The following is a 57330-nucleotide window of genomic DNA, read 5'->3' as shown; positions in this document are numbered from 1 at the left end:
AGGCGGTCGGTGGGGAAATTGGTCGCGACCATCACGCGCCGCGTGCCGAACAGGTCGATCACTTCGGCGACGATGTCGGCAAAGGCGGCGGGGTCGAACGGCGCGTGGATGAAACCGGCGCCCGACAGCTTGATCGACACCTGCGGCATCGCCGCGAGCGCGGTCACCCCGGCGCGCCACTGGTCGAGCCCGTCGCCGGGGATCGGCAGGCCCAGATGGTTGACGATGACGGGCACGCTCGGGTGCGCGGCGGCGATCGCGACCAGCCCGGGCAGCTGCGCGGGGAACCCGTGGAAATCGTAGCTGAGCCCGTGTTCGGCGAGCAACCCGAAGCCGCGTCGCCACGCCGGATCGATCGTCAGGTCGCGCGGATAGGCTTGCCGCACGGCATCGGGGTGCCAGTTGACGAGATGGCGGATGCCGCGGACGCGGGGTCGCGCGGCCTGCCGGGCGAGCAGCGCCTCGACGTCGGGATCGTCGAGTTCGACGCGCGCGATGATCGCATCGGGCAAGCCGTGCGCGTCGGCGACGGCGTTGAGCCAGTCGGTCTCGCGCTCGCCGTCGTCGCGGTGTGCGCCGGCGTCGATATGCACCGCGCCGACGAGGTTCCACGTCGCCGCCGCCGCGCGGTGGTGCGCAACCGTATAGGTCGCCGCGATCGGCGCGGTCTCCACCGTGTCGAGCCAAGGATAGCGCAAGCCATCCCTGTCCCAGAGGTGGAGATGCGCATCGACGAACGGCGGCCGGGTCATCTCAGCGCCGCGGCTGCCAGGCGACGAAGTCCTGGCGCTGCTCGCCCAGTTTCTCGATACCGAGCGTGACGACGTCGCCCGCCTTCAGATACCAGGGCTCGGGCTTCTGGCCCATGCCGACGCCCGGCGGCGTACCGGTCGTGATGATGTCGCCGGGTTCCAGCGTCATGATTTGCGAGCAATAGGCGACGATCTCGGCGACCGAGAAGATCATCGTCTTCGTGCTGCCGTCCTGCATCCGCTTGCCGTTGACGTCGAGCCACATCGACAGGGTCTGCGGATCGCCCACCTCGTCGGCGGTGACGAGCCACGGGCCGACCGGGCCGAAGGTCGGAAAGCCCTTGCCCTTGTCCCAAGTCGCGCCGCGCTCGAGCTGCCAGTGGCGCTCGGACACGTCGTTGACCACGCAGTAGCCCGCGACATGCGCCAGCGCGTCGGCGGTTTCGACATAGTCGGCGCGCGTGCCGATGACGATGCCCAGTTCGACTTCCCAGTCGGTCTTCTCGGAATCGCGCGGGATGACGACCGGATCGTTCGCGCCTTGCAGACAGCTGACCCATTTGTTGAACACGACCGGCTCCGACGGGATCGGCAGGTTCGATTCGGCGGCGTGATCGGCATAGTTCAGGCCGATCGCGACGAACTTTTGCGTGCCCGATACCGGCACACCGTAGCGCGGCGTTCCCTCGACCAGCGGCAGCGTCGCGGGGTCGATCGCGGCCAGCATTGCCAGCACGTCCGGCGCCAGCGTCTCGCGGGTGATGTCGGCATGACCGGTCAGCGCGCGCAGGCGGCCGTCGGCATCGATCAGGCCCGGCTGTTCCTGTCCGGGGGCACCATAGCGACAGAGTTTCATAGATTATCCTTTGCAGAAACCAGAATAGAGCGATTGATCTTGGCGATCGTGTTGACGCCGGTGAGCGTCATCGCGACGCGCATTTCCTTTTCGATCAGGTCGAGCAATTGTGCCACGCCCGCCTCGCCGCGCGCGGCCAGCGCATAGAGCCAGGCACGGCCGAGCAGGACGCCGTGCGCCCCCAGCGCAAGCATCCGCACCACGTCGAGCCCCGAGCGCACGCCCGAATCCGCCAGCACGGTCAACCGGTCGCCGACCGCGTCGGCGATCGGCGGCAACGCGCGGGCGGTCGACAACACGCCGTCGAGCTGCCGCCCGCCATGATTGGAGACGACGATCCCGTCGGCCCCGACATCGGCGGCAGCGCGCGCGTCGTCGGGGTCGAGGATCCCCTTGATGATCAGCGGACCGTCCCATGCGGCGCGGATCCAGTCGAGATCGCGCCACTGGATCGACGGATCGAAATTCGCGCCGAGCCAGCCCATGTAATCGTTCATCCCGCTCGCCTTGCCGAGCACCGGCTCCAGATTGCCAAGCCGGTGCGGCCGCCCGCGTAGGCCCACATCCCACGCCCAGCCCGGCCGTCCCATCGCCTGCAACAGCCGGCGCAGCGGCGCGTGCGGCCCCGACATGCCCGAATGCGCGTCACGATAGCGCGCGCCCGGCACCGGCATGTCGACCGTGAACACCAGCGCCTCCGCCCCCGCCGCCCTGGCGTTCGCGATCAGGTCGCGCATGAAGCCGCGGTCGCGCAGGACGTAGAGCTGGAACCACAATGGCCCGTCGGTGGCGCGGCGGACCTCGTCGATCCCGCACAACCCGACGGTCGACAGCGTGAACGGCAGGCCGCGCGCATTGGCCGCCCGCGCCGCCTGCGTCTCGCCGCGGCGGCGGTACATGCCGCCGATCCCGATCGGCGCGAGTGCCACCGGCAGCGGCATTTCGCGACCGAACAGCGTGGTCGACAGATCGATCGTCGCCACGTCCTGCAACACCCGCTGGCGCAGCGCGATGTCGCCGAGATCCGCGGTGTTGCGACGCAAGGTCTGCTCGGCATAGGCGCCGCCGTCCGCATAATCGAACAGGAAGCGCGGCAGCCGCGCCTTGGCGGCGCGCTGAAAATCGAGCGTCGAGGCGATCGTCACCATCGCATCAGGCCATGCACCAGCCGCCGTCGATCACGTGCAACTGCCCAGTGGTATAGGCGCTTTCGTCGGACGCGAGATACAGCGCGAGCGCCGCCACCTCGTCGGCCTTGCCGAGCCGCCCCATCGGCTGCCGCGCGACGAACGCGGCGCGCGCCGCGGCCTCGTCGCCGGTCGCCGCGAGCCGCTCGTCGAGCGACGGCGACTGGACCGTCCCCGGGCAGATCGCGTTGCAGCGAATGCCCTTGGCGACATAATCGAGTGCCACCGACCGCGTGATCCCCGCCACCGCCGCCTTCGACGCGCAATAGGCGTAGCGGTTGCCGACTCCGATCACCGCGCCCGCCACCGACGACATGTTGACGATCGACCCGCCGCCGCGTGCGATCATCGCCGGCAGCAGCGCGGTCAGCATGTGCGTGATCGCATGGACGTTGAGGTCGAACGACAGGTCGTACCCCGCGTCGCCCGTCTCCAGCAGCACGCCCGCATCGACATAGCCCGCGCAGTTGAACAGCACGTCGACCCCCCCTGCACTTTCGGCACCCGCACTTTCGGCAAATGCCCGGATCGCGGCGCGATCGGTCAGGTCGATGACGTACGGCGTGCATCCGGCAAGATCCGCCAGCGCGTCCGCGTTGCGATCGAGCGCGAGTACCTCGGCGCCCTCTGCGGCGAACAGCTCGGCCGCCGCGCGCCCGATCCCCTGGCCGGCGCCGGTCACGATCGCGCGCTTGCCCGTCAGTCTATCCACGTCACGTCTTCCTTTTCAGATCGATGCCCGCGCAGTCGCACCGCGGGCGTAAAGCGCAAAGGCGAATACCGCGGCGAAACACGCGGCCGGTACCAGCATCGCGTGCGTGATCCCGGCGCGATCCGACACCCAGCCGATCAGCGCGGTCAGCGCCGCGCCGCCGATGATCGCCATGATGATCAGCGACGACCCCGCCTTGCGCAGCGGCCCGAGACCGTCGACGCCCAGCGCGAAGATCGTCGGGAACTGGATCGACATGAACAGGCTGGTCGCGACCAGCGCGTAGAGCCCGATCGTCCCGCCGACCATGCCCGCGAACGCGGCCAGCAGCAGCGAGATCGCCGAGAAGATCGCCAGCAGCGTGACCGGCGCGAGCCGCGCCATCAGCGCCGTCCCCACGAAGCGCCCCGCCGCGAACAGCACCAGCGACACGAACAGCGCATCGGCCCCTCCCCGCTCACCCATGCCCGCATTCGCCTGCGCATAGCGGATCGTGTAGCTCCACAGGCCAACCTGCGCGCCGACATAGAAGAACTGCGCGACGACCGCGGCGATCAGCTGCGGGCGACGGAACACGTCGGTGAAGCGCCCCGTCGGACCGTCATCATCCGCGACGCTGCCGCGCGGGAACGGTACCAGCGCCGCGGCGACCGCGAACAGCAGCACGACGCCCGCGATCGCGACATAGGGCATCACCACCGCCTGCACTTCGGCGCGGTAGAACGCGTCGCGCGCCGCATCGCTCATCGCGGCCATGCTGCGCTCGTCATGCTCGATCCCCGAGAGGATGAAATTGCGCCCGACCAGGATCCCGGTGATCGCGCCGAGCGGATTGGCCGCCTGCGCCCAGTTCAACCGGCGCGTCGCGGTACGCGGATCGCCCAGTTCGGTCATCAGCGGGTTGGCCGAGGTTTCGAGAAATGCGAGGCCGCACGCGATCACGAACAGCGCGAGCAGGAACAGCTGGTACATCCCCGCGACCGCGGCGGGATAGAACAGCAGCGCACCGCAGCCGTACAGCGTCAGTCCGGTCACGATCGCGGTCTTGTAGCCGTACCGCCGCATCACCGACGACGCGGGAATCGCGACGACGAAATAGCCGAAATAGAAGACCTGCTGGACGAAGCTGGTTCCGAAATCCGACAGCGCGAACGCCTTGCGAAACTGCGCGATCAGGATGTCGTTCAGGTTGTTCGCCATCCCCCACAGGAAGAACAGCGACACGGTGATCACGAGCGCCGCGACATAGCGCCCGCCGCCATCGCGATCCGCCTTGCGGGGCGCGCCATCGGTCTCGATCATCGGCGATAAGGCCATCAGCCTGCGCTCCCTGCCATCGCGTTGTCAGGACCTTCCGGCGACGGGGCCGTCATAGTTGCTACGGCTGACCACGGTGTTCGCCCGTCCGCCATCACCCAATGAGAATATCGACCCGCCATTCCAATCTCCGTTATGAGATTTCTCTCTCGCTAGCGATAGTGCAAACGTCAGCCGCTTCGTTTTTCCGCCGGAACGAGCCTGACGCGGGACCGGATGCCGCTATTGCTCGTCGAGTGCGAAGATGCGCGCCATGGGCACCCATTTCTCGGTGGCGGCGGCGTGCGGGAGAGGCCGCTGGAAAGCGTCCATCGCGACCTCCCACCGATCGTCGGCCGCGGCTTGTTCCGGGGTCAGCGACCGTGGCCAGTCCTCGGCGACGGTCGCGATCATGACCAGACGATCCGCGGCACGCCAGATTTCCATGTCGAGGAATCCCTTGGCACGGATCCCCGCGGTCACCTCCGGCCATACCGCACCGGGCGCATGCGCGCGCTCATACGCGGCGATCAGATCCGCATCGTCGACAAGGTCGAGGGCAAAGCAGACGCGACGCGCCATCGGTTCTCTCCTGCTGCTCCGCGGGTCGAACGCCATGTCAGCGGCCCTGCCTAACGGTTGCATGGATGATAACGCACTATCATCTAATGATCTAGAGAATGATATGGGGTATGACGCATCGAACGCGACCGGCTCGCTCGATATCCGGCTGGAACACGCAAAAGGAACGGCAATGAAGGCTCTGATATGCACCGCGCCGAACAAGGCCCGGATCGAGGATCGGCCGATGCCGCAACCGGCCGATGGCGAGGTCCTGCTACGGATGCGACGCGTCGGGATCTGCGGCACCGATTATCATATCTTCGACGGCAGCCAGCCCTTCTTCACCTATCCGCGGCTGATCGGGCACGAACTCGCCGGGGAGATCGTCGACGCGCCGCGTGACAGCGGACTGGCGACGGGACAGATCGTCACGGTCAACCCCTACCTCGCCTGCGGGACGTGCGTCGCGTGTCGGCGTGGCCGGCCTAATTGCTGTTCGAACATCCGCGTGCTCGGCGTGCATGCCGATGGCGGCATGACCGAGTATCTGGCGGTCCCCGCCGGATCGATCGTCCCCACCGAGGGGCTGACGGTCGATCAGGCGGCGATGGTCGAATTCCTCGCGATCGGTGCGCACGCGGTACGCCGCGCGGCGATCGAGCCGGGGTCGCGCGTCCTGGTCACCGGCGCCGGCCCGATCGGGATCGGCTGCGCGCTGTTCGCGCGGATTGCGGGTGCCGGGTCGGTCACGCTGCACGATCGCAGCGCGCGCCGGCTAGCGACGGCGGCGGAGCGGTTCGGGTTCGAACCCGGTGTCGTCGCAGGCCCGGACGCCACGACGGAGCTGGCACAGCACACCGATGGCGAGATGTTCGACTATGTGTTCGACGCGACCGGCAGCATCCAGGCGATGAACGCGGGCCTGAGCCATGTCGCCCATGCCGGGACCTATGTCCTGGTCGGCCTGTGTCGCGACGACCTCGTGTTTGCCGATCCCGAATTTCACAAGCGCGAAACGACGCTGCTGGCGAGCCGCAACGCGCTGTCGGTCGACTTCCACCACGTCATCGCCTCGATCCGCAACGGCGCGGTCCCGACCGACCGCTTCCTGACCGATCGCGTCGACCTCGACGATGTGTCCACCGCTATCCCGGCGCTGATCGCACGGCAGGAGCAGGTGCTGAAAGCCATCGTGACAATCTGAGCGGTGGCGCCAGCGCACGGCGCCGCGCGACGCTGGAACGATGGCTTTCTCCCCTCGACAAACCGGGATATGTTCGGCTCCTACGACATCGATGGAACACCATGCCTAAACAAGACGGCGCGACGGCGCAGCGCAAGGGCACCTATAATGCGCCCGCGCTCGACAAGGCCTTCCTCATCATCGAGCTGCTCGCGGACAATCCGCAAGGTTTGCTGGCAAGCGAGATGGCGAGCGCGCTCGGCCGATCGCTCGGGGAATTGTTCCGCATCGTCGTGGTGATGGAAGACGCGGGCTATCTCCAAAAATCGTCGACCACCGATCGCTATACGGTGACGTACAAATTCCTCGACGTCGCCTATCGCGCGACACCCGCGCGCAAGCTCGTCATCACCGCGCAGCCCGAAATGCAGGTGCTGGCCGCGGCAATCGGCCAATCGTGTCATCTCGTCGTGGTTCAGGCCGGCGAGGGCATGGTGATCGCGCGCGAGGAAAATCCGGGCGTTCGCGGCTTTGCGCTGCGGGTCGGCGCTTCGATCGACCTCGTGCGCAGCTGTTCGGGGCATGTGCTGCTCGCGTTCTCGCCCGAAGAGGCGACCGAGCGGATGTTCAGTCGCGCCGCTGCGCTGCGCAAGGAACCGATCGGCCAGTCCGTCCTGGCCGCGCGTCTGCAACAGGTCCGCGACCAGGGGTTCGGCCTGCGCGAAAGCCCCGTCACGCGCGGGGTAACGGACATCAGCTGCCCGATCTTCGGCTTCGACGGCGAGCTGCTCGCGGCGCTGACGGTGCCGTTCCTCGAACTGATCGACGGATCGCAGCTCGTCTCGATCGACGATGCCTGCGCCGAACTCCGGCAGACCGCGCAGCGGATATCGACGGCATTGGGCTGGCAGCCCCAACGGGTTGTCGACGCGGTGTGATACCGCAGCTCTGCCTGGGGCATAGAGCTGCACGCATGGTCCGCCGGTTGTGAACGTTCGGAAGGAAGTTAAAGCTGGTCGATACCAGACGGGCGGCATCTATTAAGCCGCGCGATTGACGGCGGTCCCTCCTCCCAGGCTCGATCCAGCCTGAGGGCCCGGCAGCGAGATGGGCTCTTGCGGCGTCTCCCGCGCAGCGACCGATAGCACGGACACGATCTTGGCTGCTGCGTCGCGCGCCGCCGCCTTCAGCACATCGTCGCCGAACTGGGTCACATATTTAATGCCGCGCACCACCGCCTCGGTTTCTGCGTTGCTCAACAGGAACGGCGGGAGAAACCTCCCTTTCCGCAGGACATATCCGACGCCCGCCCCGCCAAAAATCGAGGCCCCTTGCGCCGTAAGCTTCGCGCGGTCGCGATCAAGGGTCCGTTCGGATACCCCTATCTGCGGGTAGCGCAGGCGCACACCGGCGACCCGACGCGGCAGGCCGCTCGACGAGTTCAACGCCATCGAAAAGGTCGACAGGCGGTCGGTCGCCAATCGCTCGAATGGGACGAAAAGGGTCGCTGGTCGTTCCCGAAGGACAAATTACGGCGGACCGTCTGTGCGGTCCGGCTTCGATGGAGCGATAACATGGGTAGAATGATCGACGGTGCGTGGCACGCGGGCAAGGTGACGGAAGACAGCAAGGGCGGCGCGTTCGAGCGGCAGGACACGGGCTTTCGCGACTGGCTGACCCCGGTGGGCAGCGCCGGCCCAGACGGGGAGCCCGGCCGTCCGGCGACGCCCGGCCGGTATCACCTGTATGTCAGCTACGCCTGCCCCTGGGCGCACCGGACGCTGATCGTGCTCGCGTTGCACGGACTGGACGACGCGATCGGTGTCTCGGTGGTCGATCCTGTCATGCTGGAGAATGGCTGGACCTTCGGCACGAGCCGCGGCGGCAGTGGCGATCCGCTGCACGACGCCGAGTTCCTGTGGCAATTGTACGCCCGCGCCAGACCGGATTATTCCGGCAAGGTCACCGTACCCGTCCTGTGGGATCGTGAGACCGATACGATCGTGTCGAACGAATCGGCGGAGATCATCCGGATGCTCGCCGCGTTCGGCGGGTTAGGTCCCGACCTCTATCCCCAGGCGCAGCGCGAGCAGATCGACCGTGTCAACGACCGCGTTTACGACACGGTGAACAACGGGGTCTACAAGGCCGGGTTCGCGACCACGCAGGATGCGTACGAGGCGGCGGTGCACCCGCTGTTCGAATCGCTCGACTGGCTGGAGGAGACGCTGTCAGGCAGCGACTGGCTGGTCGGCGACGCGATGACGGAGGCCGATATCCGCCTCTTCACCACGCTGGTCCGGTTCGATGCGGTCTATCATTTCCATTTCAAGTGCAACGTGCGGCGCATCTCGGACTATCCGGCGCTGGAAGCCTATGTCGAGCGGATGCTGGCCGATCCGCGCATCGCCGCGACGGTCCATCTCGATCACATCAAGACGCATTACTTCGCCAGCCACCGTGACCTCAACCCTTGCGGTATCGTCCCCGTCGGCCCTGCCCTCCCCTGGGCTCACCTCACCGCGGGAGGCGATCAGCACCTTACCTGACCAGCCGCTCCGGCACCGACAAGCCGGTCCGCCTCGGCGACCGGTTTGTCGGTGCGGATGCTCGCGCCCGCGCTGATCGGTGGATCATTCTTCTCGGATCAATTTGCCGTGTCCGTACGCGAGGATCAGCGCAATGCTCGCACCACCGATCACGTTGCCGACGGTGCTAAATGCCAGATTGCGAAGACCGGCACCCCACGGAACGGCGGAATTGGGATCAGCAGCCCAGCCGATCGGCAGCAGGGACATGTTGGCGACCGAATGTTCGAAGCCCGCCGCGACGAAGACGGCGACGGGGCCGACGATCACGGCGACCTTGCCCGACAGCGTTCTGGCGAACATCGCCATCCACACGGCGAGGCAGACCAGCATGTTCGCCAGGATACCCGACGTCAGCGTCGCGAGCACGGACTTGTCCAGCTTCGACTTCATCGTCGCGGCTGCTGCGTCGCCGATCGTCCCGTCGAGCCCCTCGAGCCCGCCGGCCGCGACGAACAGGCCGGCCACCGCCACGCTACCGACGAGATTGCCGACCCAGACCAGCGACCAGGCCCCTGCCACGCGCGCTGCCGTCACGTCGCCGGTCGCGGCCGGCAGGACCATCATCGTGTTGCCGGTGAACAGTTCGGTGCCGGTGACCATCACCAGGATCAGCCCGACCGAAAACGCCGCGCCGGACAGCAACTGCGTCGGGCCCGAGACCGCGCCGCCGCCCGCCTGCACGATCAGATAGGCGATCGCGCCGAATGCGATGAAGCCACCCGCGGCGATCGAAAGGGCCGCCATGCGGGCCCAGCAATGGTGCGCCTTGGCGGCCAGGGCCTCCGCGGCCTGCTCGGCGATATCGGCACCTGCCGGGTCTTTCGTCGTGTCGGTCATCCGGGCTCTTTCCTCGTGTTAGCGGTCCTTTTCGTCGCCGGGACGTCTGACGGCGATAAGGGCAAACCCATTACGACTGGCGAAAGGTTCCAAAGCTGCGGTAATGCCCAGCCGATGCGGCCATGTGGTGCGGTGGACGTTTAGTACTGACGAGCAAGAAGAATAAGGGGAACGATCATCGGTTGGTGGCGCAGCTATTGCGGACCCGCTCCGGGCGTGGACGACTGGATGTCGCGGTGGAATGGCGACCCGGTGCTGCTGGTCGCGCTGGCAGTATCGGCACTGGCCATGACACGGTTGGCGGGTGCGCGGCGCAGTGCCGGGCTTGCCGGTGTCGGGGTGCTGTTCGTCGCGTTCGTGTCGCCACTCTGTGCGCTGACGACGGCGTTGTTTGCGGCACGCGCGGTGCATCATCTGCTTATCGTGACGGTCGCAGCACCGTTGCTTGCGGTCGCGCTGCCGCCGCGGCGCGCGCTCGGCATGGCCATCACCACAGCCATCGCCCTGCCGCTGTCGACCGCGATCCTGTGGGCGTGGCACGCGCCCGCGCTGTACGATGCGGCGCTCGGCCATGTCGGGATCTACTGGATCATGCAGGCGACGCTGCTGGCGGGCGGGTGGCTGTTCTGGACCGCGGTTCTGCGCGGGCGGCCGGCGGAGGCAACCGCCGGGATCATCGGCGGGGCGGTGCAGATGGGGTTTCTCGGCGCGCTGCTGACCTTTGCGGGCCGGCCGCTCTATGCGGCGCACCTGACGACGACGGTCGCATTCGGCATCGGGCCGCTCGCCGATCAGCAGCTGGCCGGGCTCGTGATGTGGGTGCCGGGGATGGCGCCCTATGCCGCCGCCGCAGCATGGATCGCGACGCGGCGCTGGCGGGCGATGTCGCTTGACGGCGCGGCGGCATGATCCTCACATTGGTCAAGGCGCTGCATATCGCCGCGCTGATCCTGTGGTGCGCGGGGCTGATCGCGCTGCCGCTCGTGCTCGCCAAGCATGACGAGGGCGAAGCGCAGGCCGATTATGCGCGGCTGCGACGGATCACGCATTACGGCTATACACGGATCGTGACGCCCGCCGCGGTGGTTGCGATCGCAGCAGGTACCGCGCTGATCTTCCTGCGCGGCGTGTTCGTGCCGTGGATGTTCGCCAAGTTGGTCGCCGTCGGCCTGCTGGTCGCGCTGCACGCGCTGATCGGGCATACGGTCGTGCAGATGAGCGAGCGCCGCGGAGACTATGTGCCGCCATCGGCAGCGCCATTGCTGGCCGCGACGATGGCGATCATGATCGCCGTGCTGCTGCTGGTGCTGGGCAAGCCGCAGATGCCGGACCTGACCCCGCGCTGGCTCGACACGCCGCAGCACCATCAATTGCCTTTCGGGGCGACACCGACGTGATATTCGAACACCAGCTTTCCGCCATGCCATCCGGTGAACCCGGTAAACGCGGCCGCGAACGCCGACAGCAGGATGCCATAGGGCAGCACCGCCGCCTCATAGCCGCCGAGCCGATAGCCCCAGTTCGCGCCGAGCACGGAGAGCAGCATCACCGCGATCACGAAATGCGTCCAGCTCGATGCGCGCGCGCGGATGCCGGGCACCATCAGCAGTTCGACCGTGCCGGCGATCCCGGCGAGCACGCCGAGCAGGAAACCCGCGCCCGAAGCCCACAGCGCAGCGCGCGCCCAGAACAGATCGCCCGTCCACCAGTAGAACAGGTCCGCGCCGAGCGTGCTGGCGGCCAGTGCGACCGGAAAGGCGACGAGCATCGCGTGGATCGGATGCCCGGCGACCGCGATCTTCGATTCCGTCCGGTGGAAGGCGGGATCGTTTTCGATCGGATCGGTCAGCGTCTCGTCGATCGGCGTCGTCGTCGCCCCGTCAGCCCTATCCGTCATCGTATCGCACTCCCGAAGCGACTCTTGCATATAGGGGGAACGGCGATCCCGACAGCGGGTTGCACCGGCCCGTTGTCGGTGATCGACCCCGCGGGTCCGCACGCCGCCGCCGTCGCGCGGCTATGGTGGGTGATGCTCGGCGGATCGGCGCTGCTTGCGGCGCTGGTATTCGCGCTGCTGGCGGTGGCGATGCGACGCCGCGGGACGCGCGACGCCGACGCGCTGGACACGCGCGTGTGGATTGTCTGGCTGGGGCTGATCATGCCCTCCACCGTCCTGGCGATGCTGCTCGGCTATGCGCTGATCCTCGGCGGGCGGATCCTGCCGACGCCCGCGTCCGACAGCGTGACGATCGGCGTCGAGGCGCGGCGCTATGCCTGGGCGTTCCGGCATCCGGGCCTCGGTGGCACGCGCACCGTCCTGCACATGCCCGCGGGCCGCCCGGTCGACCTGCGCATCACGTCGACCGATGTGATCCACAGCGTCTGGGTACCGCGACTGGCGGGCAAGATGGACGCCATCCCCGGCCACACCAACACGCTGCGTCTCGTCGCCAGCCGCCCCGGCACCTATCGCGGCGAATGCGCGGAATATTGCGGGCCGGGGCACAAGGATCACGGGTTCACGGTCGTCGTGCACGACGCGCGCGGCTGGGCCGCCTTTATCGGAGCGGCGCGATGAAGGCCCTGAAACTCCACCACGACCTGACCACGATCTGGCGTACCGAGCCGGGCTGGCGCGGGGTGCTGCGCTCGGTCAACCATTCGGACATGGGCAAGCGGTTCATCGTCGGCGCGTTCGCGTTCTTCGCGATTGGTGGCGTGCTGGCGATGCTGATCCGCGCGCAGCTCGCGACCCCCGACAGCGCGTTTGTCGGGCCCGAGGTCTATAACCAGCTGTTCACGATGCACGGCAGCATCATGATGTTCCTGTTCGCGATCCCGATGTTCGAGGGGCTCGCGCTGTATCTGCTGCCCAAGATGCTGGGCGCGCGCGACATGGCGTACCCGCGGCTCTCGGCGCTCGGCTGGTGGTGTTATCTGTTCGGCGGCAGCATCCTGATCGTCGCGATGCTGGCGGGCGTCGCGCCCGATGCGGGGTGGTTCCTCTATCCGCCGCTGTCGGGCAAGCAATGGACGCCGGGGATCAATTCCGACGTCTGGCTGCTCGGCATCACCTTCGTCGAGATCTCGGCGATGTGCGCGGCGATCGAGATCGCGGTGTCGATCCTGCGGCTGCGTGCACCCGGCATGCGGCTCGACCGAATGCCGCTGTTCGCCTGGTATCTGCTCGCGACCGCGGCGATGATGCTGTTCGGTTTCCCGCCACTGATCCTCGGATCGATCCTGCTCGAGATCGAGCGCGCGTTCGGATGGCCCTTCTATACGCCCGCGCTCGGCGGATCGCCGCTGTTGTGGCAGCACCTGTTCTGGCTGTTCGGCCACCCCGAGGTCTATATCATCTTCCTGCCCGCGGCCGGTGCGGTGTCGACGATCCTGCCGGTGATGGCGCGAACCCGCATCCTTGCCTATGGCGCGCTCGTCGCCGCGGTGATGGCGCTGGCGTTCCTCAGCTTCGGGCTATGGGTGCACCACATGTTCACGACGGGCATCCCGCACATGGCGCTGGGGTTCTTTTCCGCCGCCTCCACTTTGGTCGCGATCCCGACCGCGGTACAGGTGTTCGCGTGGATCGGCACCCTGTGGTCGGGACGCCCGCAGATGAAGCTGCCGATGCTGTATCTGATCGGCTTCTTCGTCGTGTTCGTGCTCGGCGGCCTCACCGGCGTCATGCTCGCGGTGGTCCCGTTCGACCAGCAGGCGCACGACACCGCGTTCGTCACCGCGCATCTCCACTACGTGCTGGTCGGCGGTTTCGTCTTCCCGATGCTGGCCGCAGCCTATTACTGGCTGCCGCATTTCACCGGGCGCGAGCGCGTGATGCAGCTGGGCGAGACCGCGTTCTGGCTGATCTTCATCGGCTTTAACCTGACCTTCTTCCTGATGCACCTGACTGGGCTGCTCGGGATGCCACGCCGGATCGACACCTATTCCGATGCGATGGGCTGGACCTGGCTCAACCTGCTGTCGTCGGTCGGCAGCTTCGTGATGGCGTTCGGCTTCGCGCTGTTCACGATCGACGTCGGGCTGCAAATCTGGCTGGGGCGCCACCACCGGCGCAATCCGTGGAATGCCGGCACGCTGGAATGGGCGATGCCGATCCCGGCGCCTGCCTATAACTTCGCAAGCCTGCCGCAGGTGGCGGGGCGCGATCCGCTGTACGACCAGCCCGACCTCGGCGTGGCGCTGGCGCGCGGCGAGGGGTGGCTCGGCGCGGCGCGGCATGGCTGGCGCGAGACGATGGCGGTCGACATGGTCACCGGCGAGCCCGATCATATCGTGATCCTGCCGGGCAACAGCTGGCTGCCGATCGCCACCGCGGGCGTGCTGGCGGGCTTTTTCCTCACGATGCTGGCGGGGCTGTACTGGATCGCGCCGCTGTTCCTCGTCGGCGTCGGCGTGTTGGGCTGGCGCTGGGCGTGGACCAACGGGACGCGCGAAGACCACGGGCCGTTGTCCGCCGGGCCGGGCGTGGCCCTGCCGCTGTCGACCGAAGCGACGGGGACGACCGGCTGGTGGGGCAGCGTGTTCGCGCTCGCCGCCAGCGCGACGCTCTTTGCCTCGCTGCTGTTCGGCTATGCGTTTCTGTGGACCGTCGCGCCCGACTGGCCGCCGCCGCAACTGATCGCGCGCACCGTGCTGGAACCGGCGCTCGCGCTGCTCGGGGCGGTGCTGGCGATCGTCGAGGTGCGCCGCGCCGGACCCGACGGACGCACAGCGCTCGCGGTCGCAGCGGGGGGGCAGATCGCGCTCGTCCTCGCGCTCGTCCTCCTCGTCGTGCTGCGGCTGCCCTCGCCCGCCAGCCATGCCTATGCCGCGACCGGCGCGGTGGTAGCGTCCTATGCGATCTTCCACGCTGCACTTGCCGCAACGATGCTTGCCTTTGCGCGCGCGCGCATTGGCAGCGGCCATATCGGCGGCGCGCGGCTCGGCGAACTGCGCATCGTGCGGTTGTGGAGTGACCATGCGGCCGGCGCGGGCGTCGCCGCCACGCTGGTCCTCGCCTTGCCCGGGTGGATCGCATGATCGCCCTGATCCGGATGAGCGCGGGACTGATCGTCTGGGCAGTCGCATTCTGCCTGCTCTACGCGCTCCACGGCCTGGGCTGCGCGCGCGGCTGGGCGACGATCGGGCTGGGCGCGACGAGTGCGCATCAGGCGGCGCTGATCGCCGCGTGGCTGCTGTGCATCGGAACAGGGATCGGCGTCGCGGTGTGGCGATGGCCGGCGCGGAGCGGCACGCTGGTCGAGCGGACCGGCTGGCGCCTCGCACTGGTCGGCGTCGCCGCGACGGCGATAACCGGCCTGCCGATCGTCACGTTGCCCGCATGCCTCTAGATGTCAGAGGCAGCAACTGAGCGACGGCACCAGACGTGCAACCCCGCCCCTCGCCCGCTCCAGGTCGCCCCTGAGCCAGCGCGCACTCGCATATGACCATCGAACCCTCATATGGTGAGCATGGGCGGTCGCGTTAAACGGATAGCCGGGCTCGCGGAGGCTGCCGCGAGAGCCGCAACAGAGCCCAAGGACGAGGGCTGCGCATTATGTGGCCGGCTGCTCGGGCAACGCGTGGAGCGACATCACGTCGTTCCCAAGAGCGAGGGCGGCACGCATACCGTACCGGTGCATCCGATGTGCCACCGAACCATCCACGCCTTTGTCGCCAACCGCGATCTGGCATCGTCCTATGCCACGATGGATCGCCTGCGCGAACGCGACGACATACGGCAATATCTCCGATGGATCGCAGGCAAGCCCCCTGACTTCCGCGCGCCGACACGCCGACGTAACGCGTAACGGCGCCGCCGAGGCCGAAGCCGATGTTCGATGAGGACGCGGCCAGCGTGTGGCGATGAAACCCCTATCCCCGGGGCAGCGATCGACCGCGAGTTGCCGCTCGCGCGACCCTATGGCAGTGTCGCTGCTGCATAGGACCTGTCGCGACAGGCGTCTGGCACAGGAGGGTTTGGATGAGCGTCATGCGTTGGTCGTGGATGCCGCTGGCGATCGCCGGATCGGTTGTCGCCGGGGCGCAAGGGATCAGGCCGCCGGTTCAACCATTACCACCACCTGTAATCCAGACGCACGACCACGCCGGGCCAAACAGCGCAGCGCCGGGCGCGCCGCAATCCACCATGACGATCTGGCGCGCTGGAGCGGCGACGTGCGGTGGGCAACCGGTCGGCGTGACACAGGCGCCCAACCCGTTACCGGCGCTGGGGTGGAGCGGGGTGACGGAGGCGCCGTTGCGCGTCATGTTCCGTATCGATGCGACCGGCCGGCCGCTGGGCATCGAGCGCGAGCAACGGCGCTTCGGTCAAGCCACGGCTGACCTGCTGCCTGCACTGGCGGCCGCGCGCTTTGCGGCGGGTGCGACGCGGACCGACTGCTCGATCACCTTCACGCCCGATCAGTTACCGCTCGATCAGGTGCCGGCGGCCATGGCGATGGCTTACACCGTGTTCCCGACTGGGGCCCGCGCTCCGGAGGCGCTGTGGCGGCGCATCCGTCCCGCCGACACGACGTGCTTCGACCCGACACCGGCACTGCTCAACCGCGCTTTTCCCGATTTCACGGCGATCGCACGACAGCCAGGCCGACCGCTGTGGACCATGATAGGCTATGACATCGACGCCGACGGCAAGCCGGTGCGCGTCCGTACGCTGAATGGTTCGCGATCGGCTGCACTGGATGCCGCCTCGCGTCGAGCGGTGGAACAGTCCCGGTTCGTGAAGGGCGCGCGGCGAGGCTGCCTCTACCCCTATTGGAAAATTGCCGACCCAATGCCCGCGCCCGAGGCGCCGGCCCGCGAGACCATGCCGGCGCAACCCGAGGCGTGCAACGCGCTCGGCGAGTGGACGCGTGCGCCGCGGCTCACCTACCCGAACGACTATCGCCGTCGCGGGATCGAGGGCTGGGCAATCGTCTCCTACGACGTCGCGCCGTGGGGCGCGCTCGGGAACGTGAAGGTGCTTATGGCCGAGCCGACGAGCGATTTCGGCGACGCCGCCAGGAGCATGTTTACAGGGCTCAGCCGCAAGCCGTCCGAGACCGGTGCAAGCGGGTGCATGGAGCGGGTGCGGTACGTCATGGGTGCGCCAGGCACGTCTCCGCCAGCCGACGAGGGACCGTTGCCGCTATACTAGCGGTCGCGGGCAGGCTCGAATGATGGGAAGAAAGCGGGCGCGGGTTGGGGCACGCATCGGCCTTCCTACCAGAGGAGATGCTCGGTGATCACGCCCGCTCTGACAAGAAACCTAGGGCCGCTCCCACGCACAGGACGGCCCCTAGACATCGATGGCGCGGGTTCGACTGCGACGATCCGTTTTGTAGCTCAATCCCGCCCCCCTTATCTTTCGTTTCCAACAAGGTTGACCGATCATACCCAGCGCAACATCCGGATGAAACCGCCCGGCAAGGCGCATTACGCGCGGGTAGCACGCGTCGTTTTCGCGTAGTCGGTGGGCTTCAAGCGTGGCGATCGCGCGAAACACTGATCAGGGGAACATGATATGAAACGATGGACGTGGATCCTCCATCGCATCGTCCGGCAAATCTGGTTCCGCGCAGGCGTCATCAGCCTGCTCAGCGTGGCGCTGGCGATCCTCGCCGGCATCGTCACGCCGTACCTCCCCTACACGTTCGACGTGGATATCGGCCAGCGCTCGGTCGGCACCATTCTCCAGATCATGGCATCGAGCATGCTGGCGGTGACGACGTTTTCGTTGACGGCGATGGTCAGCGCCTATTCGTCCGCGACGCAGCTCGCCACACCACGCGCGACCCAGTTGATGGTCAGCGATCCGACGTCGCAGAACGCCTTGTCGACGTTCCTCGGCGCATTCGTCTTCTCGATGGTCGGCATCGTCGGGCTGAACACGAGCGCCTATGGCCATGACGGCCGCATCATCCTGTTCGCTGCCACCGTCGGCATCATCATGCTGGTGGTCGGCACGCTGTTGCGCTGGATCGGCCATATCACCGCGTTCGGGCGCATGGCCGACGTGATCGATCGCGTCGAGGAGGCCGCGACGCGTGCCATGACGGACTTCGCGGCCGCCCCGCATTTGGGCGGACGTGCAGCGATCGTCGTACCGCCACAGGCCGTGGCGATCGCGGGCTCGCAGACCGGCTATGTCACGCACATCGACGTTGCGGCGCTTAGCGCCATTGCGGAGCGGGACGGACTCCGCATTCACGTCGGCGTCCTTCCCGGGACGATGGTGCACCCCAAGCGTGATCTCGTTCGGGTCGAGGGCGCCCTAGACGACATGACACGCGCGGCGCTGATCAAGAGCTTCACGATCGAACGGCACCGCAGCTTCGACCAGGATCCGCGCCTGGGCCTGATCGCGCTGTCCGAGATCGCCAGTCGCGCGCTGGCGCCCGCGACCAATGATCCCGGGACCGGGATCGAGGTGCTGAACGCGCTCTTGAGGGTGTTCCTGTCGCTCGGCTCGCAACCGACGAACGCAGGCGACGACGACAACGAGCAGCACGGGGTGTACCTTGGCCGACCCTCGATCGACGATATGCTGACCGACGCCTTCGGACCCGTGCTTCGCGAAGGCGGCAAGGAGATCGAGGTGTCCCTTCGGCTCACCAACACGCTGGCGGCGATGCACGCCAACCTGCCTGGGATGCGCAGGCCGATCGAAGGCTGGGCTACACGCCACGCGCAGCGTGTGGGTGAGACGATGGAGGATCCTGCCGACCTGGCCGTATTCGAGCAGGCCTACCGGCAGCTATGGCCGGCGCTCGCCTGACTCAGGCGCAGGTGGATCCGTATCCGCCGACCATCGCAAACGCAGGCGGCCGCCCGCACCGCCGGGGGCCGCGCTGCCCCCTCGCCCGGTGATACCCTGTGCGATTGCCGTGCGCTGCCGCAGCGTTCCGCCCGGCACGTCGAGCGTCCGACTTAGTCGAGCCGAGGCCCAGGCTGCGTCGCCAAGCGCCTGATCGTCGATGACGCCGGACCGGATCGCCATGTCCGGCAAGGCGACATCGTTCGGCGGCCCAAGAATGACATCCCAGTCGGCGACCGCCGCGTCCGCGCGACGTTCAAGATCGCGATAGCCGGCGATGCCAAGACCCGTGAGGGGCGCGGCCGTTACGCGGATCGTTCGGCCCGCCGAATCCAGCTGCACCGATGACACGGGAACACCTGCGATCAGCGCCACGTCGGCAATCGCGCGGTCGCGCTCGCGTGCGGCGCGCAGCGCATCGCCGTTGCCCGCCCGCGCAATCTGCGCCGCCTCGACCGCGCCGGTCTCGGGCGAGATGCGGACCTGATCGACATGGACATCGACCGGCCGCGACAATCGCTGGCGAAGGTCCGCCGCGAGCTTGCGATCCGCGCCCGGTTCGATCCGCGGCGTCAGCATGACCGCGCGAACGCGGACCGGGTTCGCGCCATGGTCAATCTCGACCTGGCTCAGTCGCGCGCCGGGTGGAAAATCCTCGCCCAGCGCATCGCGCACCTGCCGCTGTGCGACCGCCTCGAACGCGATCCGGCGTAGACCGGCACCAAGCGGAATGGAGAGGACCCCGATCGCGACCGCGAACAGCACGAGCTGCCAGCCGGTGTGGTGCGGCGACAGATGGCTGCCGAACCCGTAACAGCGCGCGACGAGCGCGGCGGTCAGCGCGATGGTGATGGCATTGGTGAGGAACAGCAACAACGCGCCCGAGAACACCACCCAGTTCCACGTCGCGATGCCGAACCCGACCACCACCAGCGGCGGCATCAGCGCGATGGCGATCGCCACGCCGACCACCGTACCCCCACGCCCCCGGATCAGCGCATAGCCGCCCGCGATTGCGGAGAGCAAAGCGACGAGCAGGTCGAACAGCGTCGGTTGCGTCCGCCCGGCGATCTCGCTCGTGATCGTCTGGACCGGGGAGAGCAGGATCAGCACGACCGACAGCGTCACCGCGATGACCGCCCCCAGAATCAACGCGGTCGCCGCGCGGCGGATCTCGTGGAAATCGAGCGTCGCGATGCCGAAGCCCAGGCCGATGATCGGCATCATCAACGGCGACAGCAGCATCGCGCCGATCAGCACCGCGACCGAGGGCATCAGCAGCCCGAGCAACGAGATCGCGGCCGAGATGACGATCAAGAACGCATAGCGGCCCGACCACCCCGCTTCCTCGGCAATCTGGCGCAGGACGCCGTCATGGTCGACGCCTTCGGTGGCCTTGGCCATCCACGCCCGAGGGAGCGTCACGAATTTTGCAGGGTTCAGGTGGATCGGGTCGTCTCCGTCATGGCGAAGGTCTTCGAGAGACCATGGTACAGCTTCTCGCGGCATACCCACTGGCTGGCCGCATCGGCGATGAACGCGGTCGCAAACATCGGCAGCATCAGGCCGCGGCTCGCGGTCGTCTCCGACAGGATGATCACCGCGGTGAGCGGCGCGCGGACGACGCCCGCGAAATAGGCGACCATGCCCAGGATCACGATCGCGCTGGCAGGCTCGCCGGGGAAGATCTCGCGCAGCAGATTGCCGACGCCCGCGCCGACGGCGAGCGACGGCGCGAAGATCCCGCCCGACAGGCCCGCGATCGCGGTCGCGGCGGTGGCGACCAGCTTGGCCGGCCCGAACCAGAGCGGCGCATCGACGCCGACGATCATCGCGCGCGCCGGGGCATAGCCGGTTCCCCATGTCAGCCCGGTCACGACGCCGAGCACCGCGACGACACCCCCGCAGATCCCCGCGAACGTGACGGGATGCGCGCGCGTCCATTCCGTCACGCGGTTGCGGCTGACCGCCATCGCCAGCAGAATGCGCGAGAACAGCCCACCGGTCATGCCACCCGCGATGCCGGCAACCGGCGCGACGATCAGCGCGGACAGCAGCGGCATATGCGCGCCGATCGCACCGAAATAGATATAGTCGCCCTGCACCGACTGCGCGACCATCCCCGCGATCACGATCGCCGCGAGGACGAGCAGCGTCACCCTCTGCTCATAGGCGGATGCGAGCTCCTCGATCGCGAACAGCAGCCCGGCGAGCGGCGTGTTGAACGCCGCCGCGACGCCCGCCGCACCGCCGGCGATAAGGACCCCGCCTCGCAACGGCACGCGGACGAGACGGTGCGTGAACCCCATGACGGCCGCTGCCAGCTGGACCGTCGGGCCTTCCCGCCCGACCGATGCGCCACCCAGTACCGCGCCGATCGTCAGCACCGCCTTGGCCACCACCGTCCGGATCGAAATCAGCGTGCCCGTGGCGTCGTTCGGACTGGCTTGCGCCGCGATCACCTGGGGGATTCCGGATCCGCGCGCGTATGGCGCATAGCGACGCGTCAGCCAGACCAGCCCCATGAACGTCAGCGGCGTCGTGACCAGCGGCATCCAGTGCCAGGTCCTTGCAAAGTCGCTAAAAACCTCGCCCGCCCAATCGGCCGCCTCGGCAAACAGCGTCGCGACGATCCCGATCAGGATCGCCCCCGCAAGGATCGCACCCCGCGTGCGAAACTGCGTCGATCGCGGCCCGCGCGCACGTAGCAGCGCCCTGTACCGCGACGGCGTCCAGCGTTTGGAGGGTAACACACGATTGAAAAGGCCGGGCATCGGGCTCTTTTAGGTCGCAGAGCCAGTTAGGCCACCCCCGGCAACACCCGCGTTCGGCGCTCAGCCTCATAACCAGACATCCGCGCGCCCTGCCCCGCCCCCCAGTTTCGGCCAGTCGTTCAGCTGATCAGGTACCGCATTCAAGACCCCGATCGGCTGCCGCGCAGGCCTTCATTGAGATGAAGGCAGGCCTTATTTCTCCAGAGCGGACACAAGATCCGTGAAAGCCTCTACGTTCGCTCTTTGATGCGAAAGCACCCCCGCAGTAATGTCCTCCGTATTTCCATCCGGCATGACAAGCTGAGCCTTCACGCCGCCGTTACTGAAGAGATCGACCTGTCGCAGAGCCTCTTCGCGCTGCTCGTTCGCCCATTTGATCAAGTCATCTTGTGTTTTCATCGCCTGTAGCCCCCCTCCGTCGTCTGCATCGTAGCACGGCATCGAATCATGCCTCCAGTGTCGCTTGTGGGCAAAACTGATTGGTGGCGCGAACCTCTGAGGAAACCCAAACGGTCATGCGCACGCCCTTCCCCGCTTCCCGACTTCAGACACGTCCGACCTACCCCGGGTTCCGGCGCGTTACCGCGTCAGCCTTGGACCTCCATCCGGTCTGGCATCGACATCCCAGACACGCGGAGCGGCTTCTTTGCCGTGCCCCTTTACGGAATGTTGCTCAAGGCGGCGCATTCGCTCCGTTCATTACTCAGTTGATGCGTACAAGGACGCTTACCGGATAGCGTGCGCCATGCCTTTCCCCAAAACCACGATTCGTCACCTCAGCTATTTCGTCGCGCTGGCCGAAGCCGGCAGCTTCACGCGGGCGGCCGAACGGATGGGGGTGTCCCAGCCGTCGCTCTCGCAACAGATCCGTGCGCTCGAAACCGTCATCGGCGCAGCCTTGTTCGAGCGCGGAGGCCCCGCGATCCTTACCCCGCTGGGACGCGATCTGCTCGACCGGGCACGGCGCATCCTGCTCGACGTCGCCGATCTCGAGGATTTCCGGGCGACATCGGCCGATCCCTTGATCGGCACGATCCGGCTCGGGGTATCGCCGACGCTCGGCGCCTATCTCCTGCCGGCACTGGTTGCCCGGTTGCACCGCGAGCACCCGACGCTCCGCGTCCATGTCCGCGAAGGCCTGCCGACCGCGCTCGCGTCCGGACTTGGCACCGGCGTCCATGATCTGATCCTGGCACAATTGCCCGTGTCCGGCGGCGCGTTTCACAGCGAGCGGCTGTTTCGCGAACCGCTATATGTCGCGATGGCATCCGACCACCCGTTGAAAGCCAAGGCAATCATCGCGCCCTCCGACCTGCGCGGCACCAACCTGCTGACGCTGCTGCCCGAATATCGGCTTGCCGAACAGGTGGCGGCGATCGCGGTCGATGTCGGGGCGAACGTGCTGCGCGACTATGAGGGGACCAGCCTCGACGCGATCCGGCAGATGGCGGGCATGGGCATGGGGTTGGCGCTCCTGCCCGAACTCTATGTTCGGCAGGAAATCCGCGAGGGTGACGACGTGGTGGTCCGCAAGATCAAAGGCAGCCGCTATTACCGCGACATCGGCTTGCTATGGCGTCAGGGCGCCGGTCGCGCGCCGGCCTATGGCGTGATCGCAGACTTGCTACGCGTGGTTTCTGCATAGGATATTCCTATGGAAATCATAAGTCTTACAGCGTTGCTCCAATGTTTTGATTGGGGAATACTTGCCTCGGATCAGACGCGAGGAACACATGGCAGGCGCACATATCGGATGGCGTTCAGCAGCTGGATGGCTGACCGAGATCGTCGGGCCCGACACGCCCTATGTCCGTCTCGCGATGGTGTACGGCGTGGCGATCAGCCTGTTGTCGCTCGCCACCCCCATCTCGGTCCAGCTGCTGATCAACAGCGTCGCCAACACCGCGATGCCCGCGCCGTTATGGACGCTGGCTGGCCTTTTGCTCGGGCTGTTGCTGATCGTGGCGGGGCTGAGCGCCATGCGGTTCTGGATGATGGCGCTGTTCGAGCGACGGCTGTTCGCGCGCATTGTCGCCGAGATCACCGTCCGCGCGGTGCATGCGCAGAACCCGTTCTTCGCCGACCAGAATCGCGGCGACCTGTTCAATCGCTATTTCGACCTCGTCGTCGTGCAGAAGGCCGTGCCGAGCCTCGTCATCGGCGCGTTCACGATCATCCTGCAATCGGCGGTGGGGCTGATCGTCACCAGCTTCTACCATCCCTTCTTCCTCGCCTTCAACGCAATTCTCCTGCTCGTCATTCTCGCGATCTGGCTGATCTGGTCGCGCGGCTCGATCCGCTCGGCGGTCGCGCTGAGCCACGCCAAGCACGAGGCCGCGCGCTGGCTTGAAAGCGTCGGCGCGTCGAACGGCTTCTACAAATCGAGCCGCCATTTCGATTTCGCGATGGACCGGTCGGAAGCCGTCACCGCCACTTATGTCGAGCGCCACCAGCGCTATTTCCGTTACAGCTTCACGCAGACGGTCGCCTTCCTGCTCCTCTACGCCTTCGCCAGCGCGGCGCTGCTCGCACTCGGTGGAAACCTAATCCTCAGCGGTGAATTGTCGATCGGACAGTTGGTCGCGGCCGAGCTGATCCTCAGCGGCGTCTTCTACGGCGTGTCGCAGCTCGGCTGGTATCTCGATACGCTCTACGATCTGGTGGCGAGCGCGGAGGAATTGTCGCTGCTCTACGCGATCCCGCAGGAGAGCACGGTCACCGCGGTAGGGCAGTCACCAGGCGATGGGGCGGTGCGGCTCGACCGTGTCGTGACGGAGGGCGCGCGCTTCGATTTCGCGCTCGCGGCGGGCGAACAGCTCGTCACGCGCGCGGACGACGGGGCCGAGCGGCTGCTGGCGATGGTACTCAAGCGCCATGTCGTTCCCGAGCGCGGGCTGGTCCTGGTCGGCGGCGCCGACATGGCGACGTTCGACATGTATCTGCTGCGATCCGAGGTGATGGTGCTCGACCGTCCGAGCATCGTCGAAGTCACGATCCGCGAATATCTGACGCTTGCCGCGGCCGGATCGACCTCCACGGTGATGCTCGACGCGCTCGAGACGGTCGGCTTGCGCGACCGCGTCGCCGGGTTGCCGCACGGCCTCGACACGCCGCTGGCTGCGTCGGGCTATCCGCTGTCGATCGGCGAGGTCATGGCGCTGAAGCTCGCCAATGCGCTGCTGGTGCGCCCGCACGTGCTGATGTTGTCGCAGCTCTACGATCTGATCCCGACCAGCCGCCTCGCCGAGGTGCTGCGCCAGCTCAAGGCGGCGGGTACGACGGTCCTGCTGTGCACCGGTCGCCCCGAGGATATCGTGCTCGACGGCTGGTTCCATCTCGAACCCGATCGGCAACGCCGCTTCGACAGTTGCGCGGCGCTGATCGCCGCGACCCAGCAGGGAGCCGGCGATGCCGTATAAGCCCGATCGCCTCGCGCATTTCCAGACGCTCGCCGCGATGCGGGCACCACGGGTGGCATCGGCGGTGGCGTGGATGCTCATGCTGGGCATCGCGATCGCCGCGGCGATCATGGCGCTGGTCCCCTGGGTGCAGACTGCCAGCGGCACAGGGCAGGTTATCGCGCTCGATCCCGGCGACCGCCAGCAGCAGGTGACCGCGCTGGTGCCGGGCAAGGTCGAGCGCTGGTACGTCCAGGACGGCCAGCACGTCGCGCGCGGCGATCCTATCGCGCGCGTCGTCGATCTCGATCCCGACCTGCTCTCGCGGCTAGGGGCCGAGCGCGCGCAGGTGCAGGCGGAGATCGCCGCGATCCAGCAAAGCCGTGCGGTCGCCGGAATCGACGTCGCGCGCACCGGGCAGTTGCTCGCCGAAGGACTCGCCGCCCGTCGCGATTACGAGCAGACGCAGATCAAGGTCGCCGACGCGGGCGCCAAGCTTGCCGAGGCGCGCGCGAAACTCAACCGGATCGACATCCAGCTCAACCGCCAGTCGGCCCAGCTGGTGCGTGCGCCGCGCGACGGCCGAGTCCAGCAGCTGAATGCGGCAAGCGGCAGCGCGCTGGTCTCGCCCGGTACGGTGCTGGCGGTGATCGCGCCCGAGCGCGTCGAGCGCGCGGTCGAGCTCTACGTCGATGGCCGCGACATGCCGCTGATCCGTCCCGGTCGCCCGGTGCGGCTCGAGTTCGAGGGCTGGCCCGCGATCCAGTTCAGCGGCTGGCCGTCGGTCGCGCAAGGCATGTTCGACGCGCGCGTCCGGATGATCGATCCCAATGCCGCCCCCGACGGCACGTTCCGCATCCTGGTCGAACCGCGGCCGGGCAAGCCGGGCTGGCCGACCGCCACCTTCGTCCGCCCGGGCGGCAAGGTCCGCGGCTGGGTGCAGGGCGAAACCGTCCTTGTCGGCTACGAACTGTGGCGGCAGCTCAACGACTTCCCGCTCGAATTCGGCCAGCGCGGCGCGGCATCCGCCAAGGCGCAGCCCAAGCGGCCGGCGAAGCCAAGCGCGGACGAAACCGGCAAGGACGGGGACGCCAAGAAATGACGCGGGTCATCTCTTTCCTGCTCGTCCTGATGGCACCCGCCGCCGCGTCCGCGCAAAGCTCGCCGCTGACGCTCGACGAGGTGCTGCGTTCGTCCGCGCGGTCCGCGCCACAGATCGTCGAGGCGCTCGCCAAAGTGCGGCAGGCGGATGGCCGCGCGCTGTCCGCTGAGGGCGCATTCGACACCGTGTTCGACGTCGACTCGAAGTCGCGCGTCGCGGGCTATTATGACGGCACCATGGTCGAGGGGCGCGCGACGCGCCCGCTCACCGGCAATGGCGGCTATGTCTATGGCGGCTACCGTGCGTCGCGCGGGACGTTCCCGGTCTATGAGGACCAGGCCTATACCAACAAGCTCGGCGAAGCGAAGGTCGGCGCGCTGTTCGCGTTGCTGCGCGACCGGGTGATCGACGAGCGCCGCACGCGACGGACCATCGCCGCTACCGAGATCGACGTCGCGCGGTTCGAGGCGGCGATGGTCGCGGTCGGCGTGCAGCGGCGCGCGGTCGATGCCTATCAGTCCTGGGTCGCGGCGGGTCTGCGGCTGCGCGCCTATCGCGACCTGCTGAACCTTGCGGAGCGGCGTCGCAGCGCGATCGGCCGGCTGGTGACGCTCGGCGCACGGCCCGAGATCCTGCTCGTCGAGAACGACCAGAACCTCGTCCGGCGTCGTGCGCTGGCGGTGCGCGCCGAGCAGGATGTCGCCGGTGCCGCCAATGCGCTGTCGCTCTATCTGCGCGACGAGGCGGGTGCGCCGGTGACGGTGTCGGACGATCGCATGCCGGCGGATGCCGGCGCGCTCGCCGCGCTTCCCGTCGCTGCGATCCGGGCGGGGCCGGTCGAGCGTCCCGACTATCGTGCGGTGCTCGCGCGGATCGATCAGGCGACGTCGCGGCTGATCCTGGCGGAGAACGACCTGTCGCCGCGGCTCGATCTTCGCGGCGAGGTCGGCAAGGATGTCGGGCCGGTCGGCCTGGGCGGCCCCAACCGGACGCCGCTCGAGGCGGCGGTCGGTTTCCGGTTCAGCGTGCCGCTGCAGAACCGCGCCGCCAAGGGCCGCGTCGCCGAGGCGCGCGCCGAGATCGACGCGCTCGGCCAGCGCAGCCGCTTTCTGCGTGACCAGATCAGCGTCGAGGTCCAGGGCATCGTCATCGCAGTCGGCGCAGCCGAACGGCTTGCCGCCATTGCCGACGAAGAGCGTCAACTCGCCGACCGTCTCGCGGCCGCCGAGCGCCGGCGCTTCGAACTCGGATCCGCCGATTTCTTTCTGGTCAATCAACGCGAGGAAACCGCCACCGACGCACGCGTCCGCCTCGTCGACGCGCAGGCGCGGATCGCATCCGCGCGTGCCGAACTGGCCGCCGCTACCGCAGATCGGGACGCCTTGCGACTTGTCCGATGACGGCAATTGCACCGGCTAGGAAAGGTCGCGCTGGCATTGGCGCTGACGCTCCCTGGTCCCCATATACCTAAGGTAAGGAGAGGCATATGGCCGGCGGTTGGACGCGCGATGGCGCGGTTCAGGATCAGATCGATGACTCAGTTGCAGACGCAGTGCTGGCCGCCCGGGCAAGCATGCCGAGCGGAACAAGTGAACCCTTCTGTGCAATCTGCGGCGATGAAATCCCCGAAGGTCGGCGCGAGGCGCTGCCTGGCGTGCGGACGTGCGTCACGTGCCAGAGCGGCCGCGACCGCCCATTGGCCACAGCGTTCAATCGACGCGGCAGCAAGGACAGCCAGCTGCGGTGATCACCGCCGCATGGGTGTGGACGTGTGCTGACCAGACCGAGACCTGGACATTCCCCGTCGATTGCCACCTCCTAGCTTCAGCCATTTGCCAAGGGTGAACGCCTCACCGGTGTGCGGCGACCATGATCGTTGCGATGGCGTGATGCTGCTGAACGACCAGCGCACGATCCGCTACGGTGTGACTTGGACAATGGTCGAACACAGGGATCACCAGCGGCCGGACGCGCCTGAAAACGCCATTTGAATGTCACGCCCGCAGCCGGCGCCGTAACGACGGGGTTTTATTCCTGGATGACGTGGATCGCCGTCGCGGCGTTCAGCGGCCCCTTGCATCCCGCCTGCACGGGCTTGCCGGCAGATCCGGCTACATCGACCAACCAGATGTCCGTCCGCTTCGGCGCGCACCCGGTGATCTCGTCGGAGGGTCCGCAGTCCAGGCACGTGGTTCTCTGGGGTGGCCCATATCCCGGGCACTTCGTTTGTCCGGAAGTGAGCGCTTCCAGACCGGCAGCTTTGCCGCCCGAAAGCTGCCGGTCGGCTTTCGGGCACGATGGACGCCGGCGACGCGCCTGAATGGCGATAGGTGATTGAAACCGGACGGGCCGCTTTCGGGCTGCACTCGGAAAAACCTGCCATCGAATGCGTTCGTCAAATGGATCAGATTTGTGCCCGTGAATTTTGCATCATTGAGAAAGCGATCTTCCGTTCTTGGTTTGACAATCTATCACCAAGATCGACTGATTCAGGAGAGAGCCTGTGCTGCCCCTTCTAGCGCTAGTGATGATTGTCACTGCCAGCCCTGACCCTGCTCCTTGCCCTGGCGCAACAACGATAGAGGTGGACGCCTGTCTCGCAGCTCGCTTTGGTGAGGCAGATACTGACCTAAACCGCTATTACGACGTGGCGGTTCAGCGAGTCCGCAAAGAAGGTGGGGAGCCTGTAGCCAAAGGTTTCCTCCAAGCTCAACGATCATGGCTGTCGTACAGAAATTCCGAATGCGGTGCGCTTTTCGAGAAGTATCGGGATGGCACAATCAGAACGAGCGTGGAGATTGGGTGCCGCATACGCTTAACGCGCTTACGGACTTATATGATCTGGCGTAACTGGCTGACTTATCCTGATAGCACGCCGCCCTTATTACCTCGCCCAGCGACGGATAGCGCACTGTCAGATGGTCGCGGATAGCTGAGCGTACGCCTTGTACGATCTTGTCGTTGATGCAAAACTTTTGATTTCTTGCCTCAACGCTTGGCCGTGTTGGCATCATCGTGATGAACGGATGCCTGCTTTCGAGACTGCGAGTTGCAACTGGAGCGTCCGGCTTTGGGCGAAAGCGAAAGGGCGGCTTTGGAAAGGAATGCGGGCTGGCCTCTTTCAAAGCGGCAGCGCAGGAAAGCTGCGACGGAATGCGCCAGCAAACAGCCTTTGCTTTATGTGCAAGCGGATGCCCGGGCTACTTGCCGTTCGCTGGCTGACGCAGAGTTCGTGAATTTCGCATCAGGAATGGCGCCGAGATGCGGGACTACCAGTTTACGCCCGCTCTGCCCGGCGCTGCCAGTTCTGGCGTTCAGTACGCGAGGGCGTATGCCAATAAGAAGCCCCAGTATCCATAGTGTTAGGGCTCCTTCAACGTGATCAGACCAGGCGGCGAACAGCCGTCTCGCAAACCAGCCTGCACTTCATCCAGACCGGCCTTACACCGACCGTTCCGATGATGCCTCACCCGGCTGTCACGTCGGCGTTGAAGTCTGTGCATCATTAAACAAGATCAGCCTGCTTTACATCGGCAACACACCTGATAGCTTGTCCCTGACGGGGGATCAACAATGCTCGAACTTACCAATGTCACGCATGTGTATGCCAATGGCACGCGGGCGCTCGACGATGTGACGCTTAGCGTGCCCAACGGGATGTTCGGGCTGCTCGGGCCCAACGGCGCGGGCAAGTCGACGCTGATGCGGACGATCGCCACGTTGCAGACGCCGACCGCCGGCACGATCCGGTTCGGGACGATCGACGTGATCGCCAATCCCGAGGCTTTGCGCGAAACGCTGGGTTACCTGCCGCAGGATTTCGGCGTGTACCCGCGGGTATCCGCCTATGACATGCTCGATCACATGGCTGTGCTGAAAGGCATCGCCTCGGCTCGCGAGCGCAAGGAAACGGTCGAGACGCTGCTCAACCAGACCAACCTCTGGAGCGTCCGCAAGAAGGCGATCGCGGGGTTTTCGGGCGGCATGCGGCAACGCTTCGGTATCGCGCAGGCGCTGATCGGCAACCCCGCGCTGATCATCGTCGACGAACCGACCGCAGGCCTTGACCCGGAGGAGCGCAACCGTTTCCTCAATTTGCTGGCCGAGATCGGCGAGAACGTCGTCGTGATCCTGTCGACGCATATCGTCGAGGACGTCGCCGACCTGTGCCCGCGCATGGCGGTCCTGGCGGGGGGGCGGATCCAGCTTGAGGGCGCACCGCTCGAGCTGATCGAACGCACCCGCGGCAACGTCTGGGCAAAGACGATCGGACGCGACGAACTCGACGAAAGCCGCCTGCGGTACGAGGTGATCTCGACGCGGCTGTTTGCCGGTCGGACGATCATCCACATCCTGTCCCCCGAGGATCCGGGCGCCGGCTTCACCGCCGCGCGGGGTGGTCTGGAAGACGTATATTTCTCGACCCTCGCGCGGTCGCGGCGCGTACCAGCGGCAAAGACCCCCTCCCCTGCCATCGCGGCCTGAGCGCCATGTTCGGCCAGATCGCCCGCTTCGAGCTTCGCTATCAACTGCGCAACCCGGTCTTCTGGACGGTCGCGATCCTGTTCTTCCTGCTGACCTTCGGGTCGATGACGATCGACCAGATCAAGATCGGCAGCGGCGCCAACATCCACAAGAATGCACCGATGGCGGTGGCGCAGGTCCACCAGATCATGTCGATCTTCTTCATGTTCGTGACGACCGCGTTCGTCGCGAACGTGATCGTTCGCGACGACGAGAGCGGGTTCGGACCGATGGTGCGATCGACCCGCGTCGCCAAGTTCGACTATCTGATGGCGCGCTTCCTCGGCGCATTCGCCGCGGCGGCGCTGGCGTTCGCCGCGATCCCGCTGGCAATCTGGCTTGGCTCGCTGATGCCGTGGGTCGATCAGGAGACGCTTGGGCCGAACCGGCTGCAGGACTTCGCCTATGCGTATTTCCTGCTGGCACTCCCCAACGTCTTCCTGACGGCGGCGATCTTCTTCGCGGTGGCGACGATGACGCGGTCGATGATGTATTCCTATCTCGGCGTCGTCGTGTTCCTGATGCTGTATCTGGCGCTGAACTCGATCCTGCGCTTCAAGCCGGAATGGCGTGCGACGGGAAGCTATTTCGAGCTGTTCGGGATCGGCGCGCTCACCACCACGACGCGCTATTGGACCGCGAGCGAGGCCAATAACGGGCTGCCTGCCTTTGCCGGCGTGCTGCTGTGGAACCGCGTGATCACGATCGGCGTCGGGCTGGTGGCGATGGCCGTCGCCTATGCACGATTCTCGTTTGCCGAACGCGGCGTGTCCAAGCGCAGATTGCGCAAGCAGCAGCGCGCGACGACGAAGCTTGCCGCGACCCCACCGCTCACGGTCGATCGCTTGCCCGCTGCCAGACCGTCCGAAGCGAACTGGACGCGGATGTCCGCGCGCTGCCGGTTCGAGATGGCGTTGGTGTTCCGCAGCCCGGCGTTCGTCGTGTTGATGCTGATCGGGTTGTTCAACACGCTGGGAGGGATGCTGTTCGCCAACGAGATGTTCGGTGCGCCGATCCGCCAGCTGACGTTCGCCGTGATCGCCACGCTGGAGGGGACGTTCAGCATCATCCCGCTGATCATCGCGATCTATTATTCGGGCGAGCTGGTCTGGCGCGACCGCGAACGCGGCATGCACGAGATCGTCGATGCAACCTCGCTGCCCAACTGGGCCTATCTGGTGCCGAAGGTGCTCGCGATCACCGGCGTCCTGTTCGCGACCGCGGTGATGGCGGCGCTGACCGCGTGCGTCGTCCAGCTCGCACGCGGCCAGACCGACCTCGCGCTTGGTCAGTATCTCGCCTGGTGGGTGCTGCCGATGACGGCGGACGCGGTCATCCTCGCGATCCTGGCGGTCGTGGTACAGGCGCTCAGCCCCAACAAATATGTCGGATGGGCGATCATGGTCGTCTATCTCGTCGGCACGATCACGCTGACCAACATGGGCTTCGAACACCCGCTCTATCAATATGGCAGCACCGGCACGGTGCAGCTGTCGGACATGAACGGGGCGCAAATCGGCGGACCGCGCGCATGGTGGCTCAGGATGTACTGGGGCTCGGTCGCGCTGGCATTGTGCGTCGTCGCGCACCTGCTCTGGCGGCGCGGCACGGAGACCCGGCTCCGCGTGCGTCTGGCCCAGCTACCTCGCCGGTTACTCGGAACGCCCGGTGTCGTACTGGCCGGAGCGCTGTTCGCGACGGCGGCGAGCGGTGCGTATCTGTATCACGACATGAACGTCATCAACCGTTATCGCACCACGCAGGATGGCGAGGCCCGGCTGGCTCAATATGAGAAGAAATATCTCCGATACGCCACGCTGAAACAGCCGTCGGTCACCGACATGCGCCTCGACGTCGCGCTCTATCCCGATCAGCGTCGGATGGAGTCGAGCGGCACCTATGCCTTCGTCAACGATACCGGCGCCCCCCTGTCCGACCTGCACGTCCGGCTGATGGACGACCAGACGCAGCTGGGCAAAATCGTCATTCCCGGCGCGCGACTGGTGATGGACGACCGCGATCTTCACTACCGCATCTACCGGTTCGCGACGCCGCTCGCACCCGGCGCACGCGGCACCATGGCGTTCCAGGCGACGCGGTGGCAGCGTGGGCTGGTCGCCAACAACGACGACACGCGCGTCGTGGGCAACGGGACGTTCCTGCAGAACGACGAATTCGCGCCGCAGATCGGCATGCGCCAGAGCGGCCTTCTGCAGGACCGCGCGAAGCGGCGTAAATACGGCCTCACGCCGGAGCTGCGCCCTGCCAAACTGGAGGACCGTTCGGCGCAGGCGCGCAACCTGATCAACAATGCGCCGTGGGTCCGCTCCGACATCACCGTCTCGACGATCGCCGGCCAGGTCCCGGTGGCGCCGGGCCGCAAGGTTGCCGACACGACCGCGGGGGGACGCAGAACCGCGAGGTTCGTATCGACCGCGCCGATCCTCGCCTTCTTCTCCGTCCAGTCCGCCGCCTATGCCGAACGATCGCGGACCGTCGACGGCACGCATCTGACGGTGTTCTACGACCCGCACCATGCGTTCAACGTCGACCGCATGCTCGACGCGATGCAGCGCTCGCTCGCCTATTACCGCGCGAATTTCGGACCTTATCAATTCGACTATGCGCGCATTCTCGAATCTCCGGGCTATGCAAGCTACGCGCAGGCGTTCGCAGGCACGATCCCCTATTCAGAACGCATCGGCTTCGTCGCCGACGCGCGCGATCCCGACAAGATCGACTATGTCAGCTACGTCACCGCGCACGAACTGGGGCATCAATATTGGGGCCATCAGCTGGTCGGCGCCGACATGCAGGGCGGGTCGATGCTGGTCGAGACCATGGCGCAATATTCCGCGCTGATGGTGATGAAGCACCAATATGGCGAGGACAAGATCCGTCGTTTCCTGAAATACGAACTCGACAGCTACCTGCGGTCGCGCGGCGGCGACGTGGTGGAGGAAGTACCGCTCGATCGGGTCGAGAACCAGGGGTATATCCATTACAGCAAGGGTTCGCTGGTCATGTACCTGTTGCAGGACCGTCTGGGAGAAGCGCGCGTCAACGCCATGCTGCGCGGTCTGCTCGCCCGCTATCGCTTCAAGGGAAAGCCCTATCCGCGTTCGCTCGATCTGGTAGCGGGCTTCCTGTCGCTGGCCCGCACGCCCGGCGAACGTCAGCTCGTGCTCGACCTGCTGGATCGCATCACGGTGTACGATCTGAAAACGACCAGTGCGGTCACGCGCAAGCTGCCCGACGGGCGTTTCGAAACCGTACTGACGATCGACGCCGCAAAGTTCTACGCCAACGGCACCGGCGTCGAAAAGGCATCGCCGCTTTCCGACACGATCGACGTCGGCGTTTTCGACCAGCGCCCCGGCTTCGGTAGCTTCGCAGCGACGGACGTGATCGCGAAGGTCCGTCGACCGATCGTCTCGGGCGTACAGACCATCCGTATCGTGACACGGAAAAAGCCGGCCTTTGCCGGGATCGATCCGTACAACATGTATGTGGACCGTAACGGCGACGACAATGTCGTCGCCGTTACCTCCTGACACGGCCTGCCCGTTGTCGTCCCGACCTGCCCCAGACGTTGCTCAAAGAGCAACCTGCGCGACACAGCGGCTCGCTCTCCTGCCAAGGCTGACAGTAGCGCCCCGCTACCGCCCGCCTGATGCTGAATGCGCCGACGACAGCACGGCTGCGCGAGACGCCGATTGCTACAGAAGACATCGCGCGGCACCGCCTTTGCCGAGAACGAGCGAATTCCTAGGATCCACACGGCTACCCGAAACCCGTTTCGCATCGAGAAATAGGATATTCCGGGCTAGACCCGACCGGTCCGCAATGCTCTGGAACAGTCGGTACGAGCATTCGCCTCGGCGTCACGGGCAGCCTGTTCCCAGTCATAATCGACGGATAGCAGCTCGACCATCCAGCCATCACTCTCGTTGGACAAGACGGCGTAGCGGGCGTGCGGCGATCCGCTTTCTGCGCGGTGAGCGTGGGGTCGATCATCGGCATATGCCGGAAGACCGACGCTTCCTGGATTCATGATCATGCGCCCGTCGTCGAGCGTCATCACCCGTTGGATATGCGTATGGCCGCAGAGGATCACAGCCGCATCTGTAAGTCCCGCACGGTGTTGGACTTCCTCGCGCGTGGCCTCACGAAGCCCCTCCTCTGTCACCGTCTCGAGAAAGTAGGTCAGGTCGCTGTCCGGCGTGCCATGAACAAGCAGCACATCCCTGGACAGGCGCATGGTCGTGGGCAACGCTGCTAGCCACGCCAGCTGTTCAGCGCCCAGCTGGTCGTAGGCGTGGCGATCGGACAATCCCATACGCTCACGAGGCTGTTCCGAAAGCTGACGTTCGTGATTCCCGCGTATCGTCGGTAATCCCAGAGGCATCAGTCGGTCGGCTGTTTCACGCGGGAATAGGCCCCCCGAGCAGATGTCCCCGAGGTTCACGATCTGGTCGACTTGCCGAGAGGTGATGTCGGCGAGAACTGCATCAAGCGCAGCGACATTCCCGTGGATGTCCGAAATCACAGCGATCTTCATTACGGACCTATAACGATCCAGCCGTGCGACCGTAACCCCCGCGCTCCGGCATCTACAGACCTCAGCCCGGCTTCCCGCTCAGGCAATTGTCTAACGGCCATTTCCCTGGGGTCCCTTATCCCCGTCGATCACTCGTGCGTCGGAATGCGAGCGATCACCTTGATTTCGAAATCGAACCCCGCAAGCCAATTGACCCCGAGTGCCGTCTAGGCCGGATAAGGTTTGCGTTCGAAGAACTCGCCCTTGACGGCCATGATCGTGTTGAACTGCCGCTCGGGATCGGTGTGGAACGTCGTGACGTCCACAATGTCGTCAAACCCGCATCCCGCGGCCAGCAGGGTGGCTTCCAGATTGGCAAACGCAAGGCGAACCTGCGCCTCGAAGTCGGGTTCGGGCGAACCATCCTCGCGGCTGCCGACCTGCCCCGAGACGAACAGAAGAGCGTCCGACCGTATCGCGGCCGAATAGCCGTGGGCGTCGTAGAGCGCATGCCGGCTGGCAGGAAACACTGCTTCGCGCTGAACCATGCTATCGTTGCTTCGGGTATTGGGGGCAAAAGACGCAGTCACTGGCTGCTCGACCTTACAACGTAGCTGGATAATCCGGATACGCCGCGTATATGAAAGCAGCAATCAGACGCTGCGTCAATTCATATACGCAGCGTATGTGAGAGGATACTTGTTTGGCAGCGAAACGCCGCGTTGAAACGATGGAAGAAAACCGCGCCAAGCTCATTGGGGCAGCGCGCAGGGCGTTTGCCGCCTCGGGTTTCGCAAGTGCGTCGATGGACGACCTGACTGCAGAGGTTGGGTTGACCCGGGGTGCGCTCTATCACGGCTTCGGCGACAAGAAGGGTCTGCTGGCTGCCGTCGTTGCGCAAGTCGACGGCGAGATGGCGGCACGCGCGCAACGCGCGGGGTCCGACGCGGCGACCGGTTGGGAGCGGCTGATCGCCGAAGGCGAGGCCTATATCGAAATGGCGCTCGATCCGGAGGTCCGACGGATTGTGCTGCTGGACGGCCCGGCCTTCCTGGGCGACCCCGCGACATGGCCGAGCCAGAATGCCTGCCTTGCCGTCACCGAGCAGGCGGTCGCCAAACTGATCGCCGAGGGCGTCATGCACACGGTCAATGTCCAAGCCGCGTCACGCCTCCTGAGCGGTGCGGCGTTCAATGCCGCGCTTTGGGTTTCCTCCAGCGAGACGCCGCAAATTGCCCTACCGCGGGCGATCGCCGCGTTCCGGCTGATGGCGGAGGGCTTGCTGGCAAGGCGGGGCTAGCCTGACGATGATCCGGCCCTGTGCATCGGTTCCAACAACTCCCCGATTGGGAACCTTGGCGGGTAAGTCGCCAGGACGATCACGCCGAGAGCCGCCACTTAACCCAAGATCTCGACCCGTTTCTGCGAGTCGAGATCTTGGCACTGCGTGCTCGCGATAATCTGCGCCTGAGACCTATTCTTCAGGTCCGCTCCGCGACGTGTCGAGGTCGATATCCTCCCCCGGATTGCCACCACCCGCGCCCGCTCCACTGCCGTGGACTTCACCGGTCTTGTTGTCGATATATGCGCGCTTGCCGGCTTCGGGCGGAATGTCCCTGCCGTCAGCCGTATCGGCCGGGTCAGCACCAGGCGCACGGTCCCTGTTCTGCAGATGCCGCTCGGCGGCATGGTTCACGCTATCGTACTCGTCGCCCGAATACCCGTCCCCTTTACCAAAACCGTCGTCGACGGGGTTTGCATCCCTGGATTTCACCCGGACGTTCTCGTTAGGCTTCGGCGTGCTGTCGTCAGTCATGGCAACCTCTCAGTGTCGTCGGTGACCAACGCACAAGCGGCATAAAGCGCCGCGACTGTGATGAAGGCTTTTTCAGTTGCGGTCCGAGCCCGCCAGCGCCTTCGCGGTCGAACCACAGGTCGATGCCACCGAGCACTCCCGTGCCTCGGCAGCAAATAGCGTGATTGCGGCTGGATTCGAACGTCGACCGGCGATCACCCGCGGCTTCCCAGCGAGCGTATGACCCGTGCTCAGTAGCCCCTGCCCGAGGCGCTGGCCTCTAGATCTGGCGGGCGTAGACGCGGTCGCGCTGGAGGGGCTGTCCCGTCATTTTGCATCTCACGACCTCATCAAACTTCGACTGGCTGTGGAATGCTACCGTAGTCCATCCGGCATTTATCTCACGATGCGCCCCGCTCGGCAGCGGGCACGACCGCGTTCTCGACGATGCTATGCAGCGTATCGATATGGCCTGTGTCTCTCGCGCCATTCGGGTCCGACGTCATGACGACCGTCAGTCTCAGATCGGGGATGACATAGACCATCTGGCCACCATAGCCCCAGGCGAACCGCACGGGATGCCCCCTCATCTCGGTGAGGAACCAGCCATAGCCATACTCCTTCCCGCTCCACGGTGAGACGGCGCGCGGTGTCCAGCTTTGCTCGATCCATTGAGCCGGGAGGATGCGCCGACCATCGACAATCCCACCTAGCCGATAGAGCTCGCCGAACCGGGCAAGCGCGCGCGGTGAAAGTTTCATTTCGTTGCCACCAAAGTAGATGCCCTGCGGGTCACCGGGCCAAGCCGGGATCGCGATCCCAAGCGGCTCACCAAGCCAAGCGCGCGCGTTGGCAAGCGTGCTCTTCCCGGTCGCCCGCGTCAGCATCGCCGAAAGCAGGTGGGTAGATCCGGTGGAGTAGAGCATTGCCGTACCCGGATCGGCGACGAACGGACGGGCGAGTGCGAAGCGTACCCAATTGGGGCTGGATACCCAGCGGCCGTAATTCTCGCCCGAAGTTCGCTCGAGCCCGGCTTGCATCGACAGGAGGTTGCCGATGGTCACCCTGGCCAGTCGTGGGTCGGGATCCGCCGGCGCGTCACGTTTGAGTAACGGCAGCACCGGCTGGTCGACGCCGTCGAAAACGCCGCGTTGCACGGCGATGCCGACCAGTGCGGACATCACAGACTTCGACGCCGACTTTATGTTGACCGGCCGGTCGAGCGGAGGACCGTCGTTGAATACACGCGCCGTCAGCGTCTGTCCGTCGCGAAGGACAAGGAGCGAACGAAGCCGCGGTAGCACGGATGCCCTGACCTGCATGTCGCGCATCAACGCGGCATCGAGCCCTTCCGTGCGCGACCTCGCAACTGGGTTCGGGCTAGTTGAACCCGCAGACGATGCTGGTCCGTCGCAGGCGGCAAGGACGATGAGCAGAGGAAGAATGAGGCGCATCGGCATCATGTTGCACGTCAGGCTGACCTTACAACCCCCATGCTCCTTTGGTCTCACGCTGCCGGGAATTGAAGCATAGCGCTGGTGAACTTGAACGGTCGATTGGGATGCAACGCGTTGCGCGAACGCAACGTTCGGTGTGACTCACTGACAGGGTGAAGTCTCTGGCCTGTGATCGACTCAGATGATGGCTCTCTCCCGAATAATCGATTGGACAAATATACGGTGGATCCGGCATCTTGCCAGCACGATGGTAAAACTCATTGAGAGAGGACGCCAAGATGGCCGATTACGAACAGCCTAAGGCAAGCGGTTGCCCGATGGGCCCCCAGGGTGGCGGCGAGGTTAAGGCCCGTTCGCTGCTGGGTCGCACGAACAAGGATTGGTGGCCCGATGCGCTGCCGATCGACATGCTGCATCAGCACGGCGTCTCTCCCGACCCGATGGGCGAGGAGTTCGACTATGCCGAGTCGTTCAAGCAGCTGGACTATGCCGCGCTCAAGGCAGACCTGACCGCGCTGATGACCGACAGCAAGGCCTGGTGGCCTGCCGATTATGGCCATTATGGCCCGTTCATGATCCGCATGGCATGGCACGCCGCTGGTACCTACCGGGTGACCGACGGCCGCGGCGGGTCGTCGTCGGGTCAGCAGCGCTTCGAGCCGCTCAATTCGTGGCCGGACAACGGCAATCTCGACAAGGCGCGTCGCCTGCTGTGGCCGCTCAAGCAGAAATACGGCAAGAACATCAGCTGGGCCGACCTCTTCATTCTCGCCGGCAACGTCGCGATCGAGAGCATGGGTGGCCCGGTGTTCGGCTTCGCCGGCGGCCGCAAGGACGTCTTCGCCTCCGAGGGCGATACGTTCTGGGGCGCAGAGGAACTCTGGGTCAACGAGGGTGCGCAGACGCGTATCAGCGAGGACATGCCTGAGCTCGAAGGGCCGCTGGCCGCAATCCAGATGGGCCTCATCTACGTCAACCCCGAGGGCCCGGGCGGTGAGCCCGACGCGCTCAAGTCCGCGCGCGACATGAAGGCGACGTTCCAGCGGATGGCGATGAACTCCGAGGAAACCGTTGCGCTGACCGCGGGCGGCCACGCCTTCGGCAAGGCGCACGGTGCCAAGCCCGCGCCGCACTTCAAGAGCCCGTCCTCGGAGTCGGTTCATATGCAGGGCCTCGGCTGGCTGACCGACAGCGAGGAGATCGGCCAGGGCCATATCACGACCTCGGGGATCGAGGGCGCATGGTCGAACAACCCGACCAAGTGGACCGGCGACTATCTGCGTCTGCTGTTCAAGTACGAGTATGAGCTGACCGAGAGCCCGGCCGGTGCCAAGCAGTGGCAGCCGGTCAACCCGGAGCCGGAGGACATGGCACCCGACGCACGCGACCCCAGCAAGCGCGTGCCGACGATGATGACCACCGCGGACATGGCGCTGAAGGTCGACCCCGAGTTCCGCGAGATCGCGCTCCGGTTCCGCGACGACCAGTCCGCGCTCGACGACGCGTTCGCGCGCGCCTGGTTCAAGCTGACGCACCGCGACATGGGGCCCAAGGTCCGCTATCTCGGACCCGAGGTTCCCGATGAGACGCTGATCTGGCAGGATCCCGTTCCGGAAGGCACCGCACCGTCGGACGCCGACGTCGCGGCGTTCAAGGACGCCGTGCTGGCAAGCGGGCTGACGATCGGCCAGCTGGTCAAGACGGCTTGGGCGTCGGCATCTAGCTATCGCCGGTCTGACCATCGCGGTGGTGCAAACGGCGCACGGATCGCGCTCGCGCCGCAGAAGGACTGGCCGGTCAACGAGCCCGAGCAGCTCAGCCAGGTATTGGCCAAGCTGAACGCGTTGCGGGGCAGCATGTCCCTCGCCGACGCAATCGTGCTGGCGGGTTCGGCAGCGGTCGAGAAGGCAGCGCGCGATGCAGGTCACGACGTGACGGTCCCGTTCCTCGGCGGCCGCGGCGACGCGACGCAGGACTGGACCGATGTCGAGAGCTTCGTGTGGATGGAGCCGCAGGCCGACGGGTTCCGCAACTACCTGAAGACGCGTCACCCGGTGAAGACCGAGGAGCTGCTGCTCGACAAGGCCTCGCTGCTCGGCCTGTCCGCGCCGGAAATGACGGTGCTGGTTGGTGGCCTGCGCGTGCTCGGCGCCAACTTCGGTGATGCGCCCGATGGCGTACTCACCGAGCGTCCGGGGCAGCTGACGAACGACTTCTTCGTCAACCTGCTCGACAACGACACGTTCTGGGATCTGGTCGATACGTCGAGCGACGAAAAGTTCATCGGCTATGATCGTGGCGGTCGCGAGAAGAAGTGGCAGGCGACGCGCACCGACCTGATCTTTGGCTCGAACTCGCAGTTGCGCGCGACGGCCGAGGTCTATGCGGAAAATGGTCACGAGAAGAAGTTCGTTCGCGACTTCATCCGTGCCTGGGTCAAGGTCATGAACGCCGACCGCTTTGACGTCACGGCCAAGCCTGTCTCGTCGAACCAGGCGACGTAAGCTAGGTTGGTGGGCAGATAGGCCGTGATGATCTGGACAAGTTTCCGGCGTCGCGCGGCTTATCTGCCACTGACCCTGGCTGTGAGACAGACCCTGATCCGTCCATTACTGGTGGCCATCGCCTTCAACGGCGTATGCGGCCGCTATTGATGCGGTCATAGCGTTGTTCCAGGCGTAACTGCCCCTCTAATGCCTCGCCCCTTGCACAGCATGGCATTCTAGGGCGATCCCGGTCGAAATTTGCTACCTGTGCACCGGATCCGACGGCTGGGTATATAAGTCTCAGTTCCAGACGCTCGGGGTCGGCAGCGCCCTCCCCACCCGCAGACGTTCGTTCGGCCTTGACCGGGATCGTTGTTGCCCTCTCCTTCTGCGAGGCAAGCGCGTACTATGATGGTTCACACAGAGGCGGCCGTCAGATGGTACGATATTCATCGAATTTAGGCGTCGCGCTGCTCGCGCTCGCGCCCACCCAAGCGGGCGCGGACGCAACGGCGATCTACCAGAGGCCTGGCGCGGCGGGCGCGCTTACAATAGGCCTTGCGTCTAACGGCGACGTTCGAGCTGAAAGCGACGATCGCGGCTACTATCTTTGGACAAACGGCTAGGGTTATAAGGTCAGACCCGGGCCGGGTGGCCCGACGGTCGCCCGGACGGCGGACACCGCTGCCAATTGCGCCGGCATGCGTCCCGCGTCGGAGATCATGCAACCTTGGTTCCCGGTCGACACCGTCTCGATCAACGGCCGGAAGGGCATTCGCTACTTCATCGGCGATGCTCGCCACCATTCCAGTGCCATGCCGCTGGTCATCAGCCGCGATCCGTCACTGACAAGGCTCGCCATCGGCCACCAGCGCCTCGCGGCCATGCAAGAGAGCAGCTTTCCCGGCGCAGACAGTCCGAAACGGGTGAGTTTCCGCGAAGTGATCGTGCAAGGCGCTCCAACCGACCTTTTTGCTCACAGCTGGTCTCGATCAGCAGCACCGCCATCCCATCGACGCGCTTCCGTGTTCCAGCCGAGCTTGAGGCTCCGGCGCCCTTGCGCGAGGATCAGACGGCAGTGCGTGCGGCGACGAGTTCTGTAGCTCCAACTTCAGAGGGAGGGCAGCTCGGACAGGACCGCTTCATTAAGCGCGCGGCCTGGGCCGCCGATCGCTTATGGCTGCTCACGGAGAGCGGCACGCTTTCGAGCGTCGCACCGGGGGAGATTAACCGCCGTACCGAGGCAACGTCCGGACCGGTGGCCGACATCTGTGTCGCGGGCACCGCACTAATTATTCTCGACGCGGATGGCCAACTGTCCCACCTCAAGCAACGGTTTTGGTACGCGATGGAACGCCTGGATCTCACGGGGAAGCGGTTCAGGCTCTGAGCTGCACCGAACAGCGGATGATCGCGGTCAGCCGGAACCGCCTCATGGTCAGCGCGGGCGGGCGAGAGCGCGTCATCACTCTCTCGACGCCGCTCACCGGTCCCATCGTGCGAATGGCACCCTTCGATACCGGCACGACGCTATTCGTGGGGCTCGCAAAGGGCGAGTGGGGCGCCGGCCCCAAGCGCATCGATACCATCACGGGCACAGTAAACGAAGTGCCCGGGCTCGGCGGGCCAATCAACGGCGTGGGCCCCGTCCCTGGCCGTCCCGCTGCGTCGTAGCCACCGTAGGTCTAGTTCACTTCTTCCCCAGCGGACAGGTGGTTGAGGCATGCGGCGACAAGGTCCCACGACTCTACTACAAACCGCACGCTATGCAGACGAGCTGGCCTGCCGATCCACTGACGCTGCCTTTTGAGACGGTGCCCTTCTACACTCTGGCAGCGACTGCCAATGGTTTATGGCGAGCGGGCGGAGACGGCCTTTACGCAATAATCGCCGGTCGCCCGATCAACTTTCAGAAGATGCCAACGTTCGAGCGGATCGATGGCGTGCATATCAGCTTTGCGGTGCCCGGGCTGGTGCTGGTGCACACCGACATCGACGCCCATGTCTCGCTTGACGGCGGCGCGCCCCTCCTCGTCGCCCGCTGAATTACCACTTCCGCGAACTGGACCCAGAACCTTAAGCTCAGCTCACCTTGATCGCCTTCCGCTTTCGAACATTCGTTCAGATGACGCGTTCATTTTTTATAGGGAGGCATCGCGCTCGCATCCCTTCCCACTCTACCCCACCTTAGGCCTGCCCAGTTGACGCAGGAGCTTGCCCCCATGTTCATCGCCATGAACCGATTTCAGGTAATTCCCGGTAACGAGGATGCGTTCGAGCAGGTCTGGCTGTCGCGCGACTCTTTCCTTGCCGGCGTCCCGGGGTTCGTCGAGTTCCACATGCTGCGCGGGCCGGCGGCCGACGATCACGTCCTCTATTCGTCGCATACCGTGTGGCTGTCGCGCGGGGACTTCGAGAATTGGACCAGGTCCGAGGCGTTTCGCGCGGCTCATCGAAGCGCGGGCGACCACAAGCCGCTATACCTGGCGCCGCCTCGCTTCGAAGGCTTCGACGTCATCCAGACCGTAACGCCATCGTGACGGTCACTCGGCGTCCGACGTTCGCCAGCCGGGTCGAGCAGTCGATCGACAACGTCATCGGCGCAATCGCCTCGCCGATCGTCACCGGCATCGCCGCGTTCAACAAGAGCCGCCTGCCGCCCCGCGATGCGCCGCATCCGCTGCTTACCGGCATTCACGAGCCGATGACTGAGGAGCTGACCCTCACAGACCTCGATGTCGAGGGTATCATCCCGCCCGAGCTCGACGGCCGCTACGTTCGCATCGGACCAAACCCCGCCGACGCCGACCCACGCTCCTACCACTTCTTCACCGGCGACGGGATGCTGCACGGCATCCGCCTCCAGGACGGGCGAGCCCGGTGGTATCGAAATCGCTGGATCCGATCGACCGATGTCGCGGCAGCCAGGCATGTGCCGGCGGCACCGGGGCCACGGCACATCTTCGATACCGTCAACACAAGCGTGCTGGACCATGCCGGCAGTGGCTGGGCGCTGGTCGAAGCCGGCAGCACGCCGGTCCGCTTCGACGAGCATCTGGAGACGCAGCGCTACGATGATTTCGGCGGCACCCTGCCCGGCTCGTTCACCGCCCATCCGCGCCGCGACCCGGCGACCGGCGAGTTGCACGCACTGTGTTACGAGGCGACCGACCCCAAGCGCATTCGCTACAACGTCGTCGATGTCGCCGGCCGGGTACGACGATCGGTGACGATCCCGGTGTCGCACGGGCCGCTGATCCACGACTGCGCGATCACGCAGCGCTACGTCGTCGTCATGGACCTGCCCCTTACCCTGTCGATGCGCACGGTGCTGGCGGGGCACGGCTTTCCCTATCGGTGGAACGAGAAGCATCCGGCCCGGATCGGGCTGCTGCCGCGCGACGGCGAGGCGGAGGATATCCTGTGGTTCCCGCTCGATCCCTGCTTCGTGTTCCACACCGCCAACGCTCATGATCTGCCGGACGGAAGCGTGGCGCTCGACGTGGTCGCGTACGATCGCATGTTCGCCGGCGACAACCTGGCACCGGACGAGCAGCCGCGCGGCCTCGAGCGATGGACGATCGACCCTTTGACCGGATCGGTGGATCAGCGCGCGATCGACCCCTCGCCACAGGAACTGCCGACGATAGACGAGCGGCGAACCGGCCGCCCCTACCGCTATATCTATGCGCTCGGCCTGCCCGAACAGATGACGGAAACGCTGGTTGGAGAGGCGCCGCTTATCAGGCACGATTTAGAGGATGACACGCGACGGCTACACGATTTCGGACCGGGACGCATCGCGGGCGAGTTCGTGTTCGTGCCGCGCTCGCCGGATGCTGGCGAGGGTGATGGCTGGCTCATTGGGCTCGTGATCGACGCCGGGGGGCACACCACCGCGCTGGAGATACTGGATGCCCGGAACTTTGAGGCACCGCCCGTGGCATCTGTCCGCATCCCACACCGCGTGCCGCCCGGCATCCATGGCGCATGGCTGAGGTAACGTGATTCACGCAGCAGCCGCACATTCTTCCCGCCTGACACTCGACCCATAGCCCGCTGTCCGGGTGGGGCTACAAAGCCGAATAGGCTAGAGACGTTAGCGATCCGTGCGCTGTTGCTCGCCCGGGGCATTGGGTACGTCGAGCGGGTGTCCGCTGATCGTCGGGCCAGCGCGGCAGAACGCCGCCGTCTCGCCGAGCTCGCGTTCTGACAGCCCGATCGTCAGCGCGGGACCGATGCCACTCGCGGGGCCGGTGATTAGCGCGGTGCAACCCCGGATCGTGGACGCCAACGTCATTTTCCCCGTGGCAGCAGCGATGCCAGCACGCGCGCGACGCCGCGGCCATATGGCGGGCCGAGCCGTTCCAGCAGGTTGAAGCGACCGGCGCGGAAGAAGGCGCGTGCGTGACTGAACCGCTGGAAGCCGGCGTGACCGTGATAGGCGCCGACGCCGCTTTCCCCGACGCCGCCGAAGGGCAGCTGTTCCTGGGCGATATGGAGAAGCGTGCCGTTGATCGTGACGCCTCCCGACTGGGTCCGCGACAGAACCGCGTCGATCTCCGCGCGGACGTCGCCGAAGCAGTACAGGGCCAGCGGGTGCTCTCCGTCGCCGACCAGCGCGATCGCCTGATCAAGCGTGCGATAAGGAATTATCGGCAAAACGGGCCCGAAGATCTCGTCGGCAGCGAGCAGGCCCGCGGTGGGCGGCGCCAGCACGATCGTCGGCGGGTAGCGCCCTCCGGCACCGCTGTCGGGGTGGCGGAGCACGATCGCGCCGGCCTCCTCTGCCTGCTTCACCGCGTCGTCCAGCCGGCTGCGGGCGGAGAGCGGCAGAAGCGCGGTATAGTCCGGATTGTCGCCAATGCGCGGATAGGCGCGCACCGCCTCCGCCAGCACCGCCTCGGCAAGCGGACGGGCGAGATGCTCGGGCGCGAGGACGTAGTCGGGCGCGATGCAGGTCTGGCCGGCGTTGACGAACTTGCCGTAGGCGATGCTGCGCGCAGCGCGCGCGACGTCAACGATGGGGCACAGGATTGCCGGCGACTTGCCGCCGAGCTCCAGCGTTACCGGCGTCATCGACGCCGCCGCCGCCTTCGCGACCTCGCGGCCGACGCGCGTCGAGCCGGTGAACAGCAGATGGTCGAAGCGTAGCCGTGTGAACGCGGCCGCAACGTCAGGGCCACCGGTGACGACCGCCACCTCCTCTTCGGCGAATGCGTCGGCGATCGCACGTGCCAGGAGTTCGGAGAAGCGCGGCGTCAGCTCCGACGGCTTCAGGATCGCGCGATTGCCCGCAGCGAGAATGTCGACGAGCGGCGAGAGCGCGAGCTGAAGCGGGTAGTTCCAGGGACTGACGATGCCGACGACGCCGATTGGCTGGTAGCGGACCCAGGCGCTGCCGGGCTGGAAGGTCAGCGCGATCCGGCGTTTTTCGGGTTTCATCCAGCCCTTCAGGTGGCGCCGCGCGTGGCGGATCGCGCCGCGCACGGGCGCTGCCTCCATCAGCCCCGTCTCGATGCGCGAGCGGCCGCCGAAATCCTCGTCGATCGCCGCGGCGAACGCGCGGTGGTGCGCGAGGACGAGGCTGTCCAGCCGCGCCAGCCGATCCAGCCGCTTGGCAAGATCGGGCGCGCCGTCCCGGCGGAAGCTCGCGCGCTGGACATCGAGCAGGCGCGCGGCGTGATCCTTGCCCTCCATCTCAGAACCGCTTGGTGACGGATACGCCATAGACGCGCGGATCGTTGATGAACGCTTCTCGCGTCAGGCCGACCGCGTCCGACTGGACGGAGAAGCCGGTGATGACGTCGCGATTGGTCAGGTTCTTGGCGAATCCCTGCACCTGGAGACCAAGCGGCTCGCTGTCGAAGGTGAGCGTGACATTGACGTTCTCATATCCGCGCAGCCGGTCGGAGGGCGAATTGAAAAAGCGCGCGAACGACCGCGTGGTGCGATAATAGTCGCCTCGCAGCGTCAACCGATTACCGGCCGAGAACTCGATCCCGTATTCTGCACCGCCGCCGAACGTCCAGTGTGGCGAGTTGGGCAGTTCCTTGCCGTCGAGATCGACGGGTACGCCCGCCGAAGTCGGCACAGATATGCCAAGCGCCGCCAGCGGATTGCCTGCACCCGCGAACAGCCCGTCGCCATCCGTCGCCGTCGGACAGGCGCCGATCAACGCCTGCGGCCCCAAGCCTGGGATGCCGAGCTGGGTCGCCCGGACCAGCGCGGCGACGCCGGCGGTGGCCCCAACGCATGCGGTCTGCGGCGTCTTCAGCAGCGTCAGGGCGGCATTGCCCTGCGTCCGGTCGAACGGATCGACCGTGCTGCCACCGGTGATCTTGGTGTGGAGATAGCCGACCGTGCCGTTGAAGCGCAGGTTGCGGACGGGCTCGACCACCGTCTCCAGCTCGGCGCCCCAGATCTTGGCGTCGGTATTGGTCGTGGACGAGGTCAGCGCATTGATCTGGCTGATCTGATATCCCTTATAGTCGTAGTGGAAGGCCGAGGCGTTCAGCGTCAATGCGTTGCCGAAGAACCGGTTCTTGGTGCCGATCGCGAACGCGTCCACGACTTCGGGCGCGTAGGTGGGTGTGGTGGCGATGATGTCGGGCGGATTGAACCCGCCGCTCTTGTAGCCGCGTGAATAGGACGCGTAGAGTAATGAGCTCTGTGTCACCTGCCAGTCGGCCGTGGCGCGCCACGTCAGCTTGTTGAACGTGGCCTGCTGGCGCAGGCGGGCGGGGAAGCCCGAACCCGGCGAGAGCAGCTGCGTCGAGAGCACGTCGAACTTCTTATTGTCGCTGGTGTAGCGCGCGCCGCCGGTCAGTCGAATGTCGGGCGTGATCTGGACGTACACCTCACCGAATGCGGCGAGCGAGTCGAGCACGTAGGGGTTGCGGCTGAGGAAGTAATTGTGCCCGATGCCGGTCGGCACCGCATTGGGGTCGATGCCGATCTGCGCGGCCGGATTGGCGGCGTTGATCGTGTTCTGGATCACCGCGTACAGCGTGTTGCCGTTGCTGGGGAAGTAGATGTCGTTGAGGCGTTTCGAGTTGAGATAGATCCCACCAAGGCTGAAGTTGACCGGGCCGGCGAAGCTCGACTGGAGGCGAATCTCCTCACTCAGCTGCTTGGTCGACAGGTCATCGATCCGCTCGCCCTGGAAAAAGCGCGACGCGCCCAGCTGCGGATCGGTGAAGACCCCGCCGGGGGTGAAGGGCGTGGTGTTGAACGGCACGACCGAAGCGACGCTATCGCCGATGCGGCTGAACACGCGGTCGTTCGCATAACTAAACAGCGACGACAGCTGGAGCGTCGGCGTCAGATCGCCCTCGACGTTCAACTGCACGAGGTCGTTGGTCGCCGCGTACTGTGGCCGGCGGCGAAACTGGACGTCGCGCAGGCCACCCGTCGTCCCCTGCGGATAGACGTCGCCGGGCAGCACGCCGGAGAGCAGGAGCAACGTACCTGGCAAGGTCGCACTGCTGTTGACCGCGCCGTTGGCATTGGCGTCGAAGACCGAACCGAGCCCGCAGCCACGTGACAGCAGCTGCTGCTGGAGCGCGGTGGTCGGCACCCCGCCGACCGACGTCGGCCCCCGGTCCTTGATGCACAATTGCTTCAGCCCGCCGGTGCGGTCGCTGTCTTCGTGGAACCGCTCGTACATCAGCGTCATGCGGAAGTCGTCGGAGGGGCGGATCGCGACCGTGCCGCGCAGGGAATAGAGATCGCGACCGTCGGTCCGCTCGCCGGACACCGTGTTGCGCTGGAATCCGTCGCGCTTCAGGTAGCTGCCCGCGACGCGCACAGCGACCACGTCACCGAGCGGCACGTTGATGAAGCCCTTCAGCTTGCGGGTATCGTAGCTGCCATATTCGGCATTGAGCGAGCCGGCGACTTTGTCGAACTTGGGTTGCGCCGTCAGCACGTTGATGACGCCGCCGGTCGCGTTGCGCCCGTACAGCGTACCCTGTGGCCCGCGCAGCACCTCGACGCGCTCAATGTCGTAGAATTCGGCGTCGGACAGGCGGTTCACCGCGATTGGCGCATTGTTGACGTGGAAGCTGACCCCCGCCTCGCCCGTGGTCGAGACGATCTGGTAGCCGATGCCGCGGATCTGGAAATTGTTGGCGCCGAAGCCTGCGCGAGACACCGAGAGGTTGGGAACCACGCGCTGCAGGTCGTAGCCGCCGTCGATGCGCTGCTGCTCCAGTGCCTCGTTTGAAAAGGCGGAGACGGCGATCGGGACACGCTGGAGCGACTCCGAGCGGCGCTGCGCGGTGACGATGATGTCGTTGCTCGCCGGATAACCGGTCGGATCGGCAGAGGGCACGCCGGCGGGTGCCGGCGCGGTGGAGTCAGGCGCTGTCGCAGGCGACGCAGGCGCGGTGGTCGGGGCTCCGTCCTGCGCCGCGCCGGTGGTCTGGGCCGCCGCCGGTGAGGCCATAGCCGCGGCGAGCGCCACGATGCTGGCGGTGCTGACGAAAGCGTGGCTCTGGCGTGTCATGTCGATCCTCTCCTGTCGCGGCCTTCATGGCCGGTCGCTCGGCGGATCGCCTCCGTGGGGCGGTTCCTTGTCCGAGGGAGGGATCAGACATTGTTTACAATCGGCGGTCAAGCATGATTGCCGATCATCGGTCCTGCGCGATCAGCGATGCCGCCGAAGCCGAGCAGAGCCGCTTCATGCGTTCGAAACCGCGCAGGACGCTGTGCCGATCGCCGGTGAACATCAACTCGATGACGAAACCGTTCAACGCCGCAGTATCGTGCTCGACGATCTCCTCCACCGCCGCGCGATCGTCGATCCCGGCTTCCTGCGCGATCGCGAAGATCAGGTCGTGGCGGCGGCGCTTCAACGCCATCGCCACCGGCTGGATGCGCTCGGCCAACGACGGATGGCTGCGCGTCGCCAGCTGGATCTCCAGGAAGGTGATGGCGGCAGGGCTCTGCGAGTCGCCCCACACCACGTCGGGCAGCGCCAGCCAGCGCTCGACGCCGGCGGGAATGTCGAGCAGCCGCGCCGTGCGCGGCGCGTCGATGACGTCGGCGAGATGTTCGATGAGGCCGACGACGAGGGCCTCCTTGGTCGGAAACTGCTGCTGCAGCGCGCCACGGCTGACCCCCGCCTCTTCGGCGGCGCGCGTCGTCGTCAGCGCAGCGTAGCCGTGGCGGTAGATGACGTCGGTCGCGGCCGCGAAAACGCGCGCGCGGGTCGCCTCGCGGCGTTCGGCATGACTACCGCGTCGGACCAGCTCGCTCCTATCCATCGCCGCAGACTATCGCGATGCCGCGGCGATGTCAGCCCTCAGCGCAGATCCTCGGCGATGAAGCGGGCGCAGCGCTCGGCGATCATGATGGTGGGCGCGTTGGTATTGCCCGATACCAGCCGCGGCATCACCGAGGCGTCGGCGACGTAGAGGCCGGCGACACCGTTCACGCGAAGCCGGGGATCGCACACCGCGGCCGTGTCCGAACCCATCCGGCAGGTGCCGACAGGATGATAGACGGTGTCGGCCCGCGATCGGATCAGTGCGTCGAGCGCCGCGTCGTCGCGCAGGTCGACGGGGGTGCGATCCACCGGCGTCCACGGCGACAACGCGGCCGCCGTGCAGATGCGGTGGGTCAGGCGTACGCCTTCACGCAGGGTCGCGATGTCGCGCGGATCCTGCAGGAAGGCGGGGTCGATCAACGGGGCGACCGCGGCATTTGCGCTCGCCAGCCGCACCGTACCGCGGCTCTCCGGCCGCAGCACGCAGACATGCGCCGAAAAGCCGTGACCCTTTACCGCGACGCGACCGTGATCCTCCAGGATGGCGGGGACGAAATGCCACTGGATGTCAGCGGCCGGCGCGTCCGGGTCGATCCGCCAGAAGCCGCCGGCCTCGGCATAGGGCGTCGTCATGGCGCCGGTCCGGCGGCGCCGATGCTCGACAATCGCCTTCAGCGTCCGCCAATAGCCGCCGAGCGAACGGCCGAAGAGGTCGCCGCGCGGGGACGCGAAGGTCGAGACATAGTCGGGATGGTCCTGCAGGTCGCTGCCGACCGCGGGCCGATCGATCGCCACGTCGATACCATGGTCGCGCAGGTGGGCGCCGGGACCGATGCCCGACAGCATCAGTGTCTGCGGCGTACCGAACGCGCCGCCCGCCATCACCACCGCGCCCCGCGCGCGCAAGGTGCGGGAACCACGACGGTCGCGCACGACGACGCCGGTGGCGCGGCCGTGCTCGACGACGACGCGCTCGACCATTGCCCCGGTGCGGATGTCGAGGTTCGGCCGGCTGCGGGCGGGATCGAGAAAGGCGCGCGCCGCGCTCCACCGTTCGCCGCCGCGCTGGGTGACCTGATACAGGCCGACGCCGTCCTGCCGCGGGCCATTGAAGTCGGCATTGGCGGCGATCTGCAGGCTTTCCGCCGCGGCGACGAATGCGCGGCTCGCCGGATTGACGTGGCGCTGGTTCGATACCGACAGCGGCCCGCCCACGCCGTGATACTCGTCGGTGCCCTCCTCATTGTCCTCCGTTGCGCGGAAGAACGGCAGCACGTCCGCATAGGACCAGTCCGTACAGCCCAGCGCCGCCCAATTGTCATAATCCCAGCGGTTGCCGCGGACGTAGAGCATCGCGTTGATCGCGCTCGACCCGCCAAGGCCCCGGCCGCGCGGCTGGAACCCGCGGCGCCCGCCGAGCCCGGCTTGCGCGACGGTCTCGAACGCCCAGTTCGAGGCTTTCGGCGCCGCCGCCATCATGCCGGGCGTGGTGATCCGCCAGTCGGCATTGGTGCCGCCCGCCTCGATCAGGCAGACCGTCAGACCCGGGTCCTCGCTTAACCGGCCGGCGACCGCGCTGCCCCCCGATCCGCCACCGACCACGATCACGTCGAACTCGTCCATGCGCTTTTCTCCAGTGAGCCGGTCAGCGCCGGACGGTCGCGCCCTGTGTCCTGATCCAGGCGGCGGTCTCGTCGGGCCTCGTCACCGGGATCATATGGCCGCCATCGATCAGCGTCAGCGTCGCTGCCGGCACCGCGTCGGCCAAGCGCCGGCCATGGACCTGCGGGTCGAGGATCCGGTCGTCCCGGCCGTAGAGGATGCCGACCGGCACGGTCAGGTTTGGATAGCGCGCAACCATGGCGGGCAGGTCGTCATTGGCAGCGACGAGGTCGGCAGAGGCAGCCTCGAAGTTGCCCGGCCGCGCGACCAGCGCGCCACCGCCGCGAACCGCGAAGTCGGAGGGGACGGGCTCGGGCGATAAGGCGGCCTTGGCGCCCTTCTCGCCAGCGAGGAGCGCAGCGGGTGTCGCGAGCGTCCAGGCGACGGCCTTGCGCGCGACGGGGGACATAATGGCGAGCGGCTCGAACGCGGACGGCACAGTGTCCATCGGCTGGGTCAGCGGCGCGATCAAGGCCAGGCCGCTCACGGCTTCCGGATGGTCGAGCGCCAGCGCCAGCGCGACGGCGCCACCGAGCGAGTGGCCGACCACCAGTGGCCGCTCCAGCCCCAACGCCTCGATGAAGCGTGCGACCTGCGCCGCCTGCGCGCGGACGTTTGCTGTACCGCCCGGGGCTGAATAGCCGGAGCCCGGTCGGTCGAGCAGGATCACGCGGTGATCGGTCGCAAGCCGCTCGAGCAGCGCGTAGCTGAAGTTGCGCATCTGTCCGGCCAGCCCATGAATCATCAGCAGCGTCGGCCCCTGTCCCTGGTCCAGATAGTGCATCCGGCGCCCGTCCACTTCGACGAAGCGACCGTCGGCCGGCACCATCCGCTCGATCCGCCGTTCGGTCAGCTTAGCGAAAAGCGCCAGGCCGCCGACGGTGGCAACCGCCGCCGCCGCGGCCACCGTTCCGACCCGTACGGCGGAACGCGGCGCCGGGGAGGCTGGCGGCGCCAGGGCCACGGTGTCCACGCTCGCGCCCTGCCCCGCTCTGCCGAACTGCATCGTGCCGTCCTCGAGCTTGCCGAATTTTAGCGCGGCGAGGTCCAGCGCGTAATTCTGGTGCACCTTCCACGGCGCCTTCGATCCCTGGTTCGGCAGGATGGCGTTGGCGCGCTGGACGTAGCCGGAGGTGAAGCCGAGCATCGGCTCCGCCGTGACCGACGGATCATCGAGCGTCGGCGTGCAGGCCGTGTAGCCGTGCGTGTCCATGTGGCGGATCAGCCGGCAGAAATAGCGCGCCGACAGGTCGCATTTCAGCGTCCACGACGCGTTGGTATAGCCAAAGGCGAGCGCCAGATTGGGCACGCCGCTGAGGCTCATGCCCTTGTAGATCAGCCGGTCGGCGGGATCGACGACCTTGCCGTCGACGACCAGCTCGACCCCGCCCAACAGGCGCATGACGAGGCCGGTCGCAGTGACGACGATGTCCGCAGGCAGCTCCCGCCCCGATTCCAGCGCGATGCCGCCTTCGGTGAAGCGCGCGATATGGTCGGTGACGATCGCCGCCTTGCCGCCGCGCATCGCCTCGAACAGGTCGGCGTCGGGGACGAGGCAGATGCGCTGGTCCCACGGCGCGTAGCGGGGTTCGAAGTCGCGTTCAATCTCGTAATTGTCGGGCAGCTGCGCCCGCACGCCCTTCAGGATGAGCGCCTTCATCCGATCGGGTTTCTTGCGGGCATAGGCGTAGGTGGCGATGCCCAGGCCGACGCTCTTCCACTTTGTAGCGGCGTCGGCGAGCGATTTGGGCAGCACACGATGCGCGGCCCGCGCGAAGCCGTCCTGCGACGGGCGCGACACGATGTATGTGGGTGATCGCTGCAGCATCGTCACATGGGCCGCCTTCTCCGCCAGCGACGGGACGAGCGTCACCGCGGTCGCGCCGCTGCCGATCACCACCACGCGCTTGCCCGTCCAGTCGAGGTCGTCAGGCCAGTGCTGCGGGTGCACGACCCGGCCGGTGAAGTCCGCCAGCCCTGCAAAGGCGGGCGTGAAACCGGCTGCATAGTCGTAATAGCCGCTGCCCATGTACAGGAAGCGGCAGGTCATGCGCTCGGCCCGGCCGGCACGCTCGACCTCAACCGTCCAGCGTGCTTCAGCGGAGGACCAGGCGGCGCGGACGACGCGGGTCTGGAAGCGGATATGGCGGTCGATGCCGAACTCGGCTGCGGTATCGACGATATAGTCGCGGATCGCCTCGCCCCCCGCGATCGCCTGGTCGCCCGGCCAGGGGCGGAAGGGGAAGCCGAGCGTGTACATGTCGGAATCGGAGCGGATCCCGGGATAACGGAACAGGTCCCAGGTGCCACCGATCGCGTCGCGTGCCTCAAGCACCGCGTAGCTCTTGCCCGGACAGTCGGTCTGGATCCGGTAGGCGGCGTCGACGCCCGACAGGCCGGCGCCGACAATGAGCACGTCGAACGCCTCGGCTGCGACCGCGCTCTGGGTTGACGCTGCACTAGTTGCCATGCGGGGATGCTCCGATAGAATGACGCGACGATGATCGCGGTGATCTGGAAACGGAAGTTATCACTTGAAGTTGGAGACAGCAAGCCGCGACGGTCGGCGATATGGCGGCGCATCGGCGGTCGAGCGCCACGCCGATCGGCGCGAGCGTTTGATCCGCGCAGCGATCATGCTCTATGGCGAACAGGGCTACCGCCGCACGACGGTGAACGCGGTCTGCCGCGCAGCCGGGCTGACGCCGCGCTATTTCTACGAGGCGTTCGACAACAGCGAGGCGCTGCTGTTGGCGACGTTCGGCGAGGTGACGCACTTCGTGACCCAGCGCGTCGCCGCGGCCGCCGACGCGGCAGGGGGCACGCCAGAGGACCGGCTGGCAGCACTTCTCACCGCCTATTACGACCTGCTGCGTGACGATCCGGCAAGCGCCCGCGTGTTTCTGCTGGAGCTGTCCGGTATTGATCCGCGGGTCGACGCCCTGTTCGCCGGATCGATGGCCGCCTTTGCCGACCTGATCGCTGATACGCTGGCGCCAGGGCAGGCCAGCGATGCGACCGAGCCGCTTTGTCAGGCGGGCGCGATGCACGGCCTTTTGGCGGTGGCGCGCGACTGGGTGGCACGGGGCTGCAAAGAGCCGATCGTGGAGGTCGTGCGCATCGCGAAGCCGCTTTGTCGCATGCTCGTGAAAAGTGACAGCAACAGCGTTGTCTAGCAGCGACATCCACAGCAGCGCGAGCTATTCGATCGGCAGAATCACGGCTCTAACCATCAACGAAAGTCGTGCTAAAAACATATGTTGGAAAGCGTGACGGCCTTCGCGATACGGCTGGACAGATCGCCGAGCCTACGGTGCGGGGACCGATCGCGGCTCAGCCACTAACCGCTTCGAACCGATCCACCTGCCCTCTACCGCATCTCCTGAACGAACGTCCGGTTATGCCGGTCGCGGCATGAAACTGAACCGACCGCTTTCCTCCAGTTTCCACCAATCTCCGCAACAGGTTACTTCCCGATTAGTTCTCTAGGACGGGAAGGCCTATCTTGCTGGCGGCTATTTAGGTGATGTGCAACCGACGCCCCCACTCCGCTGCTCCAGCAGCTTGGCCATCGAGCTATCAAAGCTGCTGGCGCGCGATCTTGCACGGGCCGAGTTCCGAAGACGAGCTGCTTTAGATAGGACAGCCGAAGGCCATGATGGAGACGGTAACGTTCAGCGAAACAAGGTTGAGGAAAGCTGATGCGCGTACTGCTGTATGCACGCTATTCGACGGATCTCCAAGATCCGCTATCGATCGACACGCAGTTGACGATGTGCCGTCGCGAACTCGCACAGCGAAAATGGACCGAGGTCGGCTGCTACACAGNCGACGGATCTCCAAGATCCGCTATCGATCGACACGCAGTTGACGATGTGCCGTCGCGAACTCGCACAGCGAAAATGGACCGAGGTCGGCTGCTACACAGTTGGTGCACAGTCCGGCGCAACAATCCACCGGGCCGGGCTACAGGCGTTACTTGCCGCGGTAGGAACCGAGGGCGTTGACGTAGTGTTCGCAGATGCGATAGACCGGGTGTTGCGAAGCCAGGCGGACATTGCTTCGCTGTACGAAAGACTGAAGTTCCGCGGCATTCTCCTTGTCACACGCAAGGAAGGCGAGGTCGGGGCGCTGCAAATCAGCATGATGGGAACGATCAACGCCGAACAGATTGCCGCAACCAGCTTGAAAACTCGCGATGCTCTGATCAAGCGGCACGCAATGGGAAAGAATCCCGGCGGCACGGCATATGGCTATGAGAAACGCATCGCCTACGACCTGAATGGTGAACGTACCAGGGGCCTGCAGCAGATCGCGCCGGCGCAAGCCGCTATCGTCGTACGGATCTTCGAAGACTATGCTGCTGGCATATCGCCCGGCAGCATAGTCCGCCGCCTTAACGAGGAAGGCGTATCGTCCCCGCGCAGCGGTTGACGTGATCGGGCAACTTCGGGCAATCCACCTGCATGGACGCCCAACACACTGACCGGCAACGCCGAGCGTGGTACTGGCATGCTCAACAACCAACTTTATGTCGGTAGACGCGCTTACGCCCGCCAGACGTACCGCAAAAATCCCGATACCGGTAAACGACATGCGTTCCTGAATGCAGAAGAGCAGCAGGCTATCACGGTCGCAGCACCAGACCTGCGCATCGTCAGCGACACGTTATGGCAGAGCGTCAAGGACCGCCAACAGTCGCTGCGGCGTGGCCCGATGAAAGCCCGGGACGCCGTCCCTGCCCTGCCCCTCTTCGCACAGCAGCGCCCGAAATATTTGACATCCGGCAAGATGACCTGCGGCGAATGCGGTTCGAGCTATGCCAAATCTGGTCGCACGCGGTTCGGCTGTCAGGGGGCATCAAAGAAAGGCCCCGCCTTTTGTGGGAACCGTCTGACCATCCGCCAGGACGATCTCGACGCCCGCATCCTATCCGGTCTCGCGAACGGGATGGTGCGTGACGAGGTGCTCGCGGTATTCCTCGAGGAGTATGCAAAGGAGACGGCGCGACTGGAGGCAAGCGCGACCGACAGTCAGCAGCAGCGCGATCTCGAATTGATGGAGATCGACCGGCAGATCGCCCTCGCCAAGGCAGCCATTCTCAAGGGTGTAGACGCCTCGATGTTCACTGCGGAAATGAGGGCGTGGGCCGAGCGACGAGGCACGTTGCTTGCCGAAGCTGAACGCGCATTTAAGCTACCGACGTCTACCAACTTACTACATGCAGATCTTGGCAACACGTACCGCCAGAGGTTCGGACGGCTGACCGATGCATTTGAGGATGATGCGCTCCGCTCACAGGCGTTCGAGCGCATCCGTTCGCTGATCGACAGAGTCGTGTTGAAACCGGAAAACGGCATCCTTGCGATCAATCTACGCGGCGAGTTTGCGTCAATGCTCGAGCTATGCGTGTGTCCAGAAACGCAAAAAGCCTCCGCGGGGGTTTCCGGGGAGGCATTGCAAATCAAGATGGTTGCGGGGACAGGATTTGAACCTGTGACCTTCAGGTTATGAGCCTGACG

General features: G+C 65.9%; 49 protein-coding genes and 1 pseudogene (1 of these 50 only partly in view). 28 read left to right on the top strand and 22 right to left on the bottom strand.

Annotated features, from left to right (window positions below; genetic code table 11):
* The 6 genes from ASE72_RS13795 to ASE72_RS13770 all read right to left on the bottom strand — a co-directional run.
* Nucleotides 1-752: the 5' portion of an amidohydrolase family protein gene (locus ASE72_RS13795; RefSeq protein ID WP_056022537.1), read on the bottom strand. It extends 127 nt beyond the left edge of the window; the window shows 752 of its 879 coding nt (coding positions 1-752); its start codon is at nucleotides 750-752; the stop codon falls past the left edge of the window.
* 1 nt (nucleotide 753) lies between these two features.
* Complete coding sequence (locus ASE72_RS13790) at nucleotides 754-1608, bottom strand: fumarylacetoacetate hydrolase family protein (RefSeq protein WP_056022534.1); 855 nt, start codon at nucleotides 1606-1608, stop codon at nucleotides 754-756.
* Nucleotides 1605-2753, bottom strand: a complete 1149-nt coding sequence (lldD, locus tag ASE72_RS13785; RefSeq protein WP_056024095.1) for an FMN-dependent L-lactate dehydrogenase LldD — start codon at nucleotides 2751-2753, stop codon at nucleotides 1605-1607. The genes ASE72_RS13790 and lldD overlap by 4 nt, the downstream gene beginning before the upstream one ends.
* 7 nt (nucleotides 2754-2760) lie before the next feature.
* Nucleotides 2761-3507, bottom strand: coding sequence for an SDR family oxidoreductase (locus tag ASE72_RS13780; RefSeq protein WP_056022525.1), 747 nt, complete (start codon nucleotides 3505-3507; stop codon nucleotides 2761-2763).
* A 15-nt stretch (nucleotides 3508-3522) separates the two neighbouring features.
* Nucleotides 3523-4824: an L-fucose:H+ symporter permease gene (gene fucP / locus ASE72_RS13775; RefSeq protein WP_268795903.1), complete on the bottom strand. Its 1302-nt coding sequence runs from the start codon at nucleotides 4822-4824 to the stop codon at nucleotides 3523-3525.
* 222 nt (nucleotides 4825-5046) lie between these two features.
* The gene (locus ASE72_RS13770) at nucleotides 5047-5385 is read right to left on the bottom strand and encodes an L-rhamnose mutarotase (RefSeq protein WP_056022519.1); all 339 of its coding nucleotides are present in this window, start codon (nucleotides 5383-5385) and stop codon (nucleotides 5047-5049) included.
* Between the two features lie 172 nt (nucleotides 5386-5557).
* On the opposite strand from ASE72_RS13770, the gene ASE72_RS13765 reads away from it, so the two are divergent.
* Together ASE72_RS13765 and ASE72_RS13760 are read left to right on the top strand one after the other, a co-directional pair.
* Nucleotides 5558-6571: a zinc-binding alcohol dehydrogenase family protein gene (locus ASE72_RS13765; RefSeq protein WP_056024092.1), complete on the top strand. Its 1014-nt coding sequence runs from the start codon at nucleotides 5558-5560 to the stop codon at nucleotides 6569-6571.
* 101 nt (nucleotides 6572-6672) lie between these two features.
* Complete coding sequence (locus ASE72_RS13760) at nucleotides 6673-7488, top strand: IclR family transcriptional regulator (protein WP_056022516.1); 816 nt, start codon at nucleotides 6673-6675, stop codon at nucleotides 7486-7488.
* A gap of 102 nt (nucleotides 7489-7590) precedes the next feature.
* Here the strand turns inward: ASE72_RS13760 and ASE72_RS13755 are convergent, their stop codons facing one another.
* Nucleotides 7591-8031 carry a hypothetical protein gene (locus tag ASE72_RS13755; RefSeq protein ID WP_056022513.1) on the bottom strand — a complete coding sequence of 147 codons (441 nt, stop codon included), beginning with the start codon at nucleotides 8029-8031 and terminating at the stop codon, nucleotides 7591-7593.
* Nucleotides 8032-8124: 93 nt separating this feature from the next.
* On the opposite strand from ASE72_RS13755, the gene ASE72_RS13750 reads away from it, so the two are divergent.
* Nucleotides 8125-9099, top strand: a complete 975-nt coding sequence (locus ASE72_RS13750) for a glutathione S-transferase family protein (protein WP_056022510.1) — start codon at nucleotides 8125-8127, stop codon at nucleotides 9097-9099.
* Nucleotides 9100-9183: 84 nt separating this feature from the next.
* Here the strand turns inward: ASE72_RS13750 and ASE72_RS13745 are convergent, their stop codons facing one another.
* Nucleotides 9184-9978: a formate/nitrite transporter family protein gene (locus ASE72_RS13745; protein ID WP_056022507.1), complete on the bottom strand. Its 795-nt coding sequence runs from the start codon at nucleotides 9976-9978 to the stop codon at nucleotides 9184-9186.
* A 228-nt stretch (nucleotides 9979-10206) separates the two neighbouring features.
* Here ASE72_RS13745 and ASE72_RS13740 point away from each other — a divergent pair, with 228 nt between their 5' ends.
* A complete protein-coding gene (locus ASE72_RS13740) occupies nucleotides 10207-10887 on the top strand; it encodes a cytochrome c oxidase assembly protein (protein ID WP_056024088.1) in 681 nt (226 codons plus the stop codon).
* Nucleotides 10884-11375, top strand: a complete 492-nt coding sequence (locus ASE72_RS13735; RefSeq protein ID WP_056022502.1) for a CopD family protein — start codon at nucleotides 10884-10886, stop codon at nucleotides 11373-11375. Before ASE72_RS13740 ends, ASE72_RS13735 begins: the two co-directional genes overlap by 4 nt.
* Here ASE72_RS13735 and ASE72_RS13730 read toward each other — a convergent pair.
* Entirely contained in the window at nucleotides 11345-11875 is a 531-nt protein-coding gene (locus tag ASE72_RS13730) for a DUF2231 domain-containing protein (protein WP_056024085.1), read from the bottom strand. The two genes, ASE72_RS13735 and ASE72_RS13730, sit on opposite strands and share 31 nt — an antisense overlap.
* Before the next feature lie 78 nt (nucleotides 11876-11953).
* Here ASE72_RS13730 and ASE72_RS13725 point away from each other — a divergent pair, with 78 nt between their 5' ends.
* The 6 genes from ASE72_RS13725 to ASE72_RS13700 all read left to right on the top strand — a co-directional run bounded on the left by ASE72_RS13725 (nucleotide 11954) and on the right by ASE72_RS13700 (nucleotide 18760).
* On the top strand, nucleotides 11954-12556 hold the full coding sequence (locus ASE72_RS13725) for a cytochrome c oxidase subunit II (RefSeq protein ID WP_235532364.1): 603 nt from the start codon (nucleotides 11954-11956) through the stop codon (nucleotides 12554-12556).
* Nucleotides 12553-15021, top strand: a complete 2469-nt coding sequence (gene ctaD, locus ASE72_RS13720; protein WP_056022496.1) for a cytochrome c oxidase subunit I — start codon at nucleotides 12553-12555, stop codon at nucleotides 15019-15021. Before ASE72_RS13725 ends, ctaD begins: the two co-directional genes overlap by 4 nt.
* A complete protein-coding gene (locus tag ASE72_RS13715) occupies nucleotides 15018-15332 on the top strand; it encodes a hypothetical protein (protein WP_056022493.1) in 315 nt (104 codons plus the stop codon). The genes ctaD and ASE72_RS13715 overlap by 4 nt, the downstream gene beginning before the upstream one ends.
* Nucleotides 15333-15563: 231 nt before the next feature.
* Nucleotides 15564-15791, top strand: coding sequence for a hypothetical protein (locus ASE72_RS13710; protein ID WP_443024774.1), 228 nt, complete (start codon nucleotides 15564-15566; stop codon nucleotides 15789-15791).
* A gap of 173 nt (nucleotides 15792-15964) precedes the next feature.
* A complete protein-coding gene (locus tag ASE72_RS13705) occupies nucleotides 15965-17140 on the top strand; it encodes an energy transducer TonB (RefSeq protein ID WP_082446065.1) in 1176 nt (391 codons plus the stop codon).
* A 366-nt stretch (nucleotides 17141-17506) separates the two neighbouring features.
* Complete coding sequence (locus tag ASE72_RS13700) at nucleotides 17507-18760, top strand: DUF2254 domain-containing protein (protein WP_056022487.1); 1254 nt, start codon at nucleotides 17507-17509, stop codon at nucleotides 18758-18760.
* Here ASE72_RS13700 and ASE72_RS13695 read toward each other — a convergent pair.
* From ASE72_RS13695 to ASE72_RS13685, 3 genes are all read right to left on the bottom strand, one after another.
* Nucleotides 18740-20203, bottom strand: a complete 1464-nt coding sequence (locus tag ASE72_RS13695) for a DUF389 domain-containing protein (protein WP_056022485.1) — start codon at nucleotides 20201-20203, stop codon at nucleotides 18740-18742. The genes ASE72_RS13700 and ASE72_RS13695 overlap by 21 nt on opposite strands.
* Before the next feature lie 35 nt (nucleotides 20204-20238).
* Nucleotides 20239-21573, bottom strand: a complete 1335-nt coding sequence (locus ASE72_RS13690) for a chloride channel protein (protein ID WP_056022482.1) — start codon at nucleotides 21571-21573, stop codon at nucleotides 20239-20241.
* Nucleotides 21574-21765: 192 nt separating this feature from the next.
* The gene (locus ASE72_RS13685) at nucleotides 21766-21972 is read right to left on the bottom strand and encodes a hypothetical protein (protein ID WP_156350492.1); all 207 of its coding nucleotides are present in this window, start codon (nucleotides 21970-21972) and stop codon (nucleotides 21766-21768) included.
* Nucleotides 21973-22318: 346 nt separating this feature from the next.
* Here ASE72_RS13685 and ASE72_RS13680 point away from each other — a divergent pair, with 346 nt between their 5' ends.
* The 8 genes from ASE72_RS13680 (at nucleotide 22319) to ASE72_RS13655 (ending at nucleotide 34151) form a co-directional block, all read left to right on the top strand.
* Nucleotides 22319-23218 carry a hydrogen peroxide-inducible genes activator gene (locus ASE72_RS13680; RefSeq protein ID WP_056022475.1) on the top strand — a complete coding sequence of 300 codons (900 nt, stop codon included), beginning with the start codon at nucleotides 22319-22321 and terminating at the stop codon, nucleotides 23216-23218.
* An 88-nt stretch (nucleotides 23219-23306) separates the two neighbouring features.
* The gene (locus tag ASE72_RS13675; RefSeq protein WP_056022472.1) at nucleotides 23307-24992 is read left to right on the top strand and encodes an ABC transporter transmembrane domain-containing protein; all 1686 of its coding nucleotides are present in this window, start codon (nucleotides 23307-23309) and stop codon (nucleotides 24990-24992) included.
* Complete coding sequence (locus ASE72_RS13670) at nucleotides 24982-26073, top strand: efflux RND transporter periplasmic adaptor subunit (RefSeq protein ID WP_056022468.1); 1092 nt, start codon at nucleotides 24982-24984, stop codon at nucleotides 26071-26073. The genes ASE72_RS13675 and ASE72_RS13670 overlap by 11 nt, the downstream gene beginning before the upstream one ends.
* A complete protein-coding gene (locus tag ASE72_RS13665) occupies nucleotides 26070-27473 on the top strand; it encodes a TolC family protein (protein ID WP_056022466.1) in 1404 nt (467 codons plus the stop codon). The genes ASE72_RS13670 and ASE72_RS13665 overlap by 4 nt, the downstream gene beginning before the upstream one ends.
* Before the next feature lie 86 nt (nucleotides 27474-27559).
* Complete coding sequence (locus ASE72_RS19720; RefSeq protein WP_082446063.1) at nucleotides 27560-27820, top strand: DksA/TraR family C4-type zinc finger protein; 261 nt, start codon at nucleotides 27560-27562, stop codon at nucleotides 27818-27820.
* A gap of 780 nt (nucleotides 27821-28600) precedes the next feature.
* Nucleotides 28601-29005 (top strand): lysozyme inhibitor LprI family protein, encoded by a 405-nt coding sequence (locus ASE72_RS21200; RefSeq protein WP_162235479.1) that lies wholly within the window; start codon nucleotides 28601-28603, stop codon nucleotides 29003-29005.
* Nucleotides 29006-29646: 641 nt separating this feature from the next.
* On the top strand, nucleotides 29647-30558 hold the full coding sequence (locus ASE72_RS13660; protein WP_056022463.1) for an ABC transporter ATP-binding protein: 912 nt from the start codon (nucleotides 29647-29649) through the stop codon (nucleotides 30556-30558).
* 5 nt (nucleotides 30559-30563) lie between these two features.
* Nucleotides 30564-34151, top strand: coding sequence for an ABC transporter permease/M1 family aminopeptidase (locus tag ASE72_RS13655; RefSeq protein WP_056022458.1), 3588 nt, complete (start codon nucleotides 30564-30566; stop codon nucleotides 34149-34151).
* Between the two features lie 272 nt (nucleotides 34152-34423).
* Here the strand turns inward: ASE72_RS13655 and ASE72_RS13650 are convergent, their stop codons facing one another.
* Both ASE72_RS13650 and ASE72_RS13645 read right to left on the bottom strand, forming a co-directional pair.
* Complete coding sequence (locus ASE72_RS13650; protein ID WP_056022453.1) at nucleotides 34424-35158, bottom strand: metallophosphoesterase family protein; 735 nt, start codon at nucleotides 35156-35158, stop codon at nucleotides 34424-34426.
* 206 nt (nucleotides 35159-35364) lie between these two features.
* Nucleotides 35365-35685 (bottom strand): RidA family protein, encoded by a 321-nt coding sequence (locus ASE72_RS13645; RefSeq protein WP_235532363.1) that lies wholly within the window; start codon nucleotides 35683-35685, stop codon nucleotides 35365-35367.
* Nucleotides 35686-35840: 155 nt separating this feature from the next.
* Between ASE72_RS13645 and ASE72_RS13640 the strand changes: the two genes are divergently transcribed.
* A complete protein-coding gene (locus ASE72_RS13640; protein WP_082446059.1) occupies nucleotides 35841-36437 on the top strand; it encodes a TetR/AcrR family transcriptional regulator in 597 nt (198 codons plus the stop codon).
* A gap of 174 nt (nucleotides 36438-36611) precedes the next feature.
* Here ASE72_RS13640 and ASE72_RS13635 read toward each other — a convergent pair whose 3' ends face one another.
* Both ASE72_RS13635 and ASE72_RS13630 read right to left on the bottom strand, forming a co-directional pair.
* Nucleotides 36612-36953: a hypothetical protein gene (locus ASE72_RS13635; protein WP_056022445.1), complete on the bottom strand. Its 342-nt coding sequence runs from the start codon at nucleotides 36951-36953 to the stop codon at nucleotides 36612-36614.
* Nucleotides 36954-37333: 380 nt separating this feature from the next.
* On the bottom strand, nucleotides 37334-38263 hold the full coding sequence (locus ASE72_RS13630; protein WP_056022442.1) for a serine hydrolase domain-containing protein: 930 nt from the start codon (nucleotides 38261-38263) through the stop codon (nucleotides 37334-37336).
* Nucleotides 38264-38667: 404 nt separating this feature from the next.
* Here ASE72_RS13630 and katG point away from each other — a divergent pair, with 404 nt between their 5' ends.
* From katG to ASE72_RS13605, 5 genes are all read left to right on the top strand, one after another.
* The gene (gene katG / locus ASE72_RS13625) at nucleotides 38668-40893 is read left to right on the top strand and encodes a catalase/peroxidase HPI (protein ID WP_056022439.1); all 2226 of its coding nucleotides are present in this window, start codon (nucleotides 38668-38670) and stop codon (nucleotides 40891-40893) included.
* A 1039-nt stretch (nucleotides 40894-41932) separates the two neighbouring features.
* Nucleotides 41933-42265: a hypothetical protein gene (locus tag ASE72_RS13620; protein WP_056022435.1), complete on the top strand. Its 333-nt coding sequence runs from the start codon at nucleotides 41933-41935 to the stop codon at nucleotides 42263-42265.
* 376 nt (nucleotides 42266-42641) lie between these two features.
* Nucleotides 42642-42920 carry a hypothetical protein gene (locus ASE72_RS20305; RefSeq protein ID WP_156350490.1) on the top strand — a complete coding sequence of 93 codons (279 nt, stop codon included), beginning with the start codon at nucleotides 42642-42644 and terminating at the stop codon, nucleotides 42918-42920.
* Nucleotides 42921-43097: 177 nt separating this feature from the next.
* Entirely contained in the window at nucleotides 43098-43415 is a 318-nt protein-coding gene (locus tag ASE72_RS13610) for an antibiotic biosynthesis monooxygenase family protein (RefSeq protein ID WP_056022430.1), read from the top strand.
* Nucleotides 43412-44878, top strand: coding sequence for an 8'-apo-carotenoid 13,14-cleaving dioxygenase (locus ASE72_RS13605; RefSeq protein ID WP_235532362.1), 1467 nt, complete (start codon nucleotides 43412-43414; stop codon nucleotides 44876-44878). The genes ASE72_RS13610 and ASE72_RS13605 overlap by 4 nt, the downstream gene beginning before the upstream one ends.
* Nucleotides 44879-44974: 96 nt before the next feature.
* Here the strand turns inward: ASE72_RS13605 and ASE72_RS13600 are convergent, their stop codons facing one another.
* From ASE72_RS13600 to ASE72_RS21105, 6 genes are all read right to left on the bottom strand, one after another.
* Nucleotides 44975-45169 (bottom strand): hypothetical protein, encoded by a 195-nt coding sequence (locus ASE72_RS13600; protein ID WP_156350488.1) that lies wholly within the window; start codon nucleotides 45167-45169, stop codon nucleotides 44975-44977.
* A 2-nt stretch (nucleotides 45170-45171) separates the two neighbouring features.
* A complete protein-coding gene (locus tag ASE72_RS13595; RefSeq protein WP_056022424.1) occupies nucleotides 45172-46575 on the bottom strand; it encodes a coniferyl aldehyde dehydrogenase in 1404 nt (467 codons plus the stop codon).
* 1 nt (nucleotide 46576) lies between these two features.
* Nucleotides 46577-49384: a TonB-dependent receptor gene (locus ASE72_RS13590; protein ID WP_056022422.1), complete on the bottom strand. Its 2808-nt coding sequence runs from the start codon at nucleotides 49382-49384 to the stop codon at nucleotides 46577-46579.
* A gap of 124 nt (nucleotides 49385-49508) precedes the next feature.
* Entirely contained in the window at nucleotides 49509-50144 is a 636-nt protein-coding gene (locus tag ASE72_RS13585) for a TetR/AcrR family transcriptional regulator (RefSeq protein ID WP_056022419.1), read from the bottom strand.
* Nucleotides 50145-50182: 38 nt separating this feature from the next.
* Nucleotides 50183-51769, bottom strand: a complete 1587-nt coding sequence (locus ASE72_RS13580) for a GMC family oxidoreductase (protein ID WP_056022416.1) — start codon at nucleotides 51767-51769, stop codon at nucleotides 50183-50185.
* Between the two features lie 22 nt (nucleotides 51770-51791).
* Nucleotides 51792-54278, bottom strand: a complete 2487-nt coding sequence (locus tag ASE72_RS21105) for an alpha/beta fold hydrolase (protein WP_162235478.1) — start codon at nucleotides 54276-54278, stop codon at nucleotides 51792-51794.
* A 64-nt stretch (nucleotides 54279-54342) separates the two neighbouring features.
* Between ASE72_RS21105 and ASE72_RS13570 the strand changes: the two genes are divergently transcribed.
* The 3 genes and pseudogenes from ASE72_RS13570 to ASE72_RS13560 all read left to right on the top strand — a co-directional run bounded on the left by ASE72_RS13570 (nucleotide 54343) and on the right by ASE72_RS13560 (nucleotide 57322).
* Nucleotides 54343-54984, top strand: coding sequence for a TetR/AcrR family transcriptional regulator (locus ASE72_RS13570; RefSeq protein ID WP_327196481.1), 642 nt, complete (start codon nucleotides 54343-54345; stop codon nucleotides 54982-54984).
* A 679-nt stretch (nucleotides 54985-55663) separates the two neighbouring features.
* Nucleotides 55664-56488: pseudogene (locus ASE72_RS21100) on the top strand (recombinase family protein); the annotation flags it as partial.
* Between the two features lie 36 nt (nucleotides 56489-56524).
* Nucleotides 56525-57322 (top strand): zinc ribbon domain-containing protein, encoded by a 798-nt coding sequence (locus ASE72_RS13560; RefSeq protein ID WP_327196491.1) that lies wholly within the window; start codon nucleotides 56525-56527, stop codon nucleotides 57320-57322.
* Nucleotides 57323-57330 lie beyond the last annotated feature (8 nt).

The sequence above is a fragment of the Sphingomonas sp. Leaf20 genome, from assembly GCF_001421535.1.
Lineage (GTDB): Bacteria > Pseudomonadota > Alphaproteobacteria > Sphingomonadales > Sphingomonadaceae > Sphingomonas.
This window is presented reverse-complemented; position numbering and strand designations above follow the sequence as displayed.

Excerpts from the sequence above, each read along its gene's own strand:
- ASE72_RS13705 (WP_082446065.1), top strand. The coding sequence starts at position 15,965 with ATGAGCGTCATGCGTTGGTCGTGGATGCCGCTGGCGATCGCCGGATCG.
- ASE72_RS13610 (WP_056022430.1), top strand. The coding sequence starts at position 43,098 with ATGTTCATCGCCATGAACCGATTTCAGGTAATTCCCGGTAACGAGGAT.
- ASE72_RS13680 (WP_056022475.1), top strand. The coding sequence starts at position 22,319 with ATGCCTTTCCCCAAAACCACGATTCGTCACCTCAGCTATTTCGTCGCG.
- ASE72_RS13595 (WP_056022424.1), bottom strand. The coding sequence starts at position 46,575 with ATGGAGGGCAAGGATCACGCCGCGCGCCTGCTCGATGTCCAGCGCGCG.
- ASE72_RS13770 (WP_056022519.1), bottom strand. The coding sequence starts at position 5,385 with ATGGCGCGTCGCGTCTGCTTTGCCCTCGACCTTGTCGACGATGCGGAT.
- ASE72_RS13590 (WP_056022422.1), bottom strand. The coding sequence starts at position 49,384 with ATGACACGCCAGAGCCACGCTTTCGTCAGCACCGCCAGCATCGTGGCG.
- ASE72_RS13635 (WP_056022445.1), bottom strand. The coding sequence starts at position 36,953 with ATGACTGACGACAGCACGCCGAAGCCTAACGAGAACGTCCGGGTGAAA.
- ASE72_RS21200 (WP_162235479.1), top strand. The coding sequence starts at position 28,601 with ATGATTGTCACTGCCAGCCCTGACCCTGCTCCTTGCCCTGGCGCAACA.
- ASE72_RS13675 (WP_056022472.1), top strand. The coding sequence starts at position 23,307 with ATGGCAGGCGCACATATCGGATGGCGTTCAGCAGCTGGATGGCTGACC.
- ASE72_RS13580 (WP_056022416.1), bottom strand. The coding sequence starts at position 51,769 with ATGGACGAGTTCGACGTGATCGTGGTCGGTGGCGGATCGGGGGGCAGC.
- ASE72_RS13695 (WP_056022485.1), bottom strand. The coding sequence starts at position 20,203 with ATGGCCAAGGCCACCGAAGGCGTCGACCATGACGGCGTCCTGCGCCAG.
- ASE72_RS13650 (WP_056022453.1), bottom strand. The coding sequence starts at position 35,158 with ATGAAGATCGCTGTGATTTCGGACATCCACGGGAATGTCGCTGCGCTT.
- ASE72_RS13700 (WP_056022487.1), top strand. The coding sequence starts at position 17,507 with ATGAAACGATGGACGTGGATCCTCCATCGCATCGTCCGGCAAATCTGG.
- ASE72_RS13745 (WP_056022507.1), bottom strand. The coding sequence starts at position 9,978 with ATGACCGACACGACGAAAGACCCGGCAGGTGCCGATATCGCCGAGCAG.
- ASE72_RS13735 (WP_056022502.1), top strand. The coding sequence starts at position 10,884 with ATGATCCTCACATTGGTCAAGGCGCTGCATATCGCCGCGCTGATCCTG.
- ASE72_RS13760 (WP_056022516.1), top strand. The coding sequence starts at position 6,673 with ATGCCTAAACAAGACGGCGCGACGGCGCAGCGCAAGGGCACCTATAAT.
- ASE72_RS13655 (WP_056022458.1), top strand. The coding sequence starts at position 30,564 with ATGTTCGGCCAGATCGCCCGCTTCGAGCTTCGCTATCAACTGCGCAAC.
- ASE72_RS20305 (WP_156350490.1), top strand. The coding sequence starts at position 42,642 with ATGCAGACGAGCTGGCCTGCCGATCCACTGACGCTGCCTTTTGAGACG.
- ASE72_RS13750 (WP_056022510.1), top strand. The coding sequence starts at position 8,125 with ATGGGTAGAATGATCGACGGTGCGTGGCACGCGGGCAAGGTGACGGAA.
- ASE72_RS13670 (WP_056022468.1), top strand. The coding sequence starts at position 24,982 with ATGCCGTATAAGCCCGATCGCCTCGCGCATTTCCAGACGCTCGCCGCG.
- ASE72_RS13685 (WP_156350492.1), bottom strand. The coding sequence starts at position 21,972 with ATGAAAACACAAGATGACTTGATCAAATGGGCGAACGAGCAGCGCGAA.
- ASE72_RS13790 (WP_056022534.1), bottom strand. The coding sequence starts at position 1,608 with ATGAAACTCTGTCGCTATGGTGCCCCCGGACAGGAACAGCCGGGCCTG.
- ASE72_RS19720 (WP_082446063.1), top strand. The coding sequence starts at position 27,560 with ATGGCCGGCGGTTGGACGCGCGATGGCGCGGTTCAGGATCAGATCGAT.
- ASE72_RS13740 (WP_056024088.1), top strand. The coding sequence starts at position 10,207 with ATGTCGCGGTGGAATGGCGACCCGGTGCTGCTGGTCGCGCTGGCAGTA.
- ASE72_RS13730 (WP_056024085.1), bottom strand. The coding sequence starts at position 11,875 with ATGACGGATAGGGCTGACGGGGCGACGACGACGCCGATCGACGAGACG.
- ASE72_RS13765 (WP_056024092.1), top strand. The coding sequence starts at position 5,558 with ATGAAGGCTCTGATATGCACCGCGCCGAACAAGGCCCGGATCGAGGAT.
- ASE72_RS13690 (WP_056022482.1), bottom strand. The coding sequence starts at position 21,573 with ATGCCCGGCCTTTTCAATCGTGTGTTACCCTCCAAACGCTGGACGCCG.
- ASE72_RS13560 (WP_327196491.1), top strand. The coding sequence starts at position 56,525 with ATGAAAGCCCGGGACGCCGTCCCTGCCCTGCCCCTCTTCGCACAGCAG.
- ASE72_RS13665 (WP_056022466.1), top strand. The coding sequence starts at position 26,070 with ATGACGCGGGTCATCTCTTTCCTGCTCGTCCTGATGGCACCCGCCGCC.
- ASE72_RS13715 (WP_056022493.1), top strand. The coding sequence starts at position 15,018 with ATGATCGCCCTGATCCGGATGAGCGCGGGACTGATCGTCTGGGCAGTC.
- ASE72_RS13660 (WP_056022463.1), top strand. The coding sequence starts at position 29,647 with ATGCTCGAACTTACCAATGTCACGCATGTGTATGCCAATGGCACGCGG.
- ASE72_RS13630 (WP_056022442.1), bottom strand. The coding sequence starts at position 38,263 with ATGCGCGACATGCAGGTCAGGGCATCCGTGCTACCGCGGCTTCGTTCG.
- fucP (WP_268795903.1), bottom strand. The coding sequence starts at position 4,824 with ATGGCCTTATCGCCGATGATCGAGACCGATGGCGCGCCCCGCAAGGCG.
- ASE72_RS13585 (WP_056022419.1), bottom strand. The coding sequence starts at position 50,144 with ATGGATAGGAGCGAGCTGGTCCGACGCGGTAGTCATGCCGAACGCCGC.
- katG (WP_056022439.1), top strand. The coding sequence starts at position 38,668 with ATGGCCGATTACGAACAGCCTAAGGCAAGCGGTTGCCCGATGGGCCCC.
- ASE72_RS21105 (WP_162235478.1), bottom strand. The coding sequence starts at position 54,278 with ATGGCAACTAGTGCAGCGTCAACCCAGAGCGCGGTCGCAGCCGAGGCG.
- ctaD (WP_056022496.1), top strand. The coding sequence starts at position 12,553 with ATGAAGGCCCTGAAACTCCACCACGACCTGACCACGATCTGGCGTACC.
- ASE72_RS13645 (WP_235532363.1), bottom strand. The coding sequence starts at position 35,685 with ATGGTTCAGCGCGAAGCAGTGTTTCCTGCCAGCCGGCATGCGCTCTAC.